General features: G+C 45.6%; 39 protein-coding genes, 1 pseudogene and 1 other annotated feature. Of the genes and pseudogenes, 8 read left to right on the forward strand and 32 right to left on the reverse strand.

Features of this window, described 5'->3' with window-relative positions; genetic code table 11:
* From AAV90_RS15440 to AAV90_RS09945, 3 genes and pseudogenes are all read right to left on the reverse strand, one after another.
* Nucleotides 1-494 (reverse strand): annotated as a pseudogene (locus AAV90_RS15440) (VWA containing CoxE family protein); the annotation flags it as partial.
* A 34-nt stretch (nt 495-528) separates the two neighbouring features.
* Entirely contained in the window at nt 529-1,395 is an 867-nt protein-coding gene (locus AAV90_RS09940) for an AAA family ATPase (protein WP_046498454.1), read from the reverse strand.
* Nucleotides 1,396-1,469: 74 nt separating this feature from the next.
* The gene (locus tag AAV90_RS09945; RefSeq protein WP_046498456.1) at nt 1,470-2,708 is read right to left on the reverse strand and encodes a BaiN/RdsA family NAD(P)/FAD-dependent oxidoreductase; all 1,239 of its coding nucleotides are present in this window, start codon (nt 2,706-2,708) and stop codon (nt 1,470-1,472) included.
* A 362-nt stretch (nt 2,709-3,070) separates the two neighbouring features.
* Here AAV90_RS09945 and AAV90_RS09950 point away from each other — a divergent pair, with 362 nt between their 5' ends.
* Entirely contained in the window at nt 3,071-3,634 is a 564-nt protein-coding gene (locus AAV90_RS09950) for a hypothetical protein (protein ID WP_046498459.1), read from the forward strand.
* A gap of 539 nt (nt 3,635-4,173) precedes the next feature.
* Here the strand turns inward: AAV90_RS09950 and AAV90_RS09960 are convergent.
* The 11 genes from AAV90_RS09960 to AAV90_RS10010 all read right to left on the reverse strand — a co-directional run bounded on the left by AAV90_RS09960 (nt 4,174) and on the right by AAV90_RS10010 (nt 19,510).
* Entirely contained in the window at nt 4,174-5,202 is a 1,029-nt protein-coding gene (locus AAV90_RS09960) for a nucleotidyltransferase family protein (RefSeq protein WP_046498463.1), read from the reverse strand.
* A gap of 19 nt (nt 5,203-5,221) precedes the next feature.
* Nucleotides 5,222-6,817: a citramalate synthase gene (gene cimA, locus AAV90_RS09965; protein ID WP_046498469.1), complete on the reverse strand. Its 1,596-nt coding sequence runs from the start codon at nt 6,815-6,817 to the stop codon at nt 5,222-5,224.
* Nucleotides 6,818-6,977: 160 nt separating this feature from the next.
* Nucleotides 6,978-8,051 (reverse strand): 3-isopropylmalate dehydrogenase, encoded by a 1,074-nt coding sequence (leuB, locus tag AAV90_RS09970; protein ID WP_046498471.1) that lies wholly within the window; start codon nt 8,049-8,051, stop codon nt 6,978-6,980.
* 35 nt (nt 8,052-8,086) lie between these two features.
* Nucleotides 8,087-8,581, reverse strand: a complete 495-nt coding sequence (gene leuD / locus AAV90_RS09975; protein WP_046498473.1) for a 3-isopropylmalate dehydratase small subunit — start codon at nt 8,579-8,581, stop codon at nt 8,087-8,089.
* 82 nt (nt 8,582-8,663) lie between these two features.
* Entirely contained in the window at nt 8,664-9,926 is a 1,263-nt protein-coding gene (gene leuC, locus AAV90_RS09980) for a 3-isopropylmalate dehydratase large subunit (RefSeq protein ID WP_046498474.1), read from the reverse strand.
* Between the two features lie 199 nt (nt 9,927-10,125).
* On the reverse strand, nt 10,126-11,658 hold the full coding sequence (locus AAV90_RS09985) for a 2-isopropylmalate synthase (RefSeq protein WP_046498478.1): 1,533 nt from the start codon (nt 11,656-11,658) through the stop codon (nt 10,126-10,128).
* Between the two features lie 79 nt (nt 11,659-11,737).
* Nucleotides 11,738-12,751, reverse strand: a complete 1,014-nt coding sequence (ilvC, locus tag AAV90_RS09990; RefSeq protein ID WP_046498480.1) for a ketol-acid reductoisomerase — start codon at nt 12,749-12,751, stop codon at nt 11,738-11,740.
* The gene (gene ilvN / locus AAV90_RS09995; RefSeq protein WP_046498483.1) at nt 12,732-13,253 is read right to left on the reverse strand and encodes an acetolactate synthase small subunit; all 522 of its coding nucleotides are present in this window, start codon (nt 13,251-13,253) and stop codon (nt 12,732-12,734) included. The genes ilvC and ilvN overlap by 20 nt, the downstream gene beginning before the upstream one ends.
* The gene (ilvB, locus tag AAV90_RS10000; RefSeq protein ID WP_046498485.1) at nt 13,246-14,934 is read right to left on the reverse strand and encodes a biosynthetic-type acetolactate synthase large subunit; all 1,689 of its coding nucleotides are present in this window, start codon (nt 14,932-14,934) and stop codon (nt 13,246-13,248) included. Before ilvB ends, ilvN begins: the two co-directional genes overlap by 8 nt.
* A gap of 185 nt (nt 14,935-15,119) precedes the next feature.
* Nucleotides 15,120-16,781: a dihydroxy-acid dehydratase gene (gene ilvD / locus AAV90_RS10005; RefSeq protein WP_046498487.1), complete on the reverse strand. Its 1,662-nt coding sequence runs from the start codon at nt 16,779-16,781 to the stop codon at nt 15,120-15,122.
* A 291-nt stretch (nt 16,782-17,072) separates the two neighbouring features.
* Nucleotides 17,073-17,327 (reverse strand) — a binding site (T-box leader).
* Between the two features lie 167 nt (nt 17,328-17,494).
* Nucleotides 17,495-19,510 (reverse strand): hypothetical protein, encoded by a 2,016-nt coding sequence (locus AAV90_RS10010; RefSeq protein ID WP_046498490.1) that lies wholly within the window; start codon nt 19,508-19,510, stop codon nt 17,495-17,497.
* A 270-nt stretch (nt 19,511-19,780) separates the two neighbouring features.
* On the opposite strand from AAV90_RS10010, the gene AAV90_RS10015 reads away from it, so the two are divergent.
* The 3 genes from AAV90_RS10015 to AAV90_RS14925 all read left to right on the forward strand — a co-directional run bounded on the left by AAV90_RS10015 (nt 19,781) and on the right by AAV90_RS14925 (nt 21,943).
* Nucleotides 19,781-20,875, forward strand: coding sequence for an HD-GYP domain-containing protein (locus tag AAV90_RS10015; RefSeq protein WP_046498492.1), 1,095 nt, complete (start codon nt 19,781-19,783; stop codon nt 20,873-20,875).
* A 254-nt stretch (nt 20,876-21,129) separates the two neighbouring features.
* A complete protein-coding gene (locus tag AAV90_RS10020; protein ID WP_157609541.1) occupies nt 21,130-21,681 on the forward strand; it encodes a pyruvate kinase alpha/beta domain-containing protein in 552 nt (183 codons plus the stop codon).
* A gap of 121 nt (nt 21,682-21,802) precedes the next feature.
* A complete protein-coding gene (locus AAV90_RS14925; RefSeq protein ID WP_157609542.1) occupies nt 21,803-21,943 on the forward strand; it encodes a hypothetical protein in 141 nt (46 codons plus the stop codon).
* A gap of 108 nt (nt 21,944-22,051) precedes the next feature.
* Here the strand turns inward: AAV90_RS14925 and AAV90_RS10025 are convergent, their stop codons facing one another.
* The 9 genes from AAV90_RS10025 to AAV90_RS10065 all read right to left on the reverse strand — a co-directional run bounded on the left by AAV90_RS10025 (nt 22,052) and on the right by AAV90_RS10065 (nt 32,513).
* Entirely contained in the window at nt 22,052-24,115 is a 2,064-nt protein-coding gene (locus tag AAV90_RS10025; RefSeq protein ID WP_052729721.1) for a beta-propeller domain-containing protein, read from the reverse strand.
* Nucleotides 24,116-24,364: 249 nt separating this feature from the next.
* Nucleotides 24,365-24,751 carry a dUTP diphosphatase gene (gene dut, locus AAV90_RS10030; RefSeq protein ID WP_046498495.1) on the reverse strand — a complete coding sequence of 129 codons (387 nt, stop codon included), beginning with the start codon at nt 24,749-24,751 and terminating at the stop codon, nt 24,365-24,367.
* Between the two features lie 91 nt (nt 24,752-24,842).
* Entirely contained in the window at nt 24,843-25,058 is a 216-nt protein-coding gene (locus AAV90_RS10035; RefSeq protein ID WP_046498497.1) for a DUF3006 domain-containing protein, read from the reverse strand.
* Nucleotides 25,059-25,060: 2 nt separating this feature from the next.
* Nucleotides 25,061-25,972, reverse strand: coding sequence for a ComEC/Rec2 family competence protein (locus AAV90_RS10040; RefSeq protein ID WP_052729722.1), 912 nt, complete (start codon nt 25,970-25,972; stop codon nt 25,061-25,063).
* Between the two features lie 13 nt (nt 25,973-25,985).
* Nucleotides 25,986-28,166 carry a PAS domain S-box protein gene (locus AAV90_RS14145; RefSeq protein WP_052729723.1) on the reverse strand — a complete coding sequence of 727 codons (2,181 nt, stop codon included), beginning with the start codon at nt 28,164-28,166 and terminating at the stop codon, nt 25,986-25,988.
* A 315-nt stretch (nt 28,167-28,481) separates the two neighbouring features.
* Complete coding sequence (locus tag AAV90_RS10050) at nt 28,482-29,162, reverse strand: polysaccharide deacetylase family protein (RefSeq protein ID WP_052729724.1); 681 nt, start codon at nt 29,160-29,162, stop codon at nt 28,482-28,484.
* Nucleotides 29,163-29,359: 197 nt separating this feature from the next.
* Nucleotides 29,360-30,037, reverse strand: a complete 678-nt coding sequence (locus AAV90_RS10055) for an RDD family protein (protein WP_052729725.1) — start codon at nt 30,035-30,037, stop codon at nt 29,360-29,362.
* Nucleotides 30,038-30,056: 19 nt separating this feature from the next.
* Nucleotides 30,057-31,052, reverse strand: coding sequence for a signal peptide peptidase SppA (sppA, locus tag AAV90_RS10060; protein WP_046498500.1), 996 nt, complete (start codon nt 31,050-31,052; stop codon nt 30,057-30,059).
* 135 nt (nt 31,053-31,187) lie between these two features.
* The gene (locus AAV90_RS10065) at nt 31,188-32,513 is read right to left on the reverse strand and encodes a DNA recombination protein RmuC (protein WP_046498503.1); all 1,326 of its coding nucleotides are present in this window, start codon (nt 32,511-32,513) and stop codon (nt 31,188-31,190) included.
* A 333-nt stretch (nt 32,514-32,846) separates the two neighbouring features.
* Here AAV90_RS10065 and AAV90_RS10070 point away from each other — a divergent pair, with 333 nt between their 5' ends.
* The 4 genes from AAV90_RS10070 to AAV90_RS10085 all read left to right on the forward strand — a co-directional run bounded on the left by AAV90_RS10070 (nt 32,847) and on the right by AAV90_RS10085 (nt 39,417).
* On the forward strand, nt 32,847-34,895 hold the full coding sequence (locus tag AAV90_RS10070) for a diguanylate cyclase (RefSeq protein WP_198142844.1): 2,049 nt from the start codon (nt 32,847-32,849) through the stop codon (nt 34,893-34,895).
* Nucleotides 34,896-35,094: 199 nt separating this feature from the next.
* On the forward strand, nt 35,095-36,003 hold the full coding sequence (locus AAV90_RS10075; protein ID WP_046498509.1) for an MBL fold metallo-hydrolase: 909 nt from the start codon (nt 35,095-35,097) through the stop codon (nt 36,001-36,003).
* A 172-nt stretch (nt 36,004-36,175) separates the two neighbouring features.
* On the forward strand, nt 36,176-38,305 hold the full coding sequence (locus AAV90_RS10080) for a [Fe-Fe] hydrogenase large subunit C-terminal domain-containing protein (RefSeq protein ID WP_046498511.1): 2,130 nt from the start codon (nt 36,176-36,178) through the stop codon (nt 38,303-38,305).
* A 20-nt stretch (nt 38,306-38,325) separates the two neighbouring features.
* The gene (locus tag AAV90_RS10085; protein WP_046498513.1) at nt 38,326-39,417 is read left to right on the forward strand and encodes an HD domain-containing phosphohydrolase; all 1,092 of its coding nucleotides are present in this window, start codon (nt 38,326-38,328) and stop codon (nt 39,415-39,417) included.
* A gap of 75 nt (nt 39,418-39,492) precedes the next feature.
* On the opposite strand, the gene AAV90_RS10090 is transcribed toward AAV90_RS10085, so the two are convergent.
* From AAV90_RS10090 to AAV90_RS10130, 9 genes are all read right to left on the reverse strand, one after another.
* Nucleotides 39,493-40,248 carry an SDR family NAD(P)-dependent oxidoreductase gene (locus tag AAV90_RS10090; protein ID WP_046498515.1) on the reverse strand — a complete coding sequence of 252 codons (756 nt, stop codon included), beginning with the start codon at nt 40,246-40,248 and terminating at the stop codon, nt 39,493-39,495.
* Between the two features lie 60 nt (nt 40,249-40,308).
* Complete coding sequence (locus AAV90_RS10095) at nt 40,309-41,115, reverse strand: enoyl-CoA hydratase/isomerase family protein (protein WP_046498518.1); 807 nt, start codon at nt 41,113-41,115, stop codon at nt 40,309-40,311.
* Nucleotides 41,116-41,187: 72 nt separating this feature from the next.
* A complete protein-coding gene (locus tag AAV90_RS10100) occupies nt 41,188-42,342 on the reverse strand; it encodes an acyl-CoA dehydrogenase family protein (RefSeq protein WP_046498521.1) in 1,155 nt (384 codons plus the stop codon).
* A 104-nt stretch (nt 42,343-42,446) separates the two neighbouring features.
* The gene (locus AAV90_RS10105; protein ID WP_046498525.1) at nt 42,447-42,740 is read right to left on the reverse strand and encodes a ferredoxin family protein; all 294 of its coding nucleotides are present in this window, start codon (nt 42,738-42,740) and stop codon (nt 42,447-42,449) included.
* Nucleotides 42,737-44,056 (reverse strand): FAD-dependent oxidoreductase, encoded by a 1,320-nt coding sequence (locus tag AAV90_RS10110; RefSeq protein WP_242847539.1) that lies wholly within the window; start codon nt 44,054-44,056, stop codon nt 42,737-42,739. Before AAV90_RS10110 ends, AAV90_RS10105 begins: the two co-directional genes overlap by 4 nt.
* 86 nt (nt 44,057-44,142) lie before the next feature.
* Nucleotides 44,143-45,048, reverse strand: a complete 906-nt coding sequence (locus AAV90_RS10115) for an electron transfer flavoprotein subunit alpha/FixB family protein (protein WP_046498528.1) — start codon at nt 45,046-45,048, stop codon at nt 44,143-44,145.
* A complete protein-coding gene (locus tag AAV90_RS10120; protein ID WP_046498530.1) occupies nt 45,048-45,815 on the reverse strand; it encodes an electron transfer flavoprotein subunit beta/FixA family protein in 768 nt (255 codons plus the stop codon). The genes AAV90_RS10115 and AAV90_RS10120 overlap by 1 nt, the downstream gene beginning before the upstream one ends.
* 339 nt (nt 45,816-46,154) lie before the next feature.
* Complete coding sequence (locus AAV90_RS10125) at nt 46,155-48,047, reverse strand: sigma-54 interaction domain-containing protein (RefSeq protein WP_052729726.1); 1,893 nt, start codon at nt 48,045-48,047, stop codon at nt 46,155-46,157.
* Nucleotides 48,048-48,321: 274 nt separating this feature from the next.
* Nucleotides 48,322-50,109: a long-chain-acyl-CoA synthetase gene (locus tag AAV90_RS10130; protein WP_046498533.1), complete on the reverse strand. Its 1,788-nt coding sequence runs from the start codon at nt 50,107-50,109 to the stop codon at nt 48,322-48,324.
* Nucleotides 50,110-51,403 lie beyond the last annotated feature (1,294 nt).

Here is a 51,403-nt window from a genome sequence, read left to right on the forward strand (position 1 = left end):
ATTCCGGCCACTTTTACCGCCGATAAATTACGGGATTGCCCACCCACCCGGATACCTCCCGGATGATAGCCGGAGTGTCCAAATGGCGATGTACCACCGGTTCCAACCCAGTGATTACCGCCATGGTGTTCCTCTGTCTGCTCCCTAAGCCTTTCTTCCAGCATCCGTTTCATTTCGTCCATATCCAGTTGCCGATGGTTGCGCCGCATCTCATCGGTTATTTCAATAGGCGGCAGCTCTTTATCGAGCCAATCCCAGATTTTGTCCGGCAAGCCTTCCGGGGTCTCTATATAGCCAAAAAAACTGGCAAAAGCCAGATCAAATCGATCATAATGAGCTTCGGTTTTAACGAGCACCGAGCGGCAAAGCTGATAAAAACCGGTCAGGCTGGAGCCAGCCATGCCCATATCCAAGGCTTCCATTAGGGTTTGCCATTCATTCATGGAAACCGGTACCCCAAAATTCTTCAGATAGTAATAAAATTTTGTAAACATGATCCACCTCCCTGTAGATTACGCGAGGCAGTGCTTAGCGATAAAAATTGCTGCGGGGCTGAGGTCGATTCTGGGTTTTGTTGTAGAGCTGGTTTAGAAGCGTATCAAGATCCTCGTTTTTCTTTAACAATACCCCTAAAAAAGGTAATTCCTGTTTTATTTTATTAGGGCTTATGCCTCCCACTACCAGAGCCTGCAACCAATCGATCAATTCGCTGGTGCTGGGTTTTTTCTGTAGGTTGGGAATGTTTCTTAACATATAAAAGGTTTCCATGGCCTGTTCCAGAAGCCGTTTTTCCACGTTGGGATGGTGCACCCGGATAATCTTCTCCATCGCTTCGGCATCCGGAAATTCAATATAGTGAAAGATGCATCTTCTTAAAAAGGCGTCCGGTAATTCTTTCTCCGCGTTGCTGGTAATTATTACGATAGGCCTGGTCTTGGCACTTATGGTTTCCTTGGTTTCAGGGATGTAGAAGGTCATCTGATCCAGTTCCCAAAGCAAGTCGTTGGGAAACTCCAGATCCGCCTTGTCGATTTCATCTATCAGGAGTACCACTTGCTGATCGGCCTGAAAGGCTTCACCCAGCTTGCCCAGTTTTATATACTGTTTGATATCTGCGACATTATGCTCTCCAAACTGACTGTCATAGAGCCTCTGCACAGTGTCGTACACATACAGTCCTTCTTGAGCCTTGGTGGTTGATTTAATATTCCATATAATCAGTTCCTTATCCAACGCGTCAGCAATACTCTGCGCTAAAACGGTTTTGCCGGTTCCGGGTTCCCCTTTAATTAGCAAGGGCTTACCTAAAGCCATAGCAATATTTACGCTGTTTCTTAAATCATCGGAAACGATATAATCACTCGATCCTGTATACTGAACTAATTTTCTAGCCATTATCCTTTATCTCCTCCAGTCCGCCAGGTTAGCTTGCAGGTCAAATTTCATAGTAACAGATACCCGACCTCTAGTCAACGCGCAGCATTTCGGCCCGCTACAAAGCCGGTAGAAAAAGCCGACTGTAGATTATAGCCGCCGGTATAACCGTCTACATCCAGGACTTCGCCCGCGAAATATAGCCCTTGGACGAGTTTGGACTCCATGGTTTGAGGATTTACCTCTTTTACACTAACCCCGCCAGCGGTAACGATGGCCTCGGCCAAGGGACGGGTCTTGGTTATGGTCAAGGTAAAGCTTTTTAGCAGTCTGACTATTGCCAGCCGTTCGGTACGGCTGATCTGATGACAAGGCTTTTCGGGATCAATGCCGGCCAAGTCAATAAAAACCGGTATCAACTTCTGGGGCAGAAGTTCATTTAAGGCGTTTTTAAAATGTTTGCGGGAATATTTATCAAAATCCCTTAAAACCCGGTCATTAAGCCTGTTTTCATCCAGAGCCGGTTTTAAATCCAGCTTAACAGTGACCGGCTGTTTTTCATGGTACAAATATTCCCCAATATCCCTGCTCATGGATAGAATTATCGGGCCGGAAAGACCGAAATGGGTAAACAGCAACTCACCAAAGTCGCTGTTTATTTTTTTTCCAGCAGCGGTATAGGCGGTAGCTGTCACATTTTTCAGACTCAGTCCCTGCAAATCCTTGATCCAGTTCTCCTCCACAACTAACGGAACCAACCCCGGCCGGGGTTTTATAATGGTATGTCCCAGACTCTGCGCCCACTGGTAGCCATCCCCGGTAGAACCGGTACCCGGATAGGACATCCCTCCGGTGGCAATAATAACGGCATCTGCCGCCATAAAACCTTGGTTGGTTTCCACCCCGGCAACTTTGCCGTTATCCGGCTCAATCCTTAACACCTTAACCGAAGTTATTACATTCACCCCGGCCACTCTAGCGTAGTTATATAAGAGATCCACTACATCTTGGGCATTATCTGATACCGGGAAAACCCGGTTACCTCTCTCAACTTTCGTTTTTAAGCCCCGCTTATTAAAAAAATTCACCAGATCATCTTTAGAAAATTCATGCAAGACACTGTACAGGAAACGGCCGTTGCCGGGAATTGCCTTTATAAAGCTCTCCAGATCCACGTCAGCGGTAATATTGCAACGTCCTTTGCCGGTAATTCTTAGTTTGCTACCTACCCGGTCTTTTTTTTCCAAAAGCCAGACCCGGCCCCCCTGTTCAGCCGCCTGCCCTGCTGCCATCATACCGGCTGGGCCGGCCCCGATTACGATAATATCTTTCATCCTTACCTCCGAAACGGCTTTAAAATATGGTTAGCCAGTCTCCATTGCGGTGCCCTTTAGCGCTAAGGAGGCTGCAGCCTTAACATGTCGAGAGGAACACACATAGATTCATGTAGGGGAGCAGCCCTGCCACCGTGGGCTTCGTTTTAGATATAAATAAATTAAACCCTTTGTCATCTATTTATACCACAGCCGATTAGCGCAGACCAGTTTATACCTGTTTCAAGATAAATCAAACTTATTGTGGACTGAAATTAACCCATCTTTACTCTTAGTTTTTTTTTGGCTTTCATTGTCTATGGCTGATAAACATAGTACAATAGACGTTACTCGAGGGATTATTGAAAGAGAGGTAGGAGGAATTGGAAAACACAGTTAGGACTGGTGTACCTAAATGGATATGGGTGGTTATCATCGCTTTATTGGCCAGCATGTACAGTTATGCAGCCTTTTTTGATCCCACTCGCCCCGATAAGATAGTCGAGGATTTTTATCAAGCTTATTTTACCAAGGATTATGATACAGTCGCCCATGATTTAAGTGTATTCTGGTCAGTAAGGTTCCTTCCCCAATATGCTGAAATGTCCCCGGAAGAATTAGTAAACAATCGTGCCAAGGTCGAAAAGGATATCAGCCAAGTAATTGCCGCCATTGAGAAGGATAACCCTAGCCCTCAAAATTTCGAAATCGAAATTAAGAAGCCCTATACGAAGGTGGGCAACTACAGCGCAGTAGTATTTTATGAGTTTAAAGAAAAGAATGTCAGCCAAGGCATGGAAGCCGCTCTGTTGATTAAAGAAAAAGGCCAATTTCGTATTTTTATCATGTCGCCGGTAGATGCCAAGAGTCTCGACCAGGTCAATGCCTCCATAGACATCAAGGAACTAGATGCAAATTTCAAGGAGCTGCTGGAGACTAAAGCCTAATAATAGACGCGGATCACGCGGATCTCCGCGGATTTACGCGGTTTTATTAGATATTTAAACCACCGTAGCGGAAGCTTTAGCTTCCGGTGGGAAGCAGAGCTTTCCGTATCACGCAACATTTTCATAGGTGGTTGTGGCCTGCGGACATGGGTGGTTAATAAGAATAATCTGTGTAAATCTGTCTGATCAAGGCCAATTTCGTATTTTTATCATGTCGCCGGTAGATGCCAAGAGTCTCGACCAGGTCAATGCCTCCATAGACATCAAGGAACTAGATGCAAATTTCAAGGAGCTGCTGGAGACTAAAGCCTAATAATAGACGCGGATCACGCGGATCTCCGCGGATTTACGCAGTTTTATTAGATATTTAAACCACCGTAGCGGAAGCTTTAGCTTCCGGTGGGAAGCAGAGCTTTCCGTATCACGCAACATTTTCATAGGTAGTTGTGGCCTGCGGACATGGGTGGTTAATAAGAATAATCTGTGTAAATCTGTCTGATCTGTGTTATCTGTGTCTATTAAAACCGCGTTATCCGCGTCTATTCATTTTCCGGTACAATTATACTGCCATCGCCTAGGCGGGAACGGCTGGCAATCGTGGCTCCCGAACTCAGGTAAGATCCCCGTCCGATTCTGCACAGTGATCCCACTACGGCTTCTTTAATAACCGTATTTTCCCCCACTCTGGTATCATTCCAAACGACTGTATTCTCCAAAAATACGTTATCTTCGATATGACATCCCGAGCCGATAACGACCTGCCCTTTAAAAGTAACATTGTTACCCACCCTAACTCCGTTGCCTAACAACCGACCGCCTTGGTTTTCATTTTCCACCAGCTGACCCTGGTAGTTTACGTCTACCCGGCCGCATAAAATATCCGCATGGGCCTGGCGATACGTATTTATGTTGCCCACATCACACCAGTAGTCATCTATGACATGACCGTAAAAAGGGGCTTTTTTTTGTACGAGTGTTGGAAACACCTGTTTGCCGAAATCATAAAACTCGTCTGCCGGAATGTAGGAAAATATTTCCGGTTCAAAAACGTATATTCCGGTATTGGCGGTTTTACTTAATGCCTCCTGGGGCTGTGGTTTTTCTTGAAACTTCTCAATTCTGCCCTTTTCGTCAGTAACTACAACCCCGAATTGTTCTACATGATCTACCGGTTTTAAAGCGATGGTAGCCAGGGCTCCATTGCGGCGGTGCTCTTTTAGCAGTTCCTCCAGGTTGATATCTGTCAGGGCGTCTCCGCTGATGACAACAAATGTCTCATCAAAAAACCAGGCACATTTTTTAACCCCGCCAGCGGTTCCCATAAGCTCAGGTTCAGGGGAATAAATCATGTTCACGCCCCAGGACTCACCTGCAGCAAAATAGTCCCTGATAACATCGCCGTGGTAATGCAGATTAGCGATCACATCTGCAAATCCATATTTTGCAAGCAAATCCAGCGTATTTTCCATTAACGGCCGGTTCGCCATAGGTATCATGGGTTTAGGTATATCGGCTGTCATCGGCATCAGCCTTGATCCTACCCCAGCCGCCATTATCATTGCCTTCATAGTAACCTCCACACCTTGACTAGGCTTCCAGGCGCTTGGTTCGTTCAGCGAATAATTGCCTTTTCATCATCATGTAATTTATGCTGTCGACCAGGGCCTGATAGGACGCTTCGATAATGTTTTCGGAGACACCTACCGTAGTCCATTTTTCATGCTGGTCAGAGGATTCGATCAATACCCTGACTTTGGCAGCCGTAGCTTCCTGGCCATTTAGCACTCTGACCTTATAATCCGTAAGATGCATCTCATTTATTTCCGGATAAACGTCATACAGGGCTTTGCGCAGGGAATTATCCAGGGCATTAACCGGCCCGTCACCTTCTGCCGCGGTATGAACTATTTCACTGCCGATAGCTAGTTTAATCATGGCCTCGGAAATTATCTCATTATCTACCGTCTTTTCCAGGATAATTTTCAGGTTTTTCAGTTGGAAGTAATCTTCATATTGGTTAAACGCCTTACGCAACAAGAGTTCCAGGGAAGCATCGGCTCCTTCAAACTGGTAGCCGTCATTTTCCAGTTCTTTGATTTTCTTGGTTAGCTGCTTGGTTTCGTCACTGTATTTATTTATATCAATCCCCAACTCCTGCGCCTTATACTGCAGATTAGACAGGCCCGCCAGTTCGGATACCAAGACCCGGCGATGGTTACCGACCGCCTCTGGATTAATATGTTCGTAGGTTAAAGAATCTTTCAGCAACGCACTTACATGAATACCGGCTTTGTGGGCAAAAGCCCCGTAACCTACAAAAGGCTGATTGTTGCTGCCCGGCATATTAGCAATCTCACTTACGTAATGTGAGACCTCGGTAAGGTGTTTAAGTTTTCCGTCCGGTAAACATTTAAGATCCATCTTTAGTTCCAGGTTGGGTATAATCGAGCATAGATCCGCATTTCCACAGCGTTCGCCATAGCTGTTGATAGTACCCTGCACCTGTACACAGCCGTTCTGCACCGCAATCAAGCTATTGCTGACCGCACAGGCTGAATCATTATGGGTATGGATTCCCAGTGGTGCAGTGCTCCTGCTCCTGACCTGGTTAATAATCTGGGCAATTTCCCAGGGCATGCAGCCGCCGTTGGTATCGCAAAGAACCAGACAATCTGCTCCGGCCTGGGCCGCCGTCTCCAGTACCTGCAGGGCATAATCAGGATTGCGCTTATAGCCATCAAAAAAATGTTCGGCATCAAAAAAAACTTCAAATCCCTTATCTTTTAGGTAAGCGATTGATTCTCCAACCATGCTGAGATTTTCCTCCAAGGTGGTTTCCAAAGCCCGCAGGACATGAAAATCCCAAGACTTGCCTACCAGCGTAGCCACCTTGACCCCTGATTCCAGCAGAGATTTCATGATGATATCGTCTTGTACCCTCACACCCGCCTTGCGGGTAAAACTAAAAGCCGAAAGCTTGGCGTTTTCCCAGGGATAATCCCGCATGGCCTGGAAAAATGCCATATCCTTGGGGTTGCTGCCTGGCCATCCGCCTTCGATATAAGACACACCCAGAAAATCGAGTTTGCGTGCTATTTTTATTTTGTCCTCCACCGATAAGGAAATCCCTTCCCCCTGGGAGCCATCCCTTAAAGTTGTGTCATAGATTAAAACATCCAACATCTTATCCCCAATTTATTTTCCTCCTTCAATAGACGAGGTTTTTTTGTTTCCCTTGATGGTAACCAATTTGCCTTCACATCCAAGGGGAGAAAATCCCCCTGGATTAAATTATATCCTGGATTACCTGACCAACCCCACAATTTTATTTTATGGCTTAAAACTAAGCATTACTTATATAGCCGGCCACCACGTCTCCCATTTCCACAGTCCCCACCGGCTTACTGCCATCCTCCATAATATCAGGAGTCCGGTAACCCTCTGCAACCGCCTTGCTGACTGCCTGCTCGACAATTACAGCTTCTTTTTCCAAATTAAACGAGTAGCGCAGCATCATGGCTGCAGATAATATGGTGGCCAGCGGATTGGCTTTGTTTTGACCGGCTATATCGGGGGCGCTGCCATGCGAGGGTTCATACATGCCTACTTTGCCGCCAATCGAAGCACTGGGCAGCATACCAATAGAACCGGTCAACATGGAAGCTTCATCGGTCAAAATGTCGCCGAACATATTCTCAGTTACGATTACGTCAAACTGCTTGGGATTTCTGATCAACTGCATGGCGCAATTATCAACATACATATGAGTAGTTTCCACATCCGGATATTCCTTGGCCAGCTCCATAACTGTTTCCCGCCACAGGCGCGAAGTTTCGATAACATTGGCTTTGTCAACTGAGCACAATTTATTTCTGCGCTTGCGGGCTACCTCATAGGCATAACGGACTATCCGTTCAATCTCAAAAGTGGTATAGCTTAATACATCGGTTGCCTTAATGCCACCTTCTACTTCCTGGCGGCTCTTCTCCCCAAAATATAGACCCCCGGTTAATTCCCGGAGAACAATGAGATCCACCCCGGCAATCGTTTCCTCCTTAAGGGTGGAAGCATGGGTCAGACCCGGGAATAAGAAACAGGGACGCAGATTGGCATAAAGGCCCAGTTCCTTGCGCAGCGGCAAAAGCGCTCCCACTTCAGGACGCAAGTGTACCGGCAGTTGTTCCCATTTGGGGCCGCCAATAGCTCCCAGTAACACCGCATCCGACTGTCGGCAGATTTTTAAAGTGTCATCCGGCAGCGGATGGCCAGTAGCATCATAAGCTTCCCCGCCCACCAAGGCTTCTGTATACTCAAACTGGTGATTAAATTTCTCTCCGATAACCTGCAGGACTTTAACCGCCTCGGGTACGATTTCTACTCCAATACCATCTCCTGGTAGTACCGCAATTTTATACATATACCTTCTCCTTCCTAATAAAGCCTTAAACATTTTTAGGTGCTTACTTTGGCACGTACATATTCGATCAAACCGCCTCTATCCATAATCTCCTGCATAAATTCAGGGAACGGTGCGGCCTGATAGTTTTCGCCTGTTCTCAGGTTGGTTATTCGGCCGGTTTTAGGCTCTACTTCCAACGTATCTCCTTCAGATATGGCATCCACCGCTTCTGGTGATTCCAAGATAGGCAAACCTATATTAACCGCGTTGCGATAGAATATGCGGGCAAAGGATTTGGCAATTACGCAAGATACACCGGCAGCTTTGATGGCAATGGGTGCATGTTCCCGCGAACTGCCGCAACCAAAGTTCTTTTCAGCTACGATAATATCGCCGGGCTTTACTTTAACGGGAAAATCAGGATCGGCATCCTCCATACAATGTTTGGCCAATTCTGCCGGTTCAAAGGTGTTTAAATACCGCGCGGGTATAATCGCATCGGTGTCTATATCATTACCAAACTTATAAACCTGTCCGCTAAATTTCATATTAAAACCTCCTGGTCTAATTTTGCGGTTTATTACATATTCTATGGTTCCTTTAATCGATACAGCTTTTTATCCCGGCTGCTTACTTAATTTCCCAGGGAGCCGTTATTCTCCCTTTTATTGCACTGGCAGCAGCAACTGCCGGATTGCACAGATAGACTTCGCTTTCCGGATGGCCCATCCTGCCAACAAAATTACGATTAGTAGTAGCCAGGGCTTTTTCTCCTTTGGCTAAAATGCCCATATGTCCACCCAGACACGGCCCACAAGTTGGCGTACTGATTACCGCACCCGCCTCCACAAATGTTTCAATGTAGCCTTTGCGCAGAGCTTCAAGGTAGATATTCTGGGTACCGGGGAAAATAATTACCCTTAATTCAGGGTGAACTTTATGTCCCTTAAGTATTTGCGCGGCCGTTTCAAGATCCTCGATCCGTCCGTTGGTACAAGAGCCGATAACTACTTGATCCAGCATTACGTGAACGGCTTCGCTAACCGGACGGGTATTCTCCGGCAGGTGGGGAAAAGCCACTAGCGGCTCCATCTTTGCTACGTCATACTCAAAAACGTTTGCATATACCGCATCGTTATCTGACTGATAGACCGTATAAGGCCTTTGGGCCCGGCCTTTGACATAAGCCAGAGTTATATCATCGGGGGCAATAATTCCGTTTTTTCCACCGGCTTCAATGGCCATATTAGCCATAGAAAAACGATTATCTATGGATAAATTAGAAATCGCCTCACCGGTGAACTCCATCGACATATAACGAGCTCCATCTACACCTATATCACCGATGGCATGCAGAATAAAATCCTTGCCGCCAACAAAAGGCGGAGTCTGACCGTAATAAACGAATTTAAGGCTTTCCGGTACCTTGAACCAGGCTTCGCCGGTTGCCATACCTGCCGCCATATCCGTTGAGCCCACCCCGGTTGCAAAAGCTCCCAGGGCACCATACGTACAGGTATGAGAATCAGCCCCTATAACCAAATCACCGGGCCCTACCAAACCCTGTTCCGGCAGAAGGCAGTGTTCAATCCCCATCCGGCCTATCTCAAAATAATTTTTGATTCCGTAATCACGAGCAAATTCTCTTACAATTTTGGCCTGTTCGGCTGATTTTATATCTTTGTTGGGGGTAAAATGGTCAGGAACCAGCGCCACGCGCTCCTTATCAAATACTTCTTTTAAACCCAGCTTGTCAAATTCAGAAATGGCCACCGGGGCGGTAACGTCATTACCCAGCACCAGATCGAGTTTGCAGTTAATCAATTCACCGGCTTCAACGTATTCTCGGCCAGCGTGGGCGGCCAGGATTTTTTGGCTAATTGTCATTCCCATAAAAGGCTCCTCCTTATGTTGTGGAAATACAAGTGAGACAGGGCAAATATTCCTGACCACTTGGTGACCGAGAGTAGGGATACCCTCCGACAATGATTGTATGGATTATTTAGGATTTTAGTATTTGGCGGCCTGCTTGGCCGCCGCAGCTATGTCTAAGCGAATGTTTATCCGTTAGACATTTGCTTATAAATTAAACCTAAGATCCATTTTCGTGTTGTTTTTCATAATAGTACTTATTAATAGCATGGACATATGATTTAACACTAGCCTCGATAATATCAGTGCTCAAGCCGCGTCCATTATATATTTTTTCACCGATTTCGACTTTGGACAATACCTCACCTAAGGCATCCTTGCCGCCGGTTACGGCATGCAGTTTGTACTCCAAGAGCCTTCCATATATATCTGTTATTTTATCCACTGCATGACAGGCGGCTTCCATCGGTCCTGAACCGGTAGCTGCAGCTTCAAAGGGCATTTTGTCTATCGATAATCTTACCGTAGCCGTAGGTATCATATTGGTACCGCTGGATATGTGCAGATACTCCAAAGTGAATTTTTCCGGTACGGATCGGCCTTGATCCTTAAGCAGGGCTTCTATGTCGTCATCACTGATCTCCTTTTTCTTGTCAGCCAGATCTTTAAATAAAGCAAAGGCCTTTTGCAGTTCGGCTTCGCTTAACTCATAACCTAGTTCCAGCAGACGTTCCTTGAATGCATGCCGACCTGAATGTTTGCCCAACACCAGATTATTCTTGTGCACTCCGACCAACTCGGGACTCATAATCTCGTAGGTGGTTCTTTCTTTTAAGACACCATCCTGATGAATTCCGGACTCATGTGCAAAGGCATTGTTACCGACAATAGCTTTGTTGGATTGAATAAGCATACCGGTCAGGTTACTCACCATACGGCTGGTTTTATAGATTTCATTATATTTTATGTTTACTTCCTTTTGAAAAAAAGCATGCTTGGTATACAAGGCCATAATGATTTCTTCCAGGGAAGCGTTGCCGGCTCGTTCACCTATACCATTGACGGTACATTCTACCTGCCGGGCCCCAGCCCTCAGTCCAGATAAGGAGTTGGCTACGGCCAAACCTAGATCATCGTGACAATGGACGCTGAATATCACCTGTTCATTGTTGGGAATCCGCTCAATAATGGTACGCATGAATTTTTCAAATTCTTCAGGCACCGTATATCCTACTGTGTCGGGCAGATTCACAACAGTTGCCCCAGCAGAGATAACAGCTGCTACTACTTCCGCCAGAAAATCCAAATCACTGCGCGTAGCATCTTCAGCAGAAAACTCTACATCCGGACAAAATTGCCGGGCATATTTGACCGCGTCTACTGCCTGGGCAAGCATTTCAGAACGCGTTTTTTGCAGTTTATACTTAAGGTGTATATCTGAAGTCGCCAGAAAAGTGTGTATACGCGGATTTTCCGCATATTTAAGTGCTTCCCAGGCACGTTCAATATCAGCTCGATTAGCCCGGGCCAGGCCGGCTATAATCGGCCCTTTAACCGTTTGGGCAATAGTCTTGACCGCTTGAAAATCGCCCGGCGAGGCTATGGGGAATCCGGCTTCAATTACATCTACTCCCAAACGGGCCAACTGTTGGGCAATTTCCAGTTTTTCTTCCACATTCAGACTGACTCCCGGTGATTGTTCTCCGTCCCGAAGGGTTGTATCAAAAAGGAATATCCGGTTTTTGTCATTCATTACACATCCCGCCCTTTCCTGCAGGGTGAATTTCTAAGATTTATGGGGGGGATCAGGTCTGAGCCTGATCCCGGTTTAGTTATTTCGTTTCCTTTAACCAGGGCATCATGGCTCTAAGCTCTGCCCCCACCTTTTCAATCTGGTGTTCGCGATTCTGTCTTTTTAAAGCGTTAAACTGAGGACGGCCTACTTGGTTTTCCAATAGCCAGTTTTTAGCAAAGACTCCATCCTGAATATCTTTTAGGGCATCCTGCATGGCCCACCTGACTTCCTCGCCGATTATTTGCGGCCCCTGGAGATAGTCCCCCCATTCAGCGGTATCACTAATGGAATAGCGCATTAGGCTCATCCCGCCTTCATACATTAGATCCACGATCAATTTTAGTTCGTGCAAACATTCAAAATAAGCAATTTCCGGCTGGTATCCTGCTGCAACCAGAGTTTCAAAACCGGCTTTGACCAGTTCGGTAGCTCCGCCGCAAAGTACGCACTGTTCACCAAAGAGATCGGTCTCGGTTTCTTCCTGGAAGCTGGTTTCAATAACCCCGGCGCGGGTACAACCGATGCCGCAAGCATATGCGAGTCCCAGTTCTTTGGCCTGCCCGGTATAATCCTGCTCAACGGCAATCAAACCCGGCACGCCGGCACCTTTTTGATACATACGTCTGACCAGATGACCTGGACTCTTGGGAGCGACCATGAAAACATCCACAAAGTCAGGCGGCACAATTTGGCCAAAATGAATATTAAACCCGTGCGAAAAACCTAATGCATTGCCTTTTACCAGATAGGGTTGAATCTCCTCTTTGTATACCCGGGCTTGTATTTCATCCGGCAGCAGAATATGAATAATATCCCCGGCTTGAGCAGCTTCGGCTACAGTCATAGGAGTAATCCCGGCTTCAATAACCTTGTTCCATTCCTGCTCGGTAAACTCATCACAGGGTTTACGTAATCCTACGACTACCTTGACCCCGCTCTCTTTGAGATTTTGGGCTTGGGCATGACCCTGGGAGCCAAAACCCATTACTGCTACCGTCTTGCCATTTAATAGATTTAGATTTGTGTCAGCATCATAATACATTTTTGCCATTAGTAAAATCCCCCTTAAATTGTTTGTTTCCGCGAACCATGGCTATTTTCCCGGTTCGCACCAATTCCATAATACCAAATGGTCTTAAGGATTCTTCTATCGCATCAATCTTGCCCTCATCCCCGGTAACTTCGATTATAAGGGAAGATCTGCCGATATCGACGATTCTGCCTCGAAAGATATCCACTATCTGTACGATCTCAGCTCGAACTGCCGGATCAGCCTTCACCTTGATCAAGGCCAGTTCTCTTTCTACTGCTTTATCTTGGGTTATATCAACTATTTTGATGACCTCCACCAGTTTATGGAGCTGTTTATTTACCTGTTCAATAACTTTATCGTCTCCCTCGACCACTATTGTCATGCGGGAAACATCAGGGTTCTCGGTTCTGCCCACGGTCAAACTGTCTATGTTGTAGCCGCGGCGCCGAAACAAGGTGGCTACCCGGGTCAAAACCCCGGGGCGATTCTCGACTGTAACCGATAGTGTATGCTTATGCATCTTTCTCACCTCCCAGCATGTTATGCAGGGATTCTCCAGGAGGAACCATGGGATAAACATCGGTTTCCCGTTCTACCCAGAAATCAATTACCACAGGACGATCAGTTATCTCCAGGGCTTTTTGCAAGGCCTTATCGACCTCTTCCATTTTGGTAACCCTCATTCCAAAAGCCCCATAGGCCTCCGCAAGTTTTACAAAATCGGGCTGATGACTCATATCGGTGTGGGAATAGCGTCCTCCGTAGAAAAGGTTCTGCCACTGACGCACCATCCCCAGATAATGATTGTTAAGGATACATATTATAACCGGTAAATTATATTGGGCAGCCGTCCCCAGCTCCTGAATATTCATCTGGATGCTGCCGTCTCCGGCAATATTGATCACCCTTTTGTCCGGGAAGGCCACCTGTGCACCGATGGCTGCCGGAAAACCAAACCCCATGGTTCCTAATCCGCCGGAACTCAAAAAGCTGCGGGGATGATGAAACTTATAATACTGCGCGGTCCACATCTGATGCTGCCCAACTTCAGTTGCTATAATCGCTTTTCCTTGGGTCAGGTCGCAAATTTTTTCGATAACATGTTGGGGCATTATACGGTTTTCTTGGGATGATCCGTAACAAAGCGGGTATTCATCCTTCCAGCGCTCAATCGTGGTATGCCAGGGGCTAAGATCCCGGGCCTTTAGACGCGGCAGCAAAGCCTGCAGGATTTCTTTTAAGTCCCCAACTATGGGCACATCTACCGCCACATTCTTGCCGATTTCAGCAGCGTCAATATCCATATGAATGACTTTGGCATGAGGCGCAAAATGAGATATTTTGCCGGTTACCCGATCATCAAAGCGAACCCCCATGGCAATTAAAACATCACATTCGCCAATAGCGTAGTTAGCATACCGAGTGCCATGCATCCCCAGCATACCTAAAGATAAAGGATTCTTGCCGGGAAAAGCCCCCATCCCCATTAGGGTAGTGGTTACCGGAATTTGCATCATATTGACCATTTCCATTAATTCTTCGGCGGCCCGGGAAGCAATCACACCTCCACCGGCGTATATCACCGGTCTTTCGGCCGCATTTATCAGATTAGCCGCGCTGACCACCTGCCCGGCATTAAAACCTTTCATAACGCGGTAGCCACGAATACTAACCTCTTGAACCGGGCCTGTAAATTCTATTTCATTTTCCATAATGTCTTTGGGCAGATCTATAAGTACTGGCCCAGGCCGATTGCTGTTGGCGATATGGAATGCCTCTCTTACCACCCCGGCTACATCTTCTGTTTTTTCTACCAGATAGCTATGTTTAGTGATTGGTAAGACAATTCCCGTAATATCAGCCTCTTGAAAGGCATCCCGGCCGATCATATGGGTGGGTACCTGTCCGGTAATAGCCACCATCGGTATGGAATCCATATAGGCATTGGCAATACCGGTTACCAGATTGGTAGCCCCCGGCCCTGAAGTTGCTATACAAACCCCGGTCTTGCCGCTGGCTCGGGCGTATCCATCAGCGGCATGTACCGCACCCTGCTCATGTCGCACCAGGATGTGTTTTATATCGGAATTATAAAGAGCATCATAAATCGTTATCGCCTGGCCTCCAGGATAACCAAAGACAACATCCACGCCTTCAGCCTGCAGACAACGCAGGAGTATTTCAGCTCCTCTTAACTTCATAGCTATCCCCTCTTTCAAAGATTGTTTTTATAAATAAAATCAGGTGATTTTTTTATAAACTGTTTTAAATAATTTTCTAAGCATTTGTTTACTTTCTCAGCGATTGTTTATAATCAGAACCTGTGCCGATTAAAATAGCGGGCTTTAGATGGCCCGCTATCTTTCAACTATTTACTGATTGCATATCATTTTAAAAATATTGCACCAGTACTGGCTGACTGTACCATCTCTGCATAACGCTTCATATATCCGGTTGTAATTCGTATGTCGGGGACTTGCCATTTTTCCCTTCTGGCTGCTAAAACGGCTTCGTCCACAAGCAGATCCAGCGTTAGAGCTGGAATATCTATTCGTATAAGGTCGCCTTCTTCTACCAGGGCAATATTGCCACCAGCAGCAGCTTCCGGAGACACGTGTCCAATTGATGCTCCCCGGGTAGCACCGGAAAAGCGTCCATCGGTAATTAAAGCTACCTCGCGGTCCAGGCCCATTCCAGCCACTGCCGAAGTGGGGCTAAGCATCTCCCTCATGCCAGGTCCTCCACGCGGCCCTTCATAACGTATAACGATAACGTCACCCGCTTTAATTTTATGGTTTAAAATTGCTTCTATCGCTTCTTCTTCTGATTCAAAAACTCGAGCCGGTCCCTCATGCTGCATCATTTCCGGAGCAACCGCGCCTTTTTTTACAACAGCTCCGTCAGGTGCCAGATTACCAAAAAGCACTGCTAGCCCGCCGCTATTGCTGTAGGGGTTATCGACCGGACGGATTACTGAATAATCAAGCACCGGCGTAGATAATATATTCTCGCCTATAGTTAAACCGGTAACGGTCAGGGCGCTTTTGTCAATCAAGCCTATTTTATCCAGCTCGTTGTATATAGCCTGCACACCACCGGCCCTGTATAAATCTTCCATATGGTGTTCACCCGCCGGACTGATCTTGCACAGATGCGGGACGATAGCGCTGATTTCGTTAAACTGGGCCAATGGAAGGTCAACCCCGGATTCACTGGCAATCGCCATTAAATGCAATACGGAATTTGTGGAACAGCCAATCGCCATATCCATACACATGGCATTTTTAAATGCCGCGGCCGTCATTATATCAGAGGGGCGGATATCCTTGTCTAATAAATCCATGATCTTCATGCCCGCGGTTTTCGCTAAGCGAATACGCTCTGAATAAACCGCCGGTATGGTTCCGTTACCGGGCAATCCCATGCCCAATGCTTCGGTTAGACAATTCATGGAATTTGCCGTAAACATCCCCGAACACGAACCGCAGCTAGGGCAGGCATCGTTTTCCAACCGGGTTAATTCATCTGCGCTCATTTTTCCACCGGCACTGGCTCCTACTCCTTCAAAAACCTGGGATAGACTTACTTTATTATCTTTGCTTAAACCCGCCAGCATCGGACCGCCGCTAACAAAGATTGCCGGCAGATTTAAGCGCGCCGCCGCCATCAGCATACCTGGTACAACCTTATCACAATTAGGTATAAAGACCAGGGCGTCAAACGCATGAGCTGTGGCCATTATTTCTGCGGAATCAGCAATTAACTCCCGGCTGCCCAGGGAATACTTCATTCCGGTATGATTCATGGCAATACCATCACATACCGCGATTGTTTGAAACTCGAAAGGTATGCCTCCGGCCAGTCTAACTCCTGCCTTTACGGCTTCGGCTATTTTATCCAAATTAATATGGCCGGGTACGATATCATTTTGGGAGTTTACAATACCTATAAAAGGACGCTGCATTTCTTCATCGGTTACGCCCAGGGCCTTGAACAAAGAACGATGGGGGGCTTTTTCCAGTCCTGTTTTAACCTGTTGGCTCTTCATGGTTGATACCTCCTGCAAATCAAGGTATGTGAATATAAATTAGAGAATAGACACAGATTTTCCTCGAATTGGGTTTTTATTAACAAAATGCTGTCTGCAACATCATCGTATATACTCAATAAACCGGTTTTTATGCGAAAGTTTAAATTACCACAGCAGCAACTTTAAAAGTGACCCCGGAATCATTTAAAGTAGCCGCAGGGCGTATTGGGAACCCAGGATAATTGGCAGAAAATTAGAAAATAGACATAAATAGTAATTAAAAAAGGTAATAAAAAAACCCTCGCCCTGGTCAGGGACGAGAGTTATTCCCGCGGTACCACCCTGTTTGTCGCTATCTGTCTGCGACCACTTGGAGCACGCATCTACGATGCGCTATACTTCTTAACGGACTTGTTGCGTCCGGCTTCACCTACTAAGTCTGGCGGCCTTTCAGATCGCGGCTCAGGAATGAGTCACCATATAAAATATTGATACCGGTTTTCAGCTACCCCGGCTCTCTGCAATCAATTTATTTCATATGTCAGTTTCCTTCATTGCCTATAAATATATATTTCTATTGAGTATATGGTAAAGCATAAATAGATGTCAATACCTAAAGCAACAATTATTTTTTGAAGGCATTTCCAGCCTCAGTATAATATTTTTAGTTACCAGATCCAGGTCATAAATTATTGGGCCGGTATTATAAACAACCGGTATTTTTTCAGATTTTAAGGCTGGTTTTCCTTTTCAAATTCGACCTTGCGCAGATACTCCTTAAGACCTATACGTCTCCTGTCTCCATTTATATGCCGTTTTTTCTCTTTTTGTTTAATTCGTTTGAACAGGGTCCATAACAAACGCTTCCCCTCTTCTGTCTGACAGGCTTCTAAAGGGCTCATGCCCCGCAGGGTAGGAAGGTTTGAATGGTACCATTTGTTTAAATATAAATCTTTTAGGGCTGATTCCAGCTGCGGATACTGCCTTTTTACATCCAGACTAAGGATGGCAAATATCCCATCCTCTCTTAACTCCAAACCATCGAACTCCAAGGCGTCATACATATCACGTTCAAAATTACGGCGGATGAGATTGATATCCTTCTCACCAAAGGCTGATACGGTTACCCAGCTGCTGCCCAAAATATATTCAGCAAAAAGTCCAGGTTGGTTGGGCTCATCCTCTAATTCATAATACACCTGCAGTTCTCCCTGCAGATCAATCTGCAGGCTTTTTATTTCAGCCAGACGCGCCATTACTTTTGCGCGGTCTTTTATCAGGTAACGGGCCGTAATAAAGCGCATCCCGTCTTCGAAAACAAAGTCACTTACTTCGGTGTCCTCATTAAGCAAAATATCTTCAAAATTAGCGTATTGACCGCTTAAATAGTTGTAGGCGCTAATCAGGTTAATTTCATACTCGCCTCGTTGCACAAGGGCAAAAGTATTATTTTCCATGAACAGGCAATGTAATTCATCCAGGGTCTCAATATCCTGTGATATTACTACAAATTCATCCGCATTAATAACCAGATCCGCAATTACCCCGGTCATAAAGGAAATGCCGTGATTAAAGTCATCTTCGAAACAGGTCAGCCGCATGTGCAAGCCATAAGGAAGTTCCTCCACTTCCCTGATATCGTCCAGTTGATCCAGGACATCAAAGAGATCATCTATATCAATTATTTCATATACCCGGCAATATACCTGCATATTAAAAGGATTTAAGCTGGAATCCGCATCAAGCCTAATACTAGTGGTATTCTCCAAATGGCGAATACACCAGCTACCTGTAGTATCCCTCACAAGACGCATAATATATTCATTATGGTATACTTCGCGTTCCTGCAGGGTGGTTGAAAAGGCTGTTATTTCGGCAAAATCGACAGATGCCCGCACTTCCTCAACCTGACCTTCCATTATTATAGTTCCGGGCAGGATAGAATTATTCAACTGATGCAGCAAGAGGGAATGGTAAGGTTGTTCATTATATAAAATAGACAGAATATAATTATAATCCTGATAACGCAGAGCATGAAAAAAGCTGTTGCCTAGCTGCCGCGGAGATAAACGGGCACAAACCTTCCTTAGAACATTATTAGTGTGGGCAGGCGGGAAATCAGTATCATCATCCAAATACTTCTGATATAAGAATTTGCCCAGGGCTGGCCGGGTCATATAGCGTACATTTAATTTGTAAGCTTCACATAATAAAAAGCAGCCTTCTTTATAGCTTAATTCAATCATGTCGCTAAACAACCCGCGATCTTTTTCATACTGGCTGATGGAAATTTCGTTGACAATGAAGAAACTGTGGATACCATCAGAACTGAAAGTAAGAAAAAAACACTCCACATATAGTTTGTCCTTCCCTGTTTCCCAGGCCATATCCAATGTCATCCTGCCGGTATGGCGGCTTAAGCTGGCAAAAGCTTTGTAAAATCGCCCCATGACAGGCTGTTTATAATCAACATCTAAACCAGCCAGTCTGTATTTAGTCAGGGCTCGGTCACAAATGGCTTCATATTCCTTGCCATACTCCCATTTTAGCAGGCTAAAAAAATAAACCATCTGTGGATTGTAAAAAGAACTCAAACCTTCCAGGACATCATTTTTTATATCTGCAGGAATTTCCTCCAGCATTTCCAAAGCCAGCAGGCGGCCCTCATTGGTTTCCATCAGCCCGACTATGTCATCAGCCAGGCTCTTTAACAAAGGCCTGTAAAAGTTTTTCTTGTTGCTTTTCATTTAATTCCCCTATAATGTTTCTCAATTTATTAACTGTAATGTACCATTTCGATTAATAGATAGCAAATACTTGCCTTAACTTAGTGGTAACGGATTATAATAATAATATATGGGACGGCTATAATTAATACAAATTATACCGATATGTATATTTAGCAAGAAAATAGTGTGTTTACAGCAAAATAATAAATAAATAGTTTAATGAGCAGGAAGTAAGTAGGAATATGGAGAAATATCAAAGATAATAATATTTGACATTAAGGTGATACGGTGAGAAGGATAAATATAGAGGATTTGGAAGCCCAGATGCAGGTTGGCCGGAATATATATAACAGTGAGGGGCGGGTTCTCTTGAGTGCAGGAGCAATTCTTACCGAGTCTTACATTGCCCGTTTACGTGAGTTGGGCATCCCTTCACTGTATATCCGCGAAGATAATCTGCCAGATGTCCTGGAACCACCGGAACTTATTTCCGAGCAGACGCGCATTGAAACAACTAAAATTGTAAAAGATAGCTTTAAACAAATGGAAACCGAGCACAAGATTAATATCCGCCTGGTACAAACAGTAGTCAATAACCTAATTGATGAACTTCTGAGTAATCAACATCTTTTGTTAAATATGACAGATATCCGCTCTTATGATGACTATACCTTTGGTCATTCGGTCAATGTATGCGTTCTGTCAATCATGACCGGCATAACGATGCGTTACCATGATTCCCGGCTGAAAGAACTGGCTATAGGGGCTTTGCTGCACGATATTGGTAAAACAAAAATAAGCAAAGATATCTTAAACAAAGACGATGATTTAACCCGCGAAGAATATAACGAAGTCAAAAAACATACCGAATATGGCTTTGATATGTTACGCCGTCAGGATGAACTGTCATTGTTCTCGGCTCATATCGCCCTGCAGCACCACGAACGTTGGGATGGCAAAGGGTATCCGCGGGGTTTGGCCAGGGAAGATATACATGAGTATGCCCGTATAGTTGCTGTGGCTGACGTCTATGATGCCTTGTTGGCCGACCGTCCGTATAGATCGGCCTATACCGTGAACCAGGCTCTTACCATCATGAAAAGAATGTCCGGCATCCAGCTTGATCCCCGCTGTCTTACGGCTCTTATAGCTAATATAGCGGTTTATCCCATAGGCAGCTTGGTTGAACTGAACAACGGCTCGATAGGTATTGTGGTTGATGTTAACAAGGAGGCCCCCACCCGTCCGGTCGTAAAAATAATTTTTGATCCGATTAGCCGGCGCATCTATCATTCCCATGAAATAGACCTTTCCAAACTGTCAACCATTATTATTATCCGCTCACTGAGCGAAGAAGATTTTGCCGAATTGGTAGCCCGCTAATGCCTGGACACAGATTTACATAGATTATCACTGATTTTATTTTAAATTTATAAATTAATAATGCGCTATCTGTACCATCATCGCATATGCCTATTTTTAATTAAAGAATGATAGGGAACGATTATAAGGCGTTTCCTATAGATTGCCGGGTCGTTATTAAGATTGTGTAAATCGGTTTGATCTGGTTAATCTCATTTATTAAACCGCGCGAATCAGCGTTATTTGCGTCTATTTTCTTGGAATGGAGGTTTATTATGTTTTGGGAAAATGCCGGTGCGCAAAACACCGCCGCAACTTTGCAGTTAGCCCTTGAAAAAGGCCGGGAACTGGGAATTAATACCTTTACCGTGGCCTCCTGTACTGGTGAAACCGCTCAGGGACTCGTGTCCTTAGCGAAAAATGCTCGGATTATCTGTGTAACCCACCAGGTTGGTTTTCAGTCCCCCGGGGTCGATGAGATGGAATCTTCCACCCGGGAAAGTCTTAAAGCCCAGAATGTTGAAATATTGACCACCACGCATCTGTTTGCCGGTGTAGACCGGGCATTGCGCTTTCAATTCAACGGGATTTATCCGGCTGAAATTATGGCTTATACGCTAAGGATTTTTGGACAGGGAGTTAAAGTAGCCGTAGAAGTAGCCTGTATGGCCTTGGATGCCGGTTTGATACCTCATGGGCAGGATATTATATCGATAGCTGGGAGCCAAAAAGGAGCAGATGCCGCTTTAGTTATCCGCCCCGCCCACTCGGCTCATTTTTTCGAGACCCAGGTCAAAGAGATTATCTGCATGCCCAGGAACAAATAAAATTAGGGTATTGAAATACCCGTCATAGGTTATTCCCTCACTTCGAATATTTTTTACTAAATAAAACCTGCAATATAATTATTATATTTTGTAAAAGATATCTTCAAAGGAGGGATATCTTTTGATAAAAGTTAGCAGTAAACGAAAAGGAATGAAATTCGAGGATTTGGCTGTCCCGATAGCATTTATTAATGGTCTGTTTTTCGGCGGCTATGCCTTGCGAAAAATCAGACAGTATTGGGAAGGCGGCCCTCGCGATTAGCCGCCGCCTCCTTTACTTATAAAGACGGGCTCACAAATATTTGTGAGCCCAATTGCTTTTAATTAGACATGGAAAAAGCGGCTACTTAAATAATGAACGAGGTTCATATTATTTTAGGGGCAGGGCTTTGATTTCCCGCAGGGTATCCATTTGATTTGCTTTGATCATATCGGGAGACAAGGTGTATACGGTGTTGCCGATATACATAATCCGGGCAATACTCTTAGCCGGATCATTCCAATAGTGACCTGCCTTTTGATAGTCATCTGCTTTTAGATGACTGATTTTCCCTTTAAACTGTAAACCATTTTGCAGATCTACGTTATAAATATATGCCCCCTGGAAAGTAAAGCTTCCATATGCAGGGATATTCTGTCCGGGGTGGATCTGGGATTTATCAATAGTCATTACTGTAACCGGAAATGCCAACATATTCTTCTCTTGGGAAAACAAAAGGGCTTTATGGTTTCTTAATAATTCGGAGTCGGTTCCCCGATCCCCGATAATTACCTTACTCATTTCCACCGGTTTGCTTACATCGGTAACATCAAAAATAGCAATCTTCATCCCCTGGTAGTAGGCCATGCTCTGGCCGTTAAAACCAGAGGCTTCAACTGTATCCTTGCCAAAACCAATTATATGGTTCTCATCATAAGGATGCAGGTAATCACTGTAACCGGGTATCTTAAGCTTGCCTAAAATTTTCGGCTGGGCCGGGTCTTTTAAATCCAATACGAAGAAAGGATCCACGTTTTTAAACGTTACCATATAAGCTCGGTTGCCCATGAAACGAGTGGCATAGATTCTCTCGCCGGGCGCGATGTTCTCAATTTGCCCAACCGGCTGCAGATTTTTATCGAGAATATAAACATTATTGCGGGATATGCTACTATCGTTGGCGTGATCCTCGCTGGTGGTAGCGATACGAAAATAGCCCCGGTGTTCGTCCATGGAAAATTGGTTTAAAACCGTTCCGGCAACCTGGCCTTCTCCGGCGTAAACCAGCTTGGAGCCATGCCAGCCGAATTTATAAACCTTGGTCTGGCTGGTGCGGGGAGCAATAATTTTATTTTCAAGCCGGGGGTTTGGATGGGGTCTGTAGTTATAGTCACTTACTGCTACATAAAGGTTTTGAGCCGATGCATATACAGTTTCCCCGCTGCCCAGGTAGGTCTTGATATCAGCCGCCTGTTGGGGCAGCTTCAGGTCAATTGAGCCGACTACCAGATAGTTGGGATAAATACAGCCGGGAAAATAACGGATCGTTTTTATATCCTGGGCTATCAGGCGCTCATCCTTTACAGTATCGCGGCAGAGCGGGGTGGCTGCCTGCCCATGCTCGAGCGCATAATAATTGATATGACAGTTGCTAAGCAGATAAAAAGCTGAACCTACTTTCCGTGAGGAAAGGTAATTCCCTTCCAACTCCAACCGGCGTATTTGGGTGATATTGTTCTTATCCTTGATATTATATACTACGGCCCGACATAATGAATAATTATGCGGGGGATAGGGAGGTCTTATTTGAGGTGAAGATTGGATCCTATAATAATCATCAGCCGGTATATTCTGATAGGAGTTGCCGATTACTATTAGCTTATCTCCGTCCAGGTATAAGTCAGCCGGAGTAAAATTGGCATCGCTGAATTTAATCGTATTGACCACGCGCATCTTAGCGGCCGGAACCGCACTGATTATTTGCACACAACCGTCGTTTACCTGGTAAATATATCGGCCGTCCGTTTTTATCAAGTCACCTTCATCGACTCCCTGCACCTGGGTATTGGTTTGCGAATAATCGGTAATTTGTTTTGATTCATCGGTTGCCTGGGCCACTCCATCCAGGGTTGCTTCTTTCATCCCATATCGATACAACCCGCGATTTTCTGCCTCTTTAAGCAGGCTTATAAGGTTTTCCAGGGAACCAACCAGCGGCAAATCCTGGGACGCGTTAGTATTAGCGGAAGTTCCAGGTTTGGCAGTAAACCCATAGGCCACACCGCCCAGCCCCAATAATATTACCAACGAAAACACCGCCAACCGGAAATACTTTCTTTTTGTTCCAGAATTCATCACACCCAAATCCTTTCCTTTTTCATTATCAGTTATTACGCTGTAAAGACCTAATTCTTGCAGTTCCCGGCTATTAATAACGGAAGAAGTTGAAGACAAAAAAAGAGAGGCGCAAACCTCTCATAATGTTCATTAGCCGGCCATGGCTACAGAACCAACAGCCATGGAAAACATTGGGATAATACGTTTTAGGGAAGCTAAAGCTTCCCAGCGGAAGAAAAAGCTTCCGCTACTACGCTTAAACATATTGCCTCAGTAAGAATCTGATCAGGCGGAAGCTAAAGCTGCCGCTACTTTTAAACTGGAATGGCAAAATGAAACCGCGTTATCCGCATCTTTTGCTTCTAACTATTTTTCCTCTGCGAAACCAGCCTTAACGACCGGGGCAAAAACCATTTGCGCTACCTTCTGTCCAGGCAAAACCCGGATAGGGTTGTCAGTTACGTTTAATAATAATACCTTAACCTCTCCTATATGTTCGCAATCAATCGTTCCGGGTGCATTAGCCACTACAATCCCCTTGCCGGTCATCCCGGCCCGACTGCGAATCTGAGCCTCATAGCCGGGAGGGATCATCATGGCAAAGCCGGTAGGAAAACTCTTTACTTCATTTGGATAGAGCACGACTTCTTCCTGAATTGCTATCGCCAGATCACAGCCGGCGGCACCTTTCGTCTCATATTCGGGCAGCTTGGCCCAACTGACCAGTTTCTTAAACTTTACCTCAATCTCCATAGTTTCTATCCTCCTATACCACTTATGACATAGTTTGTTTTACAGACAAAGATTCTTGGCTATGCGCAGAATTTTCGGTTCGATTGAAAAATCAATCCTCCCATACTTCTGCAGCCAGTTTATCAATTTTTTCTTTTCTTAAAAGGGTGACTTCATCATCTACTATCCAGCCGTCAGCCTGTTTCCTTATCGCATCTCCTTCCCGAGCGTTGGCAGGGAGATCTTGGCGATCAATTTTTAACATGCCCCGCTCCGTTTCAATAATTGCCAGAGAGCCTTCAAAACGGTCAATAATTCCCTGTTTCATTTTTATTCACCATTTTCTTTAGAATTTGTTTTTATCTCAATATTATTTTTACCATCGGCAAAAACTACTATTGTACCCTGTTTATCGGTGCGCAGGACGTTGATATCGGCCTTCTTTAACCTGGCCAGGACTTCCTTATGAGGATGCCCATAGGCATTATCTTGACCGCAGCTAATCACCGCATAAACAGGTGCAACCGATTTTAAGAAGCGTCTGGAACTACTGGATATGCTGCCATGATGGCCTATTTTAATTATATCGGATTGCAGGTTGTAACCTGCCGCCAACATATCTAATTCAGCTGTTTCAGTAGCATCGCCGCAGAAGAGAAAGCTTTGCTGTCCATAATCCAATTTAATAACGGCACTAAAATCATTAAGGTTTTCGTAGGATCGGGCAGGGGACAGTATCTGGCAGTTTAAATTCGTTACAGGTATAGTAACCCCCGCCTGGGCAGTCTTTACTTTTAAGCCCCGTCCTTTTATAGCCTGCAATAGATCCTCATAAGTCTTGGTGTTGTGAGTGACCCGGGGCAAGTAGACGTTTTCTACCGGGAAATGATTAACTACCGCATCCAGCCCTCCGATATGATCCTCGTGGGGATGCGTTCCTACCAATACATCGATTTTCTTCACCTCTTGGGAGGCCAGATAATCACATATTAACCTTTCATCATCATTGCCGCCCCCATCGATCAGGATATTTTCTGCAGCGGGGGTTTGAATTAATATGGCGTCACCCTGACCAACATCAATATAATGCACCTTCAGCAGCCCGTCATCGGACAGAGCGGACTGAGGTTCGGACAGGGCAGGCTGGCTTTCCGGCGCATAACTATCAGAAAGCAATAAGTTGCTGCATCCACCCAGCAGTAACACGCCCAGAATAATACCAAATATTGTTTTTTTGTTCAAGTCTAATCCTCCACTAAACTATATTTTGCTGGAAATTGATAAAAGCGTCTGCCAAATCAGGATCAAACTGCTTACCGCTCTTTTGGCGGATCTCCTCTAAAGCCTCTTCGGGTGAGACGGCAGCTTTATATACGCTACCGTGGGTCATTATATCATATGCATCTATTATACTCATAATCCGAGCCAATAAAGGTATCTGTTCCCCCCTTAAACCTTGCGGATAGCCGGAACCATCCCAATGCTCATGATGAGTCAGAATAGCTTCAGCTATGGAGTGGATTTCGGGAATAGAACGGGCCAGACGATAACCGATTTCCGGGTGTTTTTTTACCTTCTCGCATTCCTGGGCATCCAAAGGCTCCGCTTTCAGAAAAATCTCCTGAGGCAGGCCTACATTGCCGATATCACGGAGGTAAGCCAGCAAAACCAACTCATCTATCTCCTGTTTATCCAGCTTAAGGTTCTTACCTATCTCCATTGCCAAAGCCATTAATCTCTGAGTACGAGCCTCATCTTCACAGTTGTATCTGCGCAGGGATTCCTGCAGGCTGACTAAGGTTGAACTACGATCAGCCTTGGCGGCTAACAACTTTTTGGTATACATGTAGTCTTCGGCCATACTAAAAATTTCTGCTATTTCCTGGAGCATATTTTCCCGGGTAGCTGTACCTAAGGCAATGCTAAGTTTAATCGGTTCATGGTCGGCTTCCTGACAGCCTTGGCTGATACGTTCACATATCCTCATGGCGGCCTGGGCACTGGTGCGGGGAAGGATAATCAGGAATTCATCGCCGCCCCAGCGCACCACGATGTCGCTGTCCCGGCAGCAGCTTTTGAGCGTCTGGGCCGTTTTAACCAACAAACGATCCCCTTCCTGATGACCAAAAACATCATTGGTGAGCTTTAGCTCATTCAGGTCGCCGATTATAAGGGACAGGGGCAGATATGCCTCATCATCCATTTGCGCCAGGATCATGTCGGCATAAGCCCGATTATACAATCCAGTCAGCTTATCGTTATAGCTTAAATAATGTATCTGTTCGGCGGCCTGCTTTTGAGCGGTTATGTCGCGCATAACCATTACCATTCCTAAATCCTGGCCATCCTGGTCACGGATGGAGGCAGCGTTGTTTTCCAAAAAACGCCGCTTGCCGTCTCTAACAATACATACCATGTTATCATTTATCTCGGCCGTTTGGGTTGTAATACGTTCATTAAAAATAGTTTGAGCATCATTACAATTTCCCATCTGCTCAACGTTATTTAACAAATCGCCTAAATGCTGTCCCACCGCATTTTCCGGAGACCAGCCTAATATATCGGCAGCCACCTGATTAAGAAACAGTACCCGGCTGTCAGCATCGGTTGCAATAACCCCTTCACAGATTGACTCCAAGGTAACCGACAACCATTCCTTTTCGTTCTGCAGGGCGAGCTCAGCTCGGCGGCGGCGGGTGGTATCAACCAGCAGGCAGGCTATGTTACGGTGATTAGGACGAAAGGCGAAGACTTCGTAATAAGCATCCAGGGAGCGGAAATAGCCTTCATATTGTTGAGGCTGACCGCTTGATGCAACTTTTCTTAACAACTGCCACCAATAATCCTCTATCATATACGACTGTTCAGACATCAGACTGCCGATTATCTTGTTTTTCTTAACCCGGGCGGTTTTTTCATAGGTAGGATTAACATCCAGAAACTTAAAATCCTTGGGAAACTGGTTTTCATCATATATAATCTCCCAGAGGGCAAAACCCTCCTGCATGGAATCAAACAGGCTTTGATAATATGCTCCCGTTCTGCGCAAAACACCTTCTTCTTTTTTTCGAGCCGTGATATCACGCGATACCAATACTGCCCCCTTAAAAATACCCTCTTCGAATATAGGGGCGCCAACCGTTTCCAACCACAGATAATTACCATTTTTATGCCGGTATTTATACTCCAACTGTATTTCATCCTTACCTGAGCGTAGTTCTTCCATCGCTGCACAGCCGGATTGATAGTCATATGAATAAATATTTTTAAATATATTTTCTCCCAACATCTCCTCGATATCATAACCTAGTATTTTTTGGCAGGAAGGACTAATATAATTAATGCTCAGGTCAGCATCAGTCTTCGCAACAACATCCGACATATTGTCCATAATTTGCCGTAAAAGTCTCTCATTATTTTGATTTGATTTATACATCCCAGACCCCCATAGATTAAGTCTATATATATGTATAAATTTTTAGATAATTAAATACCTTAGTCCCTGTTAAAATTTATTTTTTTTTGGGGCTTTAGTATTTTTTTCAGCCAATACAAGATAAATAGCTATATCTATCAATTATAAACGATACAACCATTTTGTACCATGAAGGTTTAAATAATTAATTCGGGACTTTTGTCGGGTGTCAGTAAAATATTTGCGACTTTTTATTCAAATTTCCCAATAGGCTCAAATATTTTAGACATGAAAAAATGTCCGATTCCCTATCTTTTGCAAAACCGGACATTTTTATCATTCCGCTTTATGGTTTAATAACTCTTCCAGGGTTACGAACCGATATCCCAGTTTTTGATACTCTTTGATAATAAGGGGCAGGGCTGCTACGGTTTTATTACGATTTAACCGTCCGTCATGGGCTAGGATAATCATTCCCGGTTTAGCGGATTTAATTACCCTTTTAGCCATCTTTAAAGGGGTTGCAGCCCGGCTGTTTTCAACACAGATAGACCACAATACGGTTTTGTATCCTTTAGCTTCAGCAATCGCAATCGTCTCCCGGCGGAATAATTTTTTAGGAGGTCTGAAAAATTGAGCTTTGGTACCGGTAATTTTATATATTACCTGGTCGTTTCTTTCAATTTCTGCTTCGATTTTTAAATGACTGGCCCGGCTTAAATCAGGATGGGTATAGGTGTGGTTTTCCACCTCATGCCCGGCTTCTATCATCCTAATAAGCAATTCCGGGTAAGCTTGGGCATTTTCCCCTACCACGAAAAAAGTCGCCTGGAGCTGATAGTTTTTAAGTATCTCCAGGATAGCCGGGGTATATAATGGATCCGGCCCGTCATCAAACGTCAAAGCTACTAATTTTTGGCCGTTGGTATCAACCCGGGTGATCAGTCTTTCGTTCAGGCTATCGGTTTTATAAATAACCCGAGAAATCTCTGAATCCTCCCGAAAAAAATAATGCAACCTATAGAGCTGCGATTGTAACAGAAATAGGAGCAATATCGGTATGATGACGTAGAGAGATCTTTTTATTGATTTCACGTTTATAACCATCCCCGCGTATAACGCTAATTTTTCGATTAAAGCAAATTACTAATTATCTTGCTTAACCGTATTATTTAGCTTGTGCGGTCATGGTTATTAATAAACCCGGTTGTTCATTACAGCCGACCAGGTTTTATGGCAACATACCCAGTATTTGCATGACTTTTTTCGTATACTACCCAGGTATCGCTTAGAAAATCATGGACACAACGTTTATCAGCATTAAACCAACAAACGATATAACCCAGGTTAAGGCCCATTATCTGGGACAGGCTGCGGGCCACCAGTTCCCGGAATATTACCGTTATCCAACTCAAGGGCTCTCCGCTGGCCTGGACTACTTTAATGCCAAAAATCATTTTACCCAAGGTTTGTTGAAAATAATAGGTCATGAGAATAAAATAAAGAGCACCGGTTACACCCAGGAAAAGCGCGTTGATATGCAGCGATTCCCAAACCAGTTTATTATTAGGGCTAACCGGCAGGAGCAGGCCCCAAACGAATGCATTCAAGGCAGCAATCACAATCAAATCAACTACAAAGGCACACAGGCGAATCCAAAAACCGGCCGCCCGGTACATGACTACGCCGGTATCAGCAAGTGCTGCGTCAACTCCAGCAACCTCGGGATCATTTGGTGCTGGCTGCTTATTAATCCAGGAGGTGTTTTCCCGATCTTGATAGAGCAGTTCAGGGTTATCATTAACTGCTGTTTTATTTTTTTCTGTTTCTTCCTGCTGACCCGCCTTAAATTCCTGTTCCCCTGCGGATACTCGTTCATCATATACCGTCATGGTTTTACCTCCTAAATGGCTAATTTACCATATACATTACTACCGGGGAACGATCCTCATCAATTTGCTGCTTCAATCCCAAAATATCAAACGCCGGGGTTTTAAAGGATAAAAGCCAGTTCCATATATTGGGTACAGGGTTGGAAAAAAGCAATACCCGGGGATCACCGGTGTCAGCCAGGCGCGCCGCACCTTCTATCGCTGTATCCAGATTGCCCAGTTCATCCACCAGCCCCAGCCTTTTGGCCTGGGCTCCGGAGTAAATCCGTCCATCAGCCAGTTGCAGAACCTGGCTGCGCTCCATCTTCCGGCCTTGGGAGACAACATCAACAAAGTATCCGTAACTTTCATTCACCAAATCCTGCATAATCACCTTTTCCTCTTCATTCATAGGACGCATGGGGTTTAATAGATCCTTTTGCTGTCCGCTTTTGAAGGTTACGTCTTCAATACCTATCTTTTGAGCCAGCTGGTTGTAATTATAGGTTCTGATAATAACCCCTATTGAACCGGTCAGGGTATTGCGGTTGGCATATATTTTATCAGCCGCCATGGACACATAGTAACCGCCCGAAGCCGCTTCCTGGCTCATGTATACCACCAGGGGCTTCTTATAGCGGGTTTTTAGTTCCAGCAGCTGGTTATAAATCTCATCACTTTCGTAAACACCGCCTCCGGGTGAATTCACCTGCAGAACAACGCCTTTAATATCAGACCGGGAGAATACCTCCTGCAACTGTTTCAGGAAAGCCTGATGATTATAGAAATCCATATTGGGACTGCTGGTCATATTTTGCGCAATTACCCCTTCCAGCTTTATTAAAGCCAGGGTTTTGCCGCTGCCTTCCTTATAAGTCTGCACAGTCCAGGGTTGTCCGAGTTCAGCGGCGTTCAAATAAGCCTTAAAACCACCGGTACCCTCTGTTTCTGCCAGGTTGGTTTTGGTTAAACTGACTGCCCATACAATCAATAATACAAAAAATATAGCCAAGGCCCACCATCTTTTCTTGTTCACAGCTTTGCTCCTTTCTTTTGGGCTTTCGTTTTTAGTTTTGCTTATTATACCATTTTGCAGGCTTTTTCTTACCTGTCAAACCTTAGCATCCAGCCGCAAATAATTCCACCCAGACCAGCGATAGTCCTCAAACGACTATGCCAGCTCATCTTCCAGGTTTTCCAGACCTGTCATTTTTTGATCGTCTTGGGCCGGTATTTCCTGCACCTGTTTAAGCCGCCTTTCTATAGTTCTTGATTTGCGTGAAGCTGTTTCCAGACTGGAGCTGGCTTCGTCCAGTTTTTTGCGGGTCTTGTCCAAAATTTCCCCGAACTTGGTAAACTCAGTCTTAACCGCCCCCAATAACTGCCATACCTCGCTGGATCTTTTCTCAATCGCCATGGTCCGAAATCCAATCGCCAAGCTGTTAAGTAAAGCGGCCATGGTACTGGGTCCGGTAACAATAACCCGATAATCACGCTGTAGAACGCTAAGCAGGTCAGCTTGTTTTACGACCTCAGCATACAGGCTTTCGGTCGGCAAAAACATGATGCCGAAATCGGTGGTATGAGGCGGTTCCACATACTTGTCGCGGATATTTTTAGCTTCCTGTTTGATCCGGTTGACCAGATGCTTTGCGGCTTCCTCCGCCAGGGACAGATTCCCCTCCAGGGTAGCATCCATCAGGCGCAGGTAATCTTCCTGAGGAAACTTGGCATCAATAGGCAGCCAGATATATCCTTCCTCAGAATGTTTGCCGGGTAGTTTGACCGCAAATTCCACCCGCTCATTACTGCCGGGCCGAGTAGCCACATTGGTAGCGAATTGATCCGGGGTCAGGATTTCTTCAAGAATCGCCTCCAGTTGGATTTCTCCCCAAATCCCCCTGGTCTTGACATTTGATAAAACCTTCTTTAAATCTCCCACCCCGACCGCCAGGGTTTGCATCTCTCCTAATCCCTGGTGTACCATTTCCAGCCGCTCACTGACCAGTTGGAAGGATTCTCCCAGGCGCTTCTCCAAGGAATCATGCAGCTTCTCGTCTACCGTAGCCCGCATCTGCTCCAGTTTCTGGTGGTTATCCTCCTGTAGAAATTTGAGCTGATTCTCCACCGTGGCACGCATTTTATCCAGGCGATCCTCCGTGGTCTGAATCAAGCTGCTTAACTGCCGAGAGAATATCTCCAATTCGCTTTTTTGCAGTCCAGCTATATCACTCATGCGTGCCAAAATGGAATTCTGAAAGCGCATAAAAGAAGTGCCGGTTTCCTCGCGGGCATTTTTGGCATTCATGTTCTCTTGGTTGCTAAGAGCCGCTATCTCCGTGGTAATTTGCGCTGCCAGGCCGGCCTGGATTCTCTCCAAGGCTCCCAGACGGTCTTTAAGTTCTTGATTTTTACGAACTGACCTTATTTGCATAACTATTAACGCCAAAACCAGCAACAAAATAACAACATTTAAAATAATCCCCGGGCCGTTCACATAATACCCCCTGTTCGCTCCTGCTGTATCGCCTGCAGAAACGTCATTATCATTCCTTGATTATCCCTAAGTTACTACAAGTGCTTATAACTGTAAATCCTCTGACCATATATCAAGCTAAATATTGACCCATTTTTTAATACTCCTCCAAAAAAGGAGGAATATGGCATTATTAGGCGAAAGTTTGCCTTATAAAGTTTTTTTGAATTTAGGATTAGCAAATTCCCCCACCACCCCTAACCAAACCGTAGGATCAAGAAGGTTTCGTGAAAGCTCCAGATGGTTTTAATTATAGGTCATGCAAAACTAATTTTAGCTAAGGGTGTGATTTTAATGACGAAAAATGAGCGGTTATTTATTTCTCCATTGCCGCGCTACGCCTATTGGCTTTTTCTGCTGGGGATACTGATTAGTATTTTACTGGGCCTTCTGTTTTACCGGCAGGTCTCAGCGATGGTTCAACATCAGGCTGAAGCTGAACTCAAACGATTATCAGCCTCAACCTCGGATCAATTTCAGGTTTATCTGCAACAGACGGAATATGGCATGAATCAAGCAGCAACCGAACAATATATCCAGACCGCCATTGAAAAACGAGATGCGGAAGTTTTAAACCAATTGCTGTATGGCTGGCAGCAGAATCGTAATCACGCCGAATTATGGGCAATCCTGGATAAAGATGCCCGGATTATAAGTACCCTGCGGGGCAGCTCCGATAATCATAACCCCCTTTCTTTGAACGGTCTAGCCCTACGGGCTATGGCATCCGCAAACCCGATCGTTTCCACTGAAATTATTAATAAGGAAGAACTGGCCCGGGTGGGACGAAACGTAAGTGACCGTTTGGAAAACCACCATTTGCTCAAGCAAGAAGGGGTATTGACCCAACTGGTAATCGTGCCGGTACTGGGAAAAAACGGCCAGGTACTGGGCGCATTGTGTGGCGGATTGGTGTTAAACGATAACCAGGAACTATTGCGCAGCCTATTCGGCAACAGCCAGGCCATGCATGCGGTTTACCAGGATAAACAATGTATCGCTTATTTCACCAATGACAATAAAGTTAGCTTTCCTGAGCAGATCAGCCCGGCCATGACCAAGTCCTGCATTTTAGATGGACAGGCTTGCCTGGGCCAGATGCAGTCCGATGGTGATACCTATGTGACCGTTTCACGTTATATTTTTAATGCCCAGAACCAGGTAATTGGCTACCAGGTACTAGCCCTGCCGCAAAGTCAGTACAGTCAGTTGCCTGCTTGGGTTGCCAATATTTCTTTGCTGACCGGTTTTCTGCTGGCCATATTTTCGATCATCGTAATCGGTAATACCAGCCGGATAAGACAGCTTTTTGACCGTGAGCGTCAACGGGGCCAGGAAAGCTATTATCTAGGCATGTTTGCTCAGAAACTACAGGAATGTACGGATGAAAATGAGGTATACCTGCTGTTGAAAAAATACCTTAGTCGTGATCTGGATGTTATCCAGATGGAATTTAATATAATCAGTGCTGATGATAATTGTATGGAGAGTATCCGCTTTACAGAAAACGATCAGGTCTCCCGTGTATATCTGAATCAAAGTAAATGCAAGCCCGTGCTGACCGGCCGGATCAACATTTACAACGATGATCGTGATCTGCATTGTAACCAGATAGATACTGACCTCATCAAAAGCCATGTCTGTATTCCTTTTCTGGCTGGCGGAAAAGTAGCCGGCGTAGTCGGATTAGGCAGTCCGCAGGAGCAGTACTGGACTCCTGGCCGCATAGAATATCTAGACGCTTACCTAAATCTAATTGGGCCGACCGTTACAAACATTCGTTTACTAAAGCTACTCCAGGCCAAGGCTTTTGAAGACCAGTTAACCGGCTTAAAAAACCGCCATTTCCTGGATCAGTATCTGTTGGAACAATTGGCCATCGCTGAACGCTATAAAACAACCCTCTCCTTGTTGATGGCGGATATCGACCGTTTCAAATTGGTTAATGATAATTTTGGACATGATGCCGGTGATCTGGTCTTAAAAGAAGTAGCCGCTGTAATACGCGCAGCCGTACGCGAGTCCGATCTGGTAGCCCGCTATGGAGGGGAAGAATTTGTGCTGGTACTGCCCAACACCTCAACCGATGAGGCCGTTTCATTGGCGGAACGTTGCCGCCAGGCGGTAAACTCCCTGCAAGTCATCCACAACGATTATAGCCGCATCATTAGTGTGACTATCAGTATCGGGGTAGCCAGCTATCCCCGCGATGGCAACAGCCTGGAAGCACTTTATAAGTTGGCTGACAGTGCCTTATACCTGGCTAAAAACCAGGGCCGCAATCAGGTGCGTACAGCCCAGGAATACCTGGCAACACTCCAACGAACCGGCTGTGATGATTAACCCCATAGGCTCCCCCAAAACGGTGATTTTAAATAAATGCAAATAACTTAAACGTCATAATTGAAGGGCTTGCGGAAAATAATAAATGGTTTTAAAATAATTATTTAAGTAATACGAAAAAACGTCAGCAGCAGTTTAGGATACACCTTTAGGTGTGTCCTAAAATTATCTCCAACAATAATGGTAAGGGGGCCTGGCTTTGCTGAAACATATTGTCGGCAACATATGGTTGGTTGCTCCCCGCGTTCCTAAATATCCTTACGGCAACTGCCTTTACATTGACGATGAAATACCGGCTGTGATAGATATGGGAGCCGGGGGAAATGCCTTTGCTGCAGTACCCCAAGATAGGATTAGATTGGGATTAATCAGCCACTTCCATTTTGATCACCTGCATGGAACCGGTTTTTTCCCTCATGCAGAGCTTAAGGCTGGTTTTGAAGAACGATTGACCTATACCGACCAGGACGAATACATCAGGTTTCATGGATATCACCTCTGGGATGAACTTATGCCCGGCAACCCCCGTAAACTATATGGCAAAGTAGTAGCCTTGCCCGAGGATGTTCCTATCCAGCCCGGTTTCAGGGTCATTCCCCTGACCACCTTCACCGATATGGAAATGAATACACTCGGCAAAACTACGGTTCAAGCCATCCACCTGCCCGGTCATACGGCTGGACATTATGGTTTTTATTTTGCCAAGGAAAACCTCTTGTTTTCCGGCGATATCGACCTGGTCAAAACCGGGCCCTGGTATAACAGCAATAGCGGCAATGTCGGTGACCTTATAGCCTCAGTAAACCGCATCAAGGAAATAAACCCCCGCATACTGGTTCCTTCCCACCGCCGTATGCAGACCGAAGCCATACCTGACCAACTGGCTACCTATGTTCAGGTGGTTCTTGACCGGGAAGCAAAGATTTACGAACTATTAAAAGAACCCCGCACTATTAGTCAGTTAGCCGAATACCGGCTAGCTTTTCCTGACCGGCAAAACGACTATGAGGCCTTTTGGGAGAAGATGACCGTAAGGAATCATCTGCGCCATCTTATGGAATCCGGAGCGGTCGCAGAAATCGAGACCGGGGTTTATAGGCAGATATAAGGGCCCCTTCAATTTAATGGAAATCCATCTCATTCTTAGCTAAAAAAGAGGTTTTTAAATAGAAAAAGAGAATATAATGAAATTACCGAGGTGATTATCGGAAGCATATCATGTTAAAGGGGGGTATCCTGAATTCTTTTGGTCTTTATGATGAATTCAGGATAGGTAGATCATGCATGATTTAATTGAAGTGATTGGCATTAATGCTGACAACTGCCTTAACTGTCATCAGTGCATTGCCGTCTGTCCGGTAAAAATCTGCAGCGATGGCAGCGGGGAAGTCGTTAAGTTTAATAATCATTTATGTATTGGCTGCGGACGATGTATTGAGGCCTGTATAAAAAGCCATTTCGGGGTGACCGAAAAAAGTGCCCGCTTCCCGATCGATGACAAGGAGGCATTTCTGGCCTCTTTGCCGGAAGGCGATCTGGTAGCACTGGTGGCGCCTTCGGCCCAGTCTAATTTTGATCTGCCTAAATTAATTACCGGCTTAAGGCTCCTGGGTATAAAGGCCGTTTATGATGTATCCCTGGGTGCCGAAATCGCTGTGGAATGTTATCATAAAGTGATCCAATCCGGCACCTTCAAACCCCCGCTTATCGCTCAGCCTTGTCCAGCGATTGTAAAATACATTGAACTGCACCATCCGGCCTTGATTCCTCATCTGGCCCCGGTAGGCAGCCCGGTTCATAATCTGGCTGTTTATGTAAGATCCCTGCACCCCGATGACAAGCTGGTTTTTATCTCGCCCTGCCTGGCCAAGAGGAGAGAATTCCAGGATAGTCAGGCCGTGCAATTTAATGTGATTTTTCAATCCCTGCAGGAAATATTTAAAGAACATCATATTGAATTATCGCAGCTTAAGGACGGCGATTTTGATAATATAGTGCCAGCCGGGATAACTACCAATTTTTCCAGCCCCGGTGGCCTTAAGCAATCTTACCTGCATAAATACCCTGAGACTCCGGCCAGCCTAATAACCCAGATTGAAGGACCCATTGTATATGAAAAATACTTTAATGATCTGGAAAGATCCATTCGCAAGGGCAATTCGGATCTGCCCCTGATCGTGGATGTACTTAGCTGTGATCAGGGCTGTAATATGGGGGCTGGCTGTATAAACAGCCACAAATCAATCGACGCTATTGAAACCGCCGTTATCAGCAGAGCCGAAGCCAGCAGCCAGGATAAAACTGCCGCGCAAAAACGCCAGGCTTTCTTGGAGACCAGTATAAAGCAGCTTGATTTTGAGTACCGCAGCTACCAGGATCTGTCTTATTTGAATAAACTCAAGATGCCTACCCCGGCTGAATTGCAGCAGATTTATAAAGATATGCACAAATATGAGGATAAAGATTTTCGCAACTGCGCCGCCTGCGGCTACAATTCGTGTTTTTATATGGCTATTGCCGTTTATAACGGTCTAAATAAAGCGGAAAACTGCCACCTCTACCAGGAAAAAGAGCTGCTTAAGGAACATAAGGCCTTAAATGATATGGTAGACGAACTGGAAGCCTTGAATCTGCAACTGGAAGAGCAGTATCACGAAAGAAAGCGCCAGGAGCAAATGCTGGTACAAAACTCCAAATTGGCCGCCATGGGAGAGATGATCGGCATGATTGCACATCAGTGGCGTCAGCCTTTATCTTCTATCAGCACCCTGGCCGGAAACCTGCAGGTATACCTGGATCTGGACATGTTTGAGAAGGATCAGTTTATAGAACTGCTGACCGATATTAACAACCACGCCCAGTATCTATCTAATACGATTAATGATTTCCGGCATTTTTTCAAGCCGGATAATCCTCAGGATACCATACTGATGGATACTGTCATTGAAAGCACCCTGACCATTATAGGCAAATCACTGGAATATAAGAATGTCAAACTTACCAAGGAATATGTTTTTACCCAAACCATCTTAACTTACCCTAATGAACTGATGCAGGTTTTTCTTAACATCTTGAAAAATGCCTCGGATGCTTTTGTGGACAATGAGATCGCAGTACCGGAGATTATCATTAAAGGCTATGAATCCGACGGTTATCAGCGGGTTGAAATCTATGACAATGGCGGCGGAATACCTGCTGATATTATGGATAAGATATTTGATCCTTATTTTTCTACCAAGGGCCCCGGCATAGGTACTGGACTGGGATTATATATGTCTAAAATGATCATCGAAGAACATTGCCGCGGTCAGCTTGAAGTCAGAAATACCGACCAGGGAGCCTGTTTTACGATCGCGTTGCCTTCTTTAATGGACGCGGATAAACGCGGCAACCTTAATAGCGACCGTTAGGGAAACAAGGAGAATACCTGATGATAGACACTAAAAAGCTGAAAGACGCGGCCCAGATCCTTAAAATACTTTATGTCGAAGATGATCGGGAACTCCGTAATCATACCCAAAGGTTATTGTCCGCCTTTTTCAACCACGTTGATACCGCTGAAAACGGGGTGGAAGGCTTAGATAAATACCGTCAGATGACTTACGATCTGGTCATAACGGATATCAATATGCCCCTGATGAACGGCGTGAAGATGGTGGAACATATCAAGTCTGCCCACGCCCGGCAGGTCATTATAGTAATATCGGCCCATGATGAATCCAGTTACCTGCTGGATTTAATCAATCTGGGAGTTGACTATTTTGTCCTTAAACCCCTGGATATCAATCAATTCCTGGTGGTTTTGGAAAAAGCCGTGCAGGTATGCAAACTCATGCATATGGAACAGCAATATAAAGTCCTGCTGGAGGAAACCGTCAATAAAAGAACTCAGGAACTATCCGAGGCACTGGCCATGGTTAATGATTTGACCGGTGAATTGGTCTTTCGTTTGAGTGCGGCCACTGAATTAAGGGACGCCGAGACCGGGATGCACAATAAACGTTTAGGAATCTATGCGCCCCGGCTGGCGCAGGAGCTTAACATGCCTCAGGATTTTATAGATTCAATCGCTTTTGCGGCTCCTTTGCACGACATCGGCAAGATCGGGGTCGGGGATAATATATTGTTAAAACCGGCCCCTTTAAGCGCAGAAGAATTTGAAATCATGAAAAAGCATACCATCACGGGTGCGAATATACTGGCCAATTCCAAACACAAGAAAATCCAGATGATTGAAACCATTTCCCTGACCCATCACGAAAGATGGGATGGCTCAGGCTACCCACTGGGTTTAAAAGGTGAGGATATACCCATCGAGGGCAGGATCGTAGCCATTTGTGATCAGTATGACGCCTTACGGAGCAAACGCCCCTATAAACAGCCCTTCTCTCATTACCGGGCCCTGGAGATCATCTCCCGGGGAGATGGCCGCACCAAGCCCGAGTACTTTGATCCGCTGATATTGGAGACCTTTTTAAGGATTAACGACGAATTTAATCAAATCTTTAATGAAAACCAGTAGCGCCCTTCTACATCTTAAAGTCCTTTTAAACCCACTGTAGGGGAGGCTTTAGCCTCCCCTACTAGAATGACGTAATTAAAATATTGTGTAACCTCCATCTACTGCGAAAGCTGCCCCGTGGACATAAGATGAATCATCGGATGCCAGGAAAACAACGACTTTGGCTATTTCTTCGGCCTTGCCGGCTCTGGCACTGGGGGAACCTTTGATTTTCATGCATACGGGATGTTCAGGAACAGCCAGTACCTTCTGAATCATAGCCGTATCTATAGGCCCGGGAAGTACAGCATTCACCCTTATACCGGCCTGTCCCACCATAAAGGAAAGCTGTCTGGTAAAGCCTAGAAGACCATGTTTGGAAGCGGTATACGGCAACCCTCCCCGGCCCGCAGCGGTGGAAGCCATTGAAGCAATATTAATAATATTACCTTTACCGTTTTTGGCCATTTCAGCAAATACCCTTTTGCTGGCTAGAAAAGGCCCCCGCAAATTGACAGCCATTAAATGATCCCAATCATCGGCAGTAATATCGGTTAAGAAGGCCAATCCTCCGGAAATTCCGGCATTGTTTACTAAAATATCTACCCGGCCAAAAGTATCTACGGTTTTGGTAACCAGATTATCAATATCGGCTTCGCTCGCCATGTCAACTTTAACAAAAATAGCTTCGCCGCCTATTTCTTTAATCATATCCACAGTTGCCAGGCCATCATCCACAACGATATCTGATACAACTACTTTGGCTCCCTCACGAGCCATTTCCATGGCAGTGGCACGACCGATGCCATTGCCTGATCCGGTAACAATAGCAACCCTGTCTTTCAATTTCACATCCTCCACTCCTTTGGTACCGTTAGGTTTATACCTGCAAATTGTCCGTTGAATACGGCTTTAATAACCTTTGTATTCAGGTTTCCTCTTTTCAACATCAGCCAAATTGGCTTCTTTGAAGTCTTCACTGAGGGCCCCAAGACACAGGTAATCGGCTTCAACCTGGAAATAGGTTTCCATAGTATAATCATGCATACGGTTGGAGATCTGCTTGATATGGTTTACGCCCACCGGTGACTTGGAAGCAATCTTGTTGGCCAGCTCCAGGGCTTCTGCATAGGCCTGGTCAGCGGGAACAACTTTATAAACCATCCCCAGATCCAGCGCTTCTTGGGCACCGATTGGTTCTCCGCACATGGCAATAGCTTTGGCTTTCATCGGCCCAACCAGTCTCTGCAATGCCCATAGTCCGCCGGTATCAGGCGACAAGGCGTAATTAACGAACACTTGCCAGAAATAGGCTTTCTCGGATGCTATTACTATATCGCTGGAAAGCAGCAGGTTGCAGCCTCCACCTATACAGCCGCCTTCAGCCAGCCCAATAATCGGTTTCGAAATAGTATACATTTTTTTAATCATCTGGGATATTTCATACATTACCTCGCGGCCTTCAGGCAGGCTATTGGCCAGCTTGCTTTGGATAATCTTCAGATCGCCGGGGCCAAATGATATATCCCCGGTGCCTCTAACGATAACCGCCCTGATATTCTTATCCCAGTGGACATTGTTCAGAGCATCGGTATATTCCTCGATCAATTGTTCGCCCAGCCGGTTCCTGTTCTGGGGGCAATCCAGGGTTATGGTAGCAATATGACCCTCTTTATCAACCTTTACTACGTGGTCAAATGTTTTTTCATATGGATACATCTTAAAACACCCCTTTTTTATTATTTAAGCCGGAAGTAACAACTAATTCAGACTGGTCATCTGCTTTATGCATTAAACCGTTTTATTTTTTATCAACATCGCAATATTATCCATCAGAGCCTCCACTGAAGCGCCGCCGATAGCCATGACCTTGGCATCTCTCCAGAAACGTTCCACCCCGGTGTCAACCACGGTTCCAACGCCGCCAATCAGTTGTATGGCCTCGCGGGCAACGTATTCGGACACCTCAGCCCCTTTGCATTTTAGCAAGCGCCCTCTGGCCAGTTCCATACTGCCGGCATCCCTCATGGCATAGGTGCTGTAAACCAAAGCCCTTAGGGATTCGATTTCTCCCCACATTTGGACCAGCTTGTGGCGGGTTACCTGGAAACGGTCAAACATGCTCTTACCCTTTTGCATTCTCTCCAGGCTGTATTCTAAAGCCATTTCATAAGCCCCTTCTGCCATGCCCAGGCTGACCGGCCCACAGCTTAAGAATTCCGCGGTTGCGCTGACAAACATGGCCTGCAGGCAGCCGCCCAGTGGCCCCAGAAGGCTTTCTTTGGGGATCCGGCAGTTTTGGAAGGAAATACTGCCTGTATTGGAACCATGCCAGCCTAATTTGTGTTCAGGTTGCCCGATAACAAAACCAGGTGTACCGGCTTCCACGATAAAACAGCTCATACCCGACTTGGTAGCCGGATCAATGTCGGAAGTAAGCGCCAAGACTATATAAACATCAGCCACACCAATATTGCTGATTAATACCTTGTTGCCGTTTAAAACCCATTCATCACCGTCCAGTACCGCCCGGGTGGTGAACTCAGCTTGGTTGGATCCGCCAGCCCCTTCCGTTGAGCCGCAAGCCAACATGATTTCACCGGTGGCAGCCGGAGCCAGGTATTTTTTCTTTTGCTCGGGAGTTCCCAACATTTCCAGAAGACCCCCGGCCAATAAACTGTGAGCACCTATGGCTACGGTCAAAACGGGCAGGCTCTTGGCGATTTCCTCCATAATCAGTGCCAGGGTAGTTTGATCCCCGCCTAATCCGCCGTATTCCTCAGATATGGTCACTCCTAAAAAGCCCAGTTCTCCAGCCCTCTTGAATAACTCCAGCGGGAATCTACAGGATTTGTCGATTTCCAAAGCCACCGGCTTTACTTCGTTTTGAACAAAATCGCGGGCTACATTCAACATCAGTTGTCTTTCCTCAGTCATATACCACATGCTAAAACCTCCAATTAATTTATTGCCGTTAATCCTTTGCTATCTGTGATAAGCCCGAGCATCCCTCCCCCATAGTTAAATACCTAATCTGTGCGCAGCCAGTCTTATCCCTGCCGAAAGCTAACCCCAAATGTACCCCGGGGATACTCCCACTTGACAATCCCTTTGTTCTTGCACATGATCCGGCAGGTACCGCACTCCAAACAACCGGCATAATCAAAACTGATTTCGCCGTTTTTATCTAGTTTGTAAAGCACCGCCGGGCATACAAGCAGACACGGTTTTTCAACACAGCCGGCACATATGTTTTTATCGAGTACGATATGGGGTACTTCTTCATCAACATTAAAACGGTTAAGACTTAAAAGCTCTGTTGCAGTCTTTTTTTCTATGCTCATATCGATTTATACCCCCTTAGAACATCTTTGAACAATTGCCACATGGATACTCCATTAGATTTGATGACCTCTTTGGTATTTTTGATGAGGCTGTTCGGTTTTTGACCATTTACGGTAAAGAGGCGCTCAAATACCCCGACAGCTATCCGGGGATAGCTGGAATAAATGCGAGGTATGGCTAATAAATCAGCATAACCATCCACCGCCTGCATAGTGGGCAGCAGTTCTATATTTTTCAGCTCCTGCAGGTAGGCCGGGCCAACCTGGTCTGAAGCCGAGGTATTAAGCACTGCCCGGGCAGCGGCTACCCCGCTGACGATAGCCAGATCTATCCCTCTGATGGAATAACCGGTGTTGATGACAAAACCAGCCGCATCTCCGATCATTAGAAATCCTTCCCGGTATATTTTTTGGGGAATCCCCCGATAGCCTTCCTCACTGACTAAATGAGCACCATATTCAATGGATTCACCTCCGGCTATCAAGGGATATATAGCCGGGTGCATTTTTAAATCCTGAAAAATTTCATGAACGGATTTACCGTGCGCTGCTGCTTCCTCAGGCATCAAGACACAACCCAAAGAGATGCTCTCCCGGTTCGTATACAGGAAACCGCCGCCATGAATTCCTTCTGTGCAGCCTAAAATCATACGGGCTGCACCTTCATCCGGTTTCAGGTTGAAACGTTCCTGAATAGTATCAGGCGGCAGTTCTATAACTTCTTTTATGCCTACCCCTACCTGATGAGCAGAAATATCTTTTATAAGCCCGGCCTTTTGGGCCATAAAAGAGTTTACTCCGTCAGCCGCAATGACTACATCGGCATACATCTCATCTTCACCAGCCACCACGCCGATAATTTTACCGTCCTTTTCAATCAGATCATCTACTTTGACCCCACAGGCTACCATAGCCCCAATTTCCTCTGCCTTGGCAGCAAACCATTCATCAAATTGGGCTCTTAAAATACTGTATGATTGTGGAACCTGCCCCTCCCGGTTAAAACTCGGATCATGATAATCGATGCTGATCGCTTTATCCTGGCTTAATATCATAATCTGTTCATGGGTAATTTTCCTTTCCAGAACAGCTTCTTCGGTCAAGCCCTTATCGACCATTTCCAGGGCATAGGTATATAATCTTCCCCCGGTTACGTTTTTGGCACCCGGGGTTTCGGCCCTTTCTATGACCAGTACTTCCTTGCCGGCCTGAGCCAGGATATAGGCACAGGCTATGCCGGCAGGCCCGGCCCCGATGATGATTACATCCATTTTGTCGGCTTCACTCATTTTCTCTTCGCCCCTTTTTAGTGTCACAAATCAGAACAGTATGTCAGATAACCCCATACCTACTATCAGCTTGACAGATTAACGACTACCATCCATTTAATTATGGTTGGAACTTAAGCTTTTAATGTCTCGGTCAACAGGGGAATAATTTCGTACATGTCACCCACGATACCGTAGTCAGCGAATTTGAATATAGGCGCTTTTTCATTGCTGTCTATGGCTACGATGAACTGAGCATCACGGACTCCAAATATATGCTGGATCTGACCGGAAACGCCCATGGAGATATACAACTGCGGTTTTATGACGGCTCCAGATATACCTATATACTGCTCTACCGGCAGCCAGTGCCTTTCTTCGGAAATACCACGGGTGCAGCCTAATTCAGCGTTAAGCACATCGGCTAAATCCCTGGCCATCTTAAGGTCAGCTTCCTTTTCCAAACCCAAACCAACACAGACTACGCTGGCAGCCTGTTTTAAGTCAACGCCCTCTTTGGTAATGGGGGCGGTTTCTACCAGGGTTACCCGGGGATCGGCTTGAACTGCAACGGTTTTTATTTCTGCCTGGCCGCTTACAGGTGAAAATTTTCCTCCGGCTACAGTTACAACACAAAATCCGCTGATGGTTTCGCTCTGGACTACAGCTCCACCGTAAATAATTCTCTCGGTATTAAGCTGTCCATTGCTGTAGTCTAAGGCGGCTACATCACTGACCATTCCGCAATCCAAATAACCAGCTACCCGGGCTGCCATATCCCTGCCGCGGGCAGTCGCGCCAACTACCAAAAGTTCAGCATCCTGCTCTTTAAGATAATCTGCCAGGGCTTTACCATAGTTTTCCGGCAGAGGGCTGTCTCCTTTTAGATAAATGACCTTGTCGGCACCCCTTGAGGCCAATTGATCAGCCTCGGCCTGACTGAAGCACAAGGCATAAGCTGCCTGACCGCCGCTTTTGGCAAAACCGATCAGTTCAGCGGCTATTTCTAGTCTGTCACTATATACATAAATGCCGCTCATTATAAAACCCCTTCCTTTCTTAAGGCTGCAGCCAGTTCTTTCACCCGGCTGACGGAATCGCCTGCATCGAAGATGATGTTCTTGCGATTCATGACATAACCCTTGACTGCAACGACCTGGTTCCTGGGTTTAAAATCTATACCCAGATCAGCAGCCGAGTATTCGGTGAGGGGTTTTTTGCCAGCGGCCATAACTGCTTTAAGACCAGGGAGCGGTGGGTTATTGGCTTCCGGCAATACAGCTACTACGGCTGGTAATTCAACTTTTACAGTCTCCAGACTATCCTCCAGTTTGCGGGTAGCCACCAGACTGTTGCCCTCAAACGTCATTATAATAACGGAGCTTATAACCGGCAGATTTAAAATTGCCCCGATCCGGGGTGCAATCTGGCGGGCGTAAGTGTCACTGGCACCTTCCGCACATATAACTAAACTAGAATCACCGATTTTTTGGATGGCTGCAGCCAAAGCCCGAGCTGTAACAGCTCCGTCAGCCTGGTCAGCTTCAGCAGCCTTGACCCAATAGGCTTCTTCCGGGCCGCGGGACAGAGCATCTTTTATGGATGGTTTCGCGCCTGCGTTGCCAAATGTCAGGGTTACGGCCTGACCACCTAATTTACCGGCAGCTTCAACGGCTGCTTCAATCGCATTTTTATCGTAATCACTTATTTTCCCTTTGGCTTTGGTAATATCTACCGACTGATCTGGATTAATCCTGATATCCGCTTCATCAGCTACCCATTTGTAGCATGCAATAATCTTGGACACGTTATTGATTACCTCCCTTTTATGATTAACCTGCCACTTACGGTTCGTTAGTATACAGACCTTAAACCTTATCCTGCCCCGTTTCCCGCCGAGGGTTGTATATTAATATTGCAATTTATGTGCCAACTATACATGCCCTAATTGGCGGCCTTTGCGCCTGCTCATGGCCGGAAAAAATGTAATCGTAATCAGCCTGGATTGTCCAGCAACGTATATATCGCACTTATCGCTGTAACAGCAATCATACAGTGTAACTGCCGGCCATAATTAACACAAAAAACCCAGCCTTGTAATCAGCTGGGTTTCCGGTTTTTCTATTTTTATTTAAGCTTCTCGGGCTTAACCATTTTTAATCTGCATCCGGTCAATATTAAATGCCTTGATTTTCCGGTATAGGGTCTGTCGGGTTATCCCTAAGGCGTTAGCGGTATGGGTGATGTTTCCATTATAGATGCGTAGCTGTTCCTCCAGGGCTTCCTTTTCCATCTGTTCCAGGTGTTCTTTTATTTCCTGGCGGCTAGAATTTTTGGTCGGCCGGTTTCCGGGTAGATTATCGAGATTTAAATCTTCACCCTGACGCAGAATAAAGGCGCGTTCAATGGTATTGGCTAATTCCCGGGCATTGCCCGGCCAGTCATAACCCGACAGGATTTCTATTTCCCGGGGCTTTAACTTCAGTCGGGGCAGGTTATTCTGCCGGCATTGTTCAGCCAGCAGGTAATCAGCTATCAAAGGGATGTCCTCCCGGCGCTGCCGCAAAGGGGGTATTTGAATATTAATGACGTTCAAGCGGTAGTATAGATCTTCTCTAAATTTACCTTGGTTAACTTCATCCTGCAAGTTGCGATTGGTGGCAGCAATGATGCGTACATCAACCTTTTTGGTCTGGTGACCGCCTACCCGGGTTACGGTTTTGTCCTGTAAAAACCGCAAGAGGCTGACCTGCATGTCCACCGGCATTTCTCCGATTTCGTCCAGAAACACGGTTCCCCCGTCAGCCATTTCAAATTTTCCCGGACTGCCCCTGCGTTTAGCCCCGGTAAAAGCTCCTTCTTCATAGCCAAACAACTCGCTCTGAATTAATTCGGCAGGAATGGCACCACAGTTAATCGCAATAAACTGTCCGACTCGTTGGCTTTCCTGGTGAATAGCCAGCGCAAATAATTCCTTACCGGTACCGCTTTCACCTTCCAGCAAAACCGTGGCAGCCGTCCTGGCGGCCCGTTTAGCAATCGATTTGATCTGGTTTATTTCCGCACTGTCGCCGATAATGGTATCAAAAGGCGAAACGTTGGCAGGTAATCGGCTGGTCACTGGGGGCTGGGCAGGCAGCAGCCGATCATTTAATTCATTAAACAGGATAATCATTTGATCACTGTAAGGGGTATTGATCACCTGCTTGGATATCACATGACAGGGAATTTCATTGTCCCAAAGCCGTAAATTAAATCTGCTGCGGTGCTCAGATTGAATAGCATAAAGATCATCACCGGGGCTGGTTGCGGCAATCAGACTACTGATATGCATACCCTTGAATACATTTTTATCGGGGATAGCCAGCAATCTTAAAAACTCTGCGTTAACATTGATCACCCGGGCGTTCTCGTCAAGCAGAACCGCACACTCGGGTATGGCGTTCATGAAAGAACTGGTGTATTCATCGATCATGAGCATGTATTTATATCTTTGCTGTACCAGTTGGGCGGCCAGATAAAGTATATTAGACATTTCCACCGATATGGGCCGACTGTCGCTTAATCCCCAGTAAAACTGAATTTCCCCGGACTCGTCAAAGATGGGAACTAATTGCGATCTGATGCCGTTGTCATAGTTTACCTCGACCGCTTTGCCTGCTTGAACCAAATCTTTCAGTTCATGATTATTGTTGACCAATTCAGCCGCCGGACAGCAATAACCTATAACATCATCGCTGTGGCAGGATATGATAACACCATGCGGGTCAGTAACGATCATGCGGGTGTTTTTGTCAAGCCGGGACGAAATATCTTTGAGCAACGGTGATACCAGCGCAATCGTTTCATAGGATTGCTCCAGCTTTTGTTGCAGATCATCCTCCTTAACCCGTTGGTTATAAAAACCAACATTAAGCTCAAGCCTGTTCCTTAACAGGTTTTGCTCGGTTTCCAGCCTGATTTCTTCAGGTATGACATGGTTGTGCTTGATATCATCCCACAATGTCTCCAATTTGTTCTCACGCGAAAGAGTTATCACCGTATCACCCCTAATTGCACAAACAAAGCGACAAAATATTCAGTATATATTTATAATACTACACGCAACCAAATAAATCGACCCGCAACCAGGGGGACGGTTCTTGTGGCTGGTAAAAACCCGCCAACCAGGGGGACGGTTCACGTTTTAATAGGGGTGGTTGTGGCCATGAGGGGTTAGTAGTGGAATGTCAGAGAGACGGGATTGTTAATAACCCCGCCCCTCTGGTATTCAATATTTAGCCTAAATATCTTGTGCCAATATAATCCGAGGACTAGAAAGCGATTTTATGATCGATGATCTCCTGGTAAACATCTGCATTAAGCGCAATATAGCGTTCCTGCTGCGGGTGCAGAAAATATAACGAATCTTTTATTATACCGGGGTCAAAGCCCTCTTGCTGCAGCTTCGTTTTTAATTGTTTAAAACTGTTGGTGGAGTCGATTTGATCTCTAAAGCGCAGGAAATAAGGTCGTGCATAAACAGGCAGGTTTTGACACACATGCCAGGCAAAGGCCTCCAGATCCAGACTTTCCCCTTCCAGAAGTTTTACAGCCGCCATCCCACAGCGGCCTTCTGTGCCAGGCACCTGCACTCCATAAACATTACTGTCTTCAATTTTGCCGAAGCTGTTTAATATATCGGCTACCTCATTGGTAGATACATTCTGACCTTTCCAACGGAAGGTATCCCCCAGACGATCTACAAATGATACCCATTCACCTTTATACACCTTGACCAGATCGCCGGTATTAAAATACTGATCTCCATTATTAAAAACATTACGCAAAATTTTAGCCGCGGTGGCCTCAGGATTATTCACATATCCGGCAAAAGGCGAACGGCCGTTAATTTCGCAGATCAGCAAGCCGGTTTCACCGGGCTGACATTTAATTACCCGGCCCTGCTGGTCTTTAAGGATGGTTTCATTTTCCGGATCGTAACGGATTACCTCGCCGGTTCTAATCCCAAAAGTTTTTAACCTGCCTATCATTCCCGGTATTTCTTTCAGGTTAATAATCCGCGCCACCCCTTCGGAGGCTCCGTAGACTTCAAATATATGTTTGATGCCGAAGCGGTTTTTAAACGCCGTCCAGTAATCACCGCGCATCCCGTTGCCTAATATGTATTCCAGCGTATTGTCTAAATCGTCGGCTGTCGGCGGCTGGTTGTTAAGATACCGACACAGTTCACCTATATATATGAAGTGGGTAGCCTGGTATTTTCTTATATCCTTCCAAAAATTGCGGGCGGAGAATTTGCGGCGCAAGGCAAAGGTACTGCCATGCACCACGAAACAGGCAAAAGCGATATTGCAGCCGCTGTTATGATAAAGCGGCAAACAATTGTAAAGGATATCTTCGGGCAGCATCCTTAGACCCAACCCCCCAGAACTAAACCCCAGTGCAATCCAGTTCTGATGTTTGCTGGCCGTAGCCTTGGGCAATCCAGTCGTCCCGGAGGTATATATGTAGTACAGCAGATCATCGGAATTAATGGTGGCTGTGGTGGCGGGATTATCAGTTGGCATATTCTGTAGAAGCTTATTAATTTCTTCATAAGGTACTGCAGATGGTTCCAGGGTGCAATGGTCGTTTTCCACCCATATACGCCCCGGCTCCTGGAGGTTAATATCATCATAAACTTCCTCGAAAGCCGGCAGGAGTTCATTGCCGACGATGATGGCCTGAGCCTGGCAGATGTTGATGGCATGGGCCAGAACCCTTCCCCTTACACCAGTATTGATCAAGGAGATTACAATGCCCAATTTGGATAGTCCGGCTACAGCAATAAGGTATTCCGGACGGTTATCCATCAAGAGGGCAATAACATCCCCCTTTTTAAAGCCTTGCTGTTTAAATAAATGGGCATAACGGTTGGCTTCCTCGTTAAACTGCCGGTAGCTTATTACCTGATCTTCATAAAGTATGGCCGGGTGGGATGCTCTTTTTCGGGCCTGCTCCTCCAGAATCGATCCCAGTGATATCGGTTGCGGTTTGCTTAAAGATAACAGCATTTGTAAACCCCGGTATTTGGATATCTGTCTGCGAATACTCTGCATCTTGTCTCCCCCTCCCCATAATCGGCGCAAAATCTGCACTGTCAGGTCGGATATTAGACTATTCTCATGTCAAGATATAAAGATAGAATACTAATCCCCCCTACAATCCAACCCAGTCTTACATAAAATTTTCATAATATACATATTCTCCCTATATAATTAAACATTATTATACGAAACTCCTCCCTAAAGAAAATTTTTTTCTTGGGATTACCAGGGGGACGGTTCTTGTGGCTGGTAATTTTTCGGCACCCGCTCATAGCCTTTATTGTAAACAACTGATTACGAGATTTTTCTTACTAACCCCCCATGGCCGCAGGCCACAACCACCTATGAAAATGGTTTGCGATACGGACGGGGAAGCTTTGCTTCCCACCGGAAGCTAAAGCTTCCGCTACATCGGAGCGGCCAAAGGCCGCCCCTACAAATTGCCGATTCTATTGAGCATTTACGATTATGCTGCTAATAGCGATTATCTGTGTCTATTAAAACCGCGTAAATCCGCGGAGATCCGCATTATCCGCGTCTATTAGAAATCTATTTTCTAACTAAATGGCTCGCGATACGGACGGGGAAGCTTTGCTTCCCACCGGAAGCTAAAGCTTCCGCTACAGAGGAGCGGCCAAAGTTCGACCCACAAATTGGCGGTTCTTTTGAGCATTTACGATTATGCTGCTAATAGCGATTATCTGTGTCTATTAAAACCGCGTGAATCCGCGGAGATCCGCGTTATCCGCGTCTATTAGAAATCTATTTTCTTACTAAATGGTTCGCGATACGGACGGGGAAGCTTTGCTTCCCACCGGAAGCTAAAGCTTCCGCTACAGAGGAGCGGCCAAAGTTCGACCCACAAATTGGCGGTTCTTTTGAGCATTTACGATTATGCTGCTAATAGCGATTATCTGTGTCTATTAAAACCGCGTGAATCCGCGGAAATCCGCGTTATCCGCGTCTATTAGAAATCTATTTTCTTACTAAATGGTTCGCGATACGGACGGGGAAGCTTTGCTTCCCACCGGAAGCTAAAGCTTCCGCTACAGAGGAGCGGCCAAAGTTCGACCCACAAATTGGCGGTTCTTTTGAGCATTTACGATTATGCTGCTAATAGCGATTATCTGTGTCTATTAAAACCGCGTGAATCCGCGGAAATCCGCGTTATCCGCGTCTATTAGAAATCTATTTTCTTACTAAATGGTTCGCGATACGGACGGGGAAGCTTTGCTTCCCACCGGAAGCTAAAGCTTCCGCTACAGAGGAGCGGCCAAAGTTCGACCCACAAATTGGCGGTTCTTTT

Origin of the sequence: Syntrophomonas zehnderi OL-4 (genome assembly GCF_000983115.1) — a bacterium.
In the GTDB taxonomy this organism is placed as follows: domain Bacteria; phylum Bacillota; class Syntrophomonadia; order Syntrophomonadales; family Syntrophomonadaceae; genus Syntrophomonas_B; species Syntrophomonas_B zehnderi.

What these genes read in the sequence shown, in the direction of transcription:
- AAV90_RS10070 (WP_198142844.1), top strand. Translation starts at nt 32,847, where the DNA reads ATGACGAAAAATGAGCGGTTATTTATTTCTCCATTGCCGCGCTACGCC.
- AAV90_RS10105 (WP_046498525.1), bottom strand. Translation starts at nt 42,740, where the DNA reads ATGAGCATAGAAAAAAAGACTGCAACAGAGCTTTTAAGTCTTAACCGT.
- AAV90_RS10130 (WP_046498533.1), bottom strand. Translation starts at nt 50,109, where the DNA reads ATGCAGAGTATTCGCAGACAGATATCCAAATACCGGGGTTTACAAATG.
- ilvD (WP_046498487.1), bottom strand. Translation starts at nt 16,781, where the DNA reads ATGAAGAGCCAACAGGTTAAAACAGGACTGGAAAAAGCCCCCCATCGT.
- AAV90_RS10055 (WP_052729725.1), bottom strand. Translation starts at nt 30,037, where the DNA reads ATGACGGTATATGATGAACGAGTATCCGCAGGGGAACAGGAATTTAAG.
- AAV90_RS14145 (WP_052729723.1), bottom strand. Translation starts at nt 28,166, where the DNA reads ATGTATAAATCAAATCAAAATAATGAGAGACTTTTACGGCAAATTATG.
- AAV90_RS10095 (WP_046498518.1), bottom strand. Translation starts at nt 41,115, where the DNA reads ATGTATCCATATGAAAAAACATTTGACCACGTAGTAAAGGTTGATAAA.
- AAV90_RS09960 (WP_046498463.1), bottom strand. Translation starts at nt 5,202, where the DNA reads ATGAAGGCAATGATAATGGCGGCTGGGGTAGGATCAAGGCTGATGCCG.
- AAV90_RS10010 (WP_046498490.1), bottom strand. Translation starts at nt 19,510, where the DNA reads ATGAAAAGCAACAAGAAAAACTTTTACAGGCCTTTGTTAAAGAGCCTG.
- AAV90_RS10100 (WP_046498521.1), bottom strand. Translation starts at nt 42,342, where the DNA reads ATGTGGTATATGACTGAGGAAAGACAACTGATGTTGAATGTAGCCCGC.
- leuC (WP_046498474.1), bottom strand. Translation starts at nt 9,926, where the DNA reads ATGGGAATGACAATTAGCCAAAAAATCCTGGCCGCCCACGCTGGCCGA.
- AAV90_RS09985 (WP_046498478.1), bottom strand. Translation starts at nt 11,658, where the DNA reads ATGAATGACAAAAACCGGATATTCCTTTTTGATACAACCCTTCGGGAC.
- cimA (WP_046498469.1), bottom strand. Translation starts at nt 6,817, where the DNA reads ATGTTGGATGTTTTAATCTATGACACAACTTTAAGGGATGGCTCCCAG.
- ilvB (WP_046498485.1), bottom strand. Translation starts at nt 14,934, where the DNA reads ATGAAGTTAAGAGGAGCTGAAATACTCCTGCGTTGTCTGCAGGCTGAA.
- AAV90_RS09940 (WP_046498454.1), bottom strand. Translation starts at nt 1,395, where the DNA reads ATGGCTAGAAAATTAGTTCAGTATACAGGATCGAGTGATTATATCGTT.
- ilvN (WP_046498483.1), bottom strand. Translation starts at nt 13,253, where the DNA reads ATGCATAAGCATACACTATCGGTTACAGTCGAGAATCGCCCCGGGGTT.
- leuB (WP_046498471.1), bottom strand. Translation starts at nt 8,051, where the DNA reads ATGTATAAAATTGCGGTACTACCAGGAGATGGTATTGGAGTAGAAATC.
- AAV90_RS09945 (WP_046498456.1), bottom strand. Translation starts at nt 2,708, where the DNA reads ATGAAAGATATTATCGTAATCGGGGCCGGCCCAGCCGGTATGATGGCA.
- AAV90_RS10115 (WP_046498528.1), bottom strand. Translation starts at nt 45,048, where the DNA reads ATGAGCGGCATTTATGTATATAGTGACAGACTAGAAATAGCCGCTGAA.
- AAV90_RS10020 (WP_157609541.1), top strand. Translation starts at nt 21,130, where the DNA reads ATGTTTTGGGAAAATGCCGGTGCGCAAAACACCGCCGCAACTTTGCAG.
- ilvC (WP_046498480.1), bottom strand. Translation starts at nt 12,751, where the DNA reads ATGGCAAAAATGTATTATGATGCTGACACAAATCTAAATCTATTAAAT.
- dut (WP_046498495.1), bottom strand. Translation starts at nt 24,751, where the DNA reads ATGGAGATTGAGGTAAAGTTTAAGAAACTGGTCAGTTGGGCCAAGCTG.
- AAV90_RS10080 (WP_046498511.1), top strand. Translation starts at nt 36,176, where the DNA reads ATGCATGATTTAATTGAAGTGATTGGCATTAATGCTGACAACTGCCTT.
- AAV90_RS10085 (WP_046498513.1), top strand. Translation starts at nt 38,326, where the DNA reads ATGATAGACACTAAAAAGCTGAAAGACGCGGCCCAGATCCTTAAAATA.
- AAV90_RS10035 (WP_046498497.1), bottom strand. Translation starts at nt 25,058, where the DNA reads ATGAAACAGGGAATTATTGACCGTTTTGAAGGCTCTCTGGCAATTATT.
- leuD (WP_046498473.1), bottom strand. Translation starts at nt 8,581, where the DNA reads ATGAAATTTAGCGGACAGGTTTATAAGTTTGGTAATGATATAGACACC.